Source organism: Terrabacter aeriphilus (assembly GCF_039542985.1).
GTDB lineage: Bacteria > Actinomycetota > Actinomycetes > Actinomycetales > Dermatophilaceae > Terrabacter > Terrabacter aeriphilus.
This window is the reverse complement of the sequence record NZ_BAABIW010000028.1, coordinates 224236-279944: the sequence shown is the minus strand read 5'-3', so window position 1 is coordinate 279944 and position 55709 is coordinate 224236. Positions and strand designations below refer to the sequence as shown.

Below are 55709 nucleotides of genomic sequence, written 5' to 3'. Positions count from 1 at the left end.
GCGCGAGGCGATCGGCTGGTCGGCCTTCTACATCGCCATCCCGGTCGTCTTCGGCGGCTGGCTGTGGTGGCAGTACGGCTCCCAGCAGGGTGTCGAGTACTACACCGGCTACCTCGTCGAGAAGTCGCTCTCGGTCGACAACCTCTTCGTCTTCATCATCCTGCTCTCGGCCTTCGCCGTGCCCCGTGAGCTGCGCCAGCGCGTGCTGCTCATCGGCGTCGGCGGCGCGCTCGTGCTCCGCGGCATCTTCATCGCGCTCGGCGCGCAGATGATCGCGAGCTTCGCGTGGACCTTCCTGCTCTTCGGCGCGATCCTGCTCGCCACCGCGGTCAAGGTCGGCCGCGACGCCCTGTCGCACACCGATCACAGCATCGACGTCGACCAGCTGCGCAGCGTCAAGCTGATCCGCCGCTTCTACCCGGTCACCGACACCTACGAGGGCACCAGCCTCACGGTCCGCAAGGACGGCAAGCGCGCCCTGACGCCGCTCGCCCTCGTCGCGATCGCCATCCTCGGCACCGACATCGTCTTCGCCATCGACTCGGTGCCGGCCGTCTACGGCATCACCGGTGACCCCTACCTCGTCTTCGCGACGAACGCCTTCGCCCTGCTCGGCCTGCGCGCCCTCTACTTCGTGCTCGAGGGCGCCCTGGCCAAGCTCGTGCACCTCGGTCACGGCCTGTCGCTCATCCTGGCCTTCATCGGCGTCAAGCTCGTGCTCCACTGGGCGCACGGCGTGTGGCCGGGCGTCCCCGAGATCCCGACCCTGCTCTCGCTCGGCGTCATCATCGGCATCCTCGTCGTCGTCACCCTGACGAGCCTGCTCGCCAACCGGAAGGCCGAGCCCGCGGAGGCCGCCCACACCCCGGACACCGCGGACACCTCGGACGAGCCGGAGACGGAGCAGTCGGTGCCGCGCGCCTGAGCCCGGCGCCACGCACCCCCGCCGCACCGCACGAGTGCCCGGCTCCCGACCACGGGAGCCGGGCACTCGTGCGCACCCCCGGAGGGAGAACGGAGCGGACTCAGCTCGTCGCGCTCGGCGTGGGGGTGCTGCCGGATGCCGCCGGTGCGTCCGTGAAGACGACGACGCGGGCGGTGGGCTTGCTCGCGCCGACCCCGGTGACGAGCGCCTTGGCGCCGACCCGCACGGCCGACATCGTCGAGGCGGACGCCTTGCCCTGGCCCTTCGCCTGCGGGCGCTCGCGCACCTTCGTGTCCGCGCCGACGGCATACGTCAGCGAGAAGCCGTCCTTGGCGCGCACGGTGATCGCCGTGGCGCTGACCGCCGTGACCTCGCCGCGCACGGCCTGGTGGGTGACCGGGCCGGCCTTGCCGCCGCCGGTCACCCAGGTGGCGTGGAGGGCACGGAACAGCCGGGCCCGCATCCCCTTGCGGTCCGCCTTGGCCGTGGCGCTCCCCGTCGCGCCGTCGGCCGCGGGGGTGTCGGCCGCAGGGGCGTCGACGGCTGCCGCGACGAGGTCGACGGTGTCGCTGTCCACGGCAGCCGGCTGGGCCTGGGCCTGGCGGGCCTGGGCCGAGGCGGTGGCGTCGGTCGAGGAACAGGCGCCGAGGGTGAGGCTGCCGAGGAGCAGGGCCGCCCCGGTGAGGGCGGTGGAGGTGCGCAGGAGGCCGGTGGGCCGGCGGGTGTCGGTGGTCATGACCCAAGGCTCGCGCCCGCACGTGAAGCCGCGGTGCGCATCGTGTTCGGATCGTGTTCGGGGGCGACGCCCGGCCCTGCTGGCAGGGCAGGCAGTCGTCCGGCGTGCGTGCCGTCAGGCGAAGATCGGGCCGACGGCGGGGTAGGCCGCGGTGAGCAGTGACCGCACCGTCGACAGCGACGGCACGTCGCCCCCGCCCTGGAAGCCCGTGTCGAGGCGCATCGGCTTGCCCCACGCCAGGAGGTCCTCGATCGTCGTGCCCGTCGCCTGTCCCGAGAGGCGGTCGAACCAGTCGGCCCGGCCGTAGGTGACGTCGCCGCCGATGCAGACGAGCTCGACCCACGACGGGTCGGCGAGGCAGACGTTCTCGTAGGGGTCGGCGTGGTGGCGCTCGAGCACGAGCAGGTCGGCCGGCCGCCCCGGAGCCAGCGCCCCGAGGTGGTCGGCGAGCCCGGCCACGCGCGCGGCGACCGACGTCACCATGGCGACGAGGTCCGCCGCCGCGACCGCATGGCCCTGGCGCGCGAGCTCCCGTCGGGCCACCTTCAGCTCGGCAAGCAGGCTCGTCGAGCCGGAGGGCAACCAGTCGGCACCGAGCGCGACCGGCATGCCCGCCGCGAGCGCCTCCCCCGCGAGGGTCGTCTCGCCGTAGAGGCGCAGGTTGGACTGCGGCGACCACACGAGGCGGCAGCCGGCCTCTGCGACGGTGTGCAGGTCGTCGACGCCGAGCGCGCTCCCGTGGATGATGTTCGTCGCCGGGGTGGCGGCACCGAGGTCGAGGAAGTGCCGGAACTCCTTGGCGCTCACCTCGTCGCCGCGCCGGCCCTCGGAGAGGTGCAGGTAGAAGGCGTCGACCTCCCCGGCGGTGATCCGGTCCTTGACGCGCTGGTACGTCGGCAGCCCGAACGACCCGGACGGCAGGTCGATCATGGCCCGCGCGCGGTGCGACCCGAACGCCCACTGGTCGAGGTTGCGCACGAGCGGCTCCGACGTGGCGCTGCTCGCCCCCGACGCGCCCTGGATGCCGGTGACGCCGCCGACGAGCGCGCGCACCTCGGCGTAGCGGGTCTGGGTCTTCGGCGGCACCTGCGTCAGCAGGATGTTCTGCGGGTCGCGCACGAGCGCCTGGTAGGGCGCGGACCGGCGCCACGCATAGCGGTTGGCATAGCGCTTCGGCGGCTCCCAGGCGGCGAACACGTTGAACTCGGGGTGGCCGTGCAGGTCGAGCAGTCCCGGCAGGATGACGCCGTCGGTCTCGAGCACGGCGACGTCGCCGGGGCGCCGCTTCGACACCCGGTCGACCACGCCGTTCGCGACCGTGACGTAGCCGCTGGACCAGGCGCCGTCCGGCGTGACGACCGCGCCGTGCAGCGCGAACGGCGCCGGTGGCAGGGCGCGGGTGCGGCGGGCCGGCTCGGGCAGCTCGTCGGTGATGCCGCGGCGGTAGGCCCGGGCGAACGGTCCGCGGGACGGCGACCCGCCACTCAGAGCGGCGGCCACGACCGCGCTCCCCGGGGGACGGTGACGGTGATCGTCGCCCGCTTGGTCTGGGCGTCGGCTCCGCTGCGGGCCGCCCACGCGTCGACGCCCCGCCACCACGCCGGCGCGCCCGGCGGGAGGTCGCCCTCCGGGATGCCGACGAGGTCGGTGGGTCCCCACGTCGCGGCGTACGGCGTGAGGTCGGTCGGCCCCTCGGGCTGTACGTGCGCCGCCAGCGCGTCGAGGTGCGCGTTCCAGTTCGCCAGCTGGGCGGCGGTCGTCTCGGCGAGCGGCTTGCCCGACGCGCGGGCCGAGCCCTCGGCATACGTCGGGTGCCGGACAGCCGCGAGGTGCAGGGCCGACGCCGTCTCGGGGCGCGTGGGGGCCCAGGCGGCATACCCCTTCGCCGCGAGGTCACCGAGCGCGAGGACGGCGGTCACGTCGGTGTCGACGAGCAGCGCGTCGAGCCAGCGGTTGCGGTAGGTGGTGATCGCCTCGTCGGTGACGTGCCGGTTGCCCGCGGCCTGGCCGAACACGCTGTAGAGGTAGACGTTGACCATGACGTATGCCGTGTCGATCCCGATCTTCGCGAGCAGCCCCTGCACGCGCTGGCCGGCCTCACCGACGAGGATGCGCCGCGAGACGGACTCGTGCGTGGCCGGGTCCTGTCCGAGCACGAGGACGCGGGCGCTGCCGTCGAGGCGCCCGCGGTGGAAGATCGGCCCCCACTCCGTGCGGAAGTCGGCCTGCGGGTAGACGTCCTCGCCGGGATGCTCGGCGACGAGCGAGGCGAAGGGCTCGGCGACGTAGCCCGGACAGCTCTGGTGCACCACGGCCATGACGGACCTCCACCCGATCGGAACCGACGTCAGTGCAGGGTGTTTCGACGGTAGTCCTGATACGTGCCGGCCGTCGGCGCTTCGCTCAGCCCGCCCCTTGCGCGCCGGTCGCTCCGGTCGCGCCGTCGGCACGGCGCAGCAGCAGCGCCTTCTCGACGTCGTTCTGCGCCATCGAGGCGGCGCGGGCGAACTCGGCCCGCGCCTGCTCGTCGTGGCCCAGGCGCTCGAGCAGGTCGCCGCGCACGCTCGGCAGGAGGTGGTAGTCCGACAGCTCGCCGGTGGCGGCGAGGGCGTCGACGACCTCGAGCGCGGCCTCGGGGCCCTTCGCGTAGGAGAGCGCGACGGCGCGGTTGAGCTCGACGACCGGCGAGGGACGCAAGCCCCCGAGCTGCGCGTAGAGCGCGGCGATCCGCGCCCAGTCGGTGGCATCGGCCGTGCGCGCCCGCGCGTGGCACGAGGCGATCGCGGCCTGCAGGACGTACGGGCCGGCCGAGCTGCGCGCGGCCTCGAGCAGCGCGACGGCGCGGTCCAGGGCGGCGAGGGCGTGCCGGATGAGCGCGTGGTCCCAGAGGGAGCGGTCCTGCTCGAGCAGCAGCACCGGCTCGCCGTCGCGCCCGATGCGGGCGCGGGTCCGGGAGGCCTGGATCTCCATGAGCGCGAGCAGGCCGTGCACCTCCGGCTCCGCGGGGGCGAGGGCCGCGAGCACGCGCCCGAGCCGGATCGCCTCCTCCATGAGGTCGCCCCGCACCCAGTCCCGCCCGGTGGTGGCGGCATACCCCTCGTTGAAGACGAGGTAGACGACCTCGAGCACCGACGCGAGCCGGGGCGCGAGCTCCGCGCCGGAAGGGACCTCGACGGTGACGCCGTCCTGGCTCAGGGTCTTCTTGGCCCGCGAGATGCGCTGCGCGACCGTCGACTCCGTCGTGAGGAACGCGCGCGCGATCTCGCGAGTCGTCAGTCCCCCGATCATCCTCAGCGTCAAGCAGATCCGCGCCTGGGCGGTCAGCGCCGGGTGGCAGGCGGCGAAGACGAGGCCGAGCACGTCGTCGTCGACGTCCTCGAGCGCCGCGTCGAAGTCGCCCTCGGCGAGCTCGGCCACCCGCAGCTCCTCGAGGTGCCCGACCTGCTGCAGCTTGGCCGAGAGGTTGACGTCGCGCCGGATGCGGTCGACGGCCCGCCGCCGGGCGGTGGCCGTGAGCCAGGCACCCGGCTTCGTCGGGATGCCGTCACGCGGCCACTGCTCGAGCGCCTGCACGAACGCGTCCTGGGCGAGGTCCTCCGCGAGGCCGACGTCGCCGACGACACGGGCGACGACCGCCGTCACCTTGGCGGCCTCCATGCGCCAGACCGCCTCGAGCGTGCGCTGCACGTCGGGCGTGGCGGCCTGCGGTCCGGTGGTCGAGGGCACCCGGACACTCTGGCACGGCGGTGCTGGTGGGAGGGGCTGGCGGACGATGCTGGTGGGAGGGGCTGGTGGGAGGGGCTGGTGGGAGGGGCTGGTGGGAGGGCTGGTCGACGGTGCCGGTCGACGCGGTCAGCCGCCGGCGGCGGTGCGGGCGGCCTCCGCGCGCATCGTCTCCTCGCGGGCCCGCAGCTCCGGCGTGTACTCGTCGCCGAAGTCCTCGGCCGCGAGGACCTGGCGCAGCTCGAGCGCCTGGCCCGGCGCGGGCGCGCAGGAGGCCGGCCACCTGCGCAGCCACTCGATCGCCTCCTCCCGCGAGCTGACGTCGATGACGGTGAAGCCCGCGATGAGCTTCTCCGTCCCCGCGAACGGCCCGTCGGTGACGGTCCACTCGCCGCCGTCGTAGGTCAGGCGCACCCCCTTCGAGGTCGGGTGCAGGCCCTGCCCGTCGACGAAGACCCCGGCCTTGAACATCTCCTCGTTGTAGGCCTGCATGTCGGCGAACTGCTGCTCGGTGCCGGTGACGCCGTCCTCGGTCTCGGGGCTGCCGGGGACGATGATCATGAAGCGCATGGTGCTCTCCTCGTGGGTGGCGGCGCGGGCCGTGCGCCCGCCTCACCCCTTCGTCGAACGGGACCGCCCGTTCTCGACACGGGTCCGAGGAGAGGTGCGCGGCTCAGAGCTCGAGGCGGGTGGTCGCCGCGGACTCGACACCCTCGCGGAAGGGCACGCCGTCGCGCGCGGCCTGCGCGACGCCCTCGAGCACCGGCACGAGGCCGTCCTCGTCGACGTGGCCGGTCACCTCGTCGGCCACCGCCTTGACCGCGTCGGGGGCGTTGCCCATGGCCACGCCCCACGCGGCCCAGTGCAGCATCTCGAGGTCGTTGCGCTGGTCGCCGCAGGCGACGGTGTGGGTGGGCTCGACCCGCAGCTGGCGGCGCACGAGCTCGAGGGCGCTCGCCTTGGACACGCCCTCGGGGTTGATGTCGAGCCACGCGGACCAGCCGACGGCATACGACACCCCGTGCAGGCCGGCGCGCTCGACGAGCTCCATGAACTCCTCGGCCGTGGCCTCGGGCTGACGGAGGGTGACGCGCGTGACGGGGTTGGCCACGAGCTCGTCCCAGTCGACCTCGCGCGACTGGCCCATGAGCTCTCCGTCGGGGAAGTGCTTGCTCACCTTGAAGCCGACACCGGGCTCCTCGACGGCGATGAGCGCGTCGGGCAGGGCGCCCCGCATCTTCTCGAGCACCGCGCGCGGGTCGAAGGTCACCATGTCGATGATCGCGTAGCCCTCGTCACGGTGGCGGTCGAGCTGCAGGGTCAGGGCGCCGTTCGAGCAGATCGCGTAGCCCTCCCGCAGGCCGAGCGCCTCGAGGACCGGCATCGTCGCGATGATCGAGCGGCCCGTCGCGACGACGACCGCGACGTCGTCGGGCAGGGCCAGCACGGCCTCACGGACGCGGTCGGAGAGCTCACCCATGTGGTTGAGGGTCGTGCCGTCGAGGTCGAGGGCGAGCAGTCGCTGGGCCATGCGCTCACCGTATCGTCCGCCCCGGCGCCGTCCCGCAACGCCGGGGCGACATCGCGTCGTCGCCACCGGGCCGCCACCGGGCCGCCACCGGGCCGCCACTGAGACGTCACCCGGACGCGGACGCCGACGGACGACCGTTGGTCGCCGCACCACCCCGGCACGCTGCACGACACGCCGCGCCCGCGGGTCCGGGCCGACCAACGGTCGTCGCCCGGCAGCGGCCCGGCGCCCCCGCGTCAGGCGAGGCGGCCAAGGGCGTCCTCGATGCCGCGGTGGAAGGTGGGGTAGGCGTAGATCATCGACCGGAGCCGCTCGATCGGCACCTCGGCGTGGACGGCCACCGCGAGCGCGCCGAGCACCTCGCCGCCGCCCGGACCCACCGTCGTGGCCCCGACGAGGACGCCGCGGTCGGCGTCCGCGACGACCTTGATGAGCCCGTCGGCGCGGGCGATCCAGCCGCGGGTCGTCTCGCCGAGCGGGGTGAGTCCCACCTGGACGTTCGCGAAGCGATCCCGCGCCTGCGCCTCCGTCAGGCCGACGGCGCCGACCTCGGGGTCGGTGAACGTGACGCGCGGCAGGGCGTCGTAGTCGGCCGGCGGACCGTCCTCGCCGAGCACGTCGCGGATGACGACACCCGCCTGGTACATCGAGACGTGGGTGAAGGCCCCCTTGCCGGTGATGTCGCCGACCGCCCAGACGCCACCGGTGACGCGGCAGCGCTCGTCGACCGGTGCGGTGCGGGCGTCGCGGGCCACCCCGACGGTGTCGAGGCCGACGCCGGCGGGGTCGGCCCGCCGGCCCGCGGCCACGAGCAGCTTCTCCGCCGTCAGCGTCGAGCCGTCGGCGAGGGTGACGGTGAAGACCGAGCCGTCGTGGGCCACCCGCTGCGCGCCGACCCCCGCACGCACCGTGACGCCGTCGGCCTCGAGCGCGGCGGCGAGCGTCTCGGACGCCTCGGGCTCCTCGAGGGCGAGGATGCGCTCGGCCGCCTCGACGACCGTCACCTCGACGCCGAACCGGGCCATCACCTGGCTCAGCTCGCACCCGATGGCGCCGCCGCCGAGCACGATGAGGCTGGCAGGCAGCTCGGCGGTCTCGATGATCTCGTGGTTGGTCCAGTAGGGGGTGTCGGCCAGCCCCTCGACCGGTGGGACCGCCGCCGTGGTGCCCGTGTTGACGACGATGCCGCGGGTCGCCGTGTAGGCCGTGCCGTCGACGTCGACCCGCCCCGGGCCGGCGATGCGACCGGTGCCGCGCACGAACCTCGCCCCCGTGCCGGTGAGCCGGTCGACGGCCACCTGGTCGTCCCAGTCGTCGGTGGCCTCCTCGCGGATCCGCTTCGCGACGAGCGACCAGTCGGGCGTGACCTTCTCGACCGTCCCGGCGAGGCCGTCGACGCGGCGGGCCTCCGCGAGCGCGTCGGCCGCGCGGATCATCATCTTCGAGGGGATGCAGCCCCAGTAGGGGCACTCGCCCCCGACGAGGCGGCGGTCGACGCCGAGCACGCGCAGCCCGCGCTCGGCGAGCCTGCCGGCGACGTGCTCACCGCCCGGGCCGAGGCCGATCACGATGACGTCGAAGGTGTGGTCGCTGTCCGTTGCCATGCGCACAGCCTGTCCTGCGCGGCGCCCGCGCGGAAGAGCCGGGGTCTCACGCTGCGATTCCGGACCGTGACGTCGTCGGCCTCTCAGCCCTTGACGCCACCCTCGTTCGCGCCACGGATGAAGTAGCGCTGGAGGGCGAAGAAGAGCAGGGCGACCGGGATCGTCGTGAGCAGGGCGGTGCCGAGCTTGAGCGGGTACTGCGTGCCCGCGCCGAGCTGGCCGCTCGTGAGGCTCGCGAGGCCCGTGACGAGCGTCTGGTGCTCCGGCGTGCCCCGCGTGACGACGAGGAAGTGCGAGAACTCGTTCCACGACCCCTGGAACGACAGGATCGTCAGCGTGATGAGGGCGGGCTTGGCCATCGGCAGCACCACCGACCAGAAGGTGCGGAAGATGCTCGCGCCGTCGAGCCGGGCGGCCTCCTCGATCGAGACCGGCACCGAGTCGAAGAACTGCTTCATGATGAAGATGCCGGCGGCGTCGACGATGAGCGGCAGGATCATCGCGGTGTAGGTGTCGTAGATGCCGAGGTAGTTGACCATGAGGAACTTCGGGATGAGCAGGGCCACCCCCGGCACGGCCATGACGGCCAGCAGCCCGCCGAAGACCGCCTTGCGGCCACGGAACTGCAGCCGCGAGAGCGCGTAGCCCGCGAGGGAGTCGAAGAAGACCCGCCCTGCCGTCACGACGACGGTGACGAGCACCGAGTTCTGCACCCACGTCGTCACCGGCACGGACGAGTCGCCGGTCTGGCCGAAGATGCGCTGCCACACCTGCAGGGTCGCCGGGTTGGGCACGAGCGAGAGGGGGTTGTTCGCGGCATCCGGGTCGGTCTTGAAGGACGTCGAGATCTGGATGAGGAACGGGTAGATGAAGAGGACCGCGAAGGCGAGCAGTGCCGTGTAGAGCACGATCGTCTTGACCGGGTTGGACCTGCGGGCGTTCACGAGCGACCTCCACGTCGGAAGAGCGGCTTGCGTTCGTCCTTGTCCGTCAGGACGTAGCGCTGGATGCGGGTGAGGACGACGATGATGAGGAAGACGACGAAGGCCATGGCCGCACCGGAGCCGTACTTGAAGTTGCCGAAGCTCTGCTGGTAGGAGAGGAACGCCGGGCTCAGGGTGGTGCCCGCGGGCGCGCCCTTGCCCATGACGTAGATCTGGTCGAACACCTGCCACGTGCCGATGAGGCCGAGGGTGATGACGAGGAAGAGCGCCGGCCTGATCATGGGCAGCGTGACGTGCCGGAGCTTCTGCCAGCGCGACGTGCCGTCGAGGGCGGCGGCCTCGTCGATCTCGACGGGCAGGTCCTGCAGGGCCGCGATGAACATCAGCATGAAGGTGCCGGACGTCGTCCAGATGACGAGGAAGATGATGACGAACATCGCGACGGACGGCCCGGAGAGCCAGTCCCAGAGGCTGCGGCCGAGGATCTCGCCCTGCGCCCAGCCGGGGTTGTCGACACCGACCGCGTTGAAGGCCAGGTGCAGCAGTCCACGACTGTCGCTGAACCACTGCGGGCCGTCGATGCCGAAGAAGCCGAGGAAGGCGTTGACCGCCCCGGTGTTGGAGAAGAGGAAGAGGAAGACCGTCGCGATCGCGATCGAGCTCGTGACCGACGGGAAGTAGAACGCCGTGCGGAAGAAGCTGCGGCCCTTGAGCATCGTGTTGTTGACGAGGAGCGCGAGACCCAGCGCGAGCACCGTCTGCAGCGGCACGACGAGCAGCACGTAGTAGAAGGTGTTGCCGATCGACTGCATGAAGTTGTCGCGGGTCAGACCGTCGCGCGCGAAGAGGTCGGTGTAGTTCTTCAGGCCGACGACGTCGGTGCCCTGGCCGACCGCGAACGGGTTGGTGTTGCCCTGCCAGTTGGTGAAGCTCACCCACAGCGCCATCCCGATGGGGATGACGAGGAAGAGGCCGATGATGACGACCATCGGCGCGATGAAGATCCAGCCCGCGATGCCCTCCCGTCCCCGGATGCCGCCTCCGGCTCGGGCGGGGGCCGGGGTGGCGGTGACGTGCTCGGTCACCGGACGCTCGTCGGTGCGCGCCATTGGTTGCTCCCTCGTGGGGGTCGGTTCGTCGGTCGTCAGGGTCGTGCGGGCAGGCGGGTGCGGTCGATCACGTGTCGGGTCCGCGGGGGTGGCGTCCGCCGGTGCGGCCGGCGGACGCCACGACGGACGCCACCCGCGGGATCAGCCTGCGAGCGCCGCGGTGCCGTTCTTCTGCAGCTCCTCGAGCCAGGCGTTCGGGTCGCCGCCCTTGCCGAGGGTGGCCAGCTGCGAGTTGAACTTGGCCATGACCTCGTCGAAGCCGGGCAGGTTGACCGGGCCCTGGGCGTACTGACCACCGGCGACGAAGGCCGCCGAGTCGGGGAACTTCGCGGCGAACGCCTTGGCGCCCTCCTCCGTCGAGGGCATGACGCCGAAGGCGTCCGCGAAGGCCATCTGCTGGTCGGTCGTGATGAGCGACTTCACGAGGTCGACCGCCTGCGCGTGGTTCGGCGACTTGGCGGCGATGCCCCAGCAGTTGCTGAAGAGCAGCGTGCCCTTGCCGGCCGGGCCCGCGGGCAGCTCGACGACCTTGTACTTGAGGTTCGGGAAGTCCTTCTTCGCGCCGCTGATCCAGTTGCCCTCGATCGTCATCGCGCCGACGCCCTTGCCGAGCGCCTCACCGCCCCAGCCGGTGGCGGGGGACGTGTCGGTGCTGAACTTCAGCACGCCCTCCTTCATCAGCTTCTGCACCTCGGCGAGGCCCTCCTTGGCCGGCGCGCTCGTGGCCGTCATGGTCGACCCGTCCTCGGAGACGATCCAGCCGCCGGCCTGCTTGATGAAGGCGCCGCTGCGGTTGATGTCGTTGCCGATGACGAGGCCGGTCACCTTGCCCGACGTCAGCTTCTTGGCGACGGCCTCGAGGCCGGCCCAGTCCTTGGGCACGTCGGCGTCGGTCAGCCCGGCCTTCGTCCAGAGGTCGGTGTTGATGATGAGCGCGAGGGTCGAGTAGTCCTTGGGCGCGCAGTAGAACTTGTCGTCGTACGTGAACGTCTTGACGAGCGCGGGCAGGAAGCCGGCGTCCTTGACCTGGTCGCCGTACGCGTAGAGGTTGCCCGCCTTGGCGAACGTGCCGACCTTGGACGCGTCGGTGTAGAAGAGGTCGGGCGGCGTGGTGGACGCGAAGGCCTGGCCGAGCTGCTGGCCGAGGTCCGCGGCGGCGATGACCTCGACGGTGTTGCCGGACTTCTTCGCCCAGGCGTCGGCCGCGGCCTTGACGGCGTTCGTCTCGGCGTCGCCGGAGCTGCCGATCATGATCGTCAGCTTGACCGGGCCCTTGGCCGTCGCCTGCGGGGCGCTGTTCGACCCGCTGTCGAAGCCACCCCCACCGCAGGCGCTCAGGACGAGCGCGCCGGTGGCGGCCAGAGCGAGGGCGGCTGCACCACGCGTGGTACGTGCACTCATGTCACTTCTCTTTCCGTTTGGTGCGGTCGCCCGCAGGTTTCGAGCTGGACCTGATGACCAGCTCGGGGTCGAGCAGGAGGCCACCCACCGAGGGGTCGCGGGAGTCGGCCCGGGTGCCGAGCACGTGCAGCACGCGTTCGGCGACCTGGTCGAGGGGTTGGTGGAGGCTGCTGAGGTCGAGGGCCTGGGCGATGTCGGTGTCGTCGAAGCCGACGAGCCCGACGTCGACGCCGGGCTCGAGACCGCGCTCGACGAGGACCCGCCACGCGCCGAGGGCGAGGGCGTCGGAGGCGCAGACGAGCGCGCCGCCCGTGCCGACGGCGTCGATGAGGCCCGCGGCCGCCGACGAGGCAGCATCGATCACCTGGGGTGTCGTCGCCTGCCACTCGGGGTGCGCGATCCCGAGGTCGGCCGTCGCGCGCGCCCAGCCGGACCGGCGGTCGTCACCGACGGGCGAGCCCTCGGGCCACCCGAGGTAGCCGATGCGCTCGTAGCCCTGCTCCGCGAGGTGGCGCACGGCGGCGTCGATGCCGGCGGCGCCGTCGACGTCGACCCACGACGTGACGCCCGGGTCGTCCCACACGCGGCCGAACGCGGCATACGGCACGTGGTGGGCGTCGAGCCAGGCCGGGCGCGGGTCGGAGGTGCGCGTGTCGGTCAGCACGAAGCCGTCGGCCACGCGGCTCGCGACGAAGCGCTCGTAGGCGGGGAGCGGGTCGAGCGGGTCCGGCGCGGTGAACGGCACGACGTGGGAGCCGTGGCCGGCCGCGCCGGTCGTCAGCTCGATGAGGAAGGTGTCGAGGATGGCGCCGAGGCGGCCGAACCCGGCCGAGTTGAGCTCGATGCCCCACGCTCCGGCGCGCTCCTGCTTGAGGGTCTGCGCGGCGCGGCTCGGCTGGTAGCCGAGCAGCTCGATCTGGGCCTGCACGCGGGCGAGGGTGTCGGGCGCGACCCGCTCGGGGGCGTTGACGACGTTGCTCACCGTCTGGCGCGAGACCGAGGCAGCGCGCGCGACGTCGTTGATCGTCGCGCGCCTCCTGGCCGCAGAACTCGATGTCACCCTTGACGCCGTCCTCTCGGAGTGGAACGTTCTAATCACTGATTTGAACGTTCATATCCCTCACCGCATACTCAGTCCTCACGGCAGGGGTGTCAAGAGGGGCGCGGTAGTTTCCTACGACAGCCCGACCGCCGCGCACGCACGAGGAGGAGCCCGATGAGCAGGCACCAGGCCGAGGACGTCGAGGACGTCCGCGACGCGACGCACGCCCCGGACTCCGGCCTCCCGGCGTCCCCCGCTGACGCCGCGGGTCGACAGCCGTGGCTGCACGACCTCGTCATCTGCGTCGACGGGAACGGCACGGCCCTCAGCGACGCCGACGGCGCGATGCGCGGCAGCGGCGCCCACGGCTTCTTCGTCGACGACCAGCGCGTCGTCTCGGAGTTCGTCATCGGGCTCGTCGGCGCCGACCTCGTGCACGTGGCGCACGCGGCCCGTGGGTCGCGCGGCGAGTTCCTCACGTCGGCGCGCGGAGTCGGTGACCCCGGCGCCGACCCCACGGTCGAGGTGCACCGCAGCCGCCACCTGGCGGGAGGCGTGCTCCGCGAGCAGGTCGTCGTCACCTCCCGCGCGTCCACCCCGGTCGAGACCGAGCTCGTCGTCCGCCTCGGTGGTGACGGCGCCGACATCAGCGTCGTCAAGTCCGGGCTCGCGACCGGGCACCTGCTCGAGCCGCGGCGCGAGACCGACGCCACCACGGGCTGGCAGAGCGCCGAGCTGACGACACGCGTCGAGCTCTCCCCCGCTCCCGCGGCCCTGACGACCGGGGCCGACGGGGTGCGCGCCTCCTTCCCGCTCCGCATCGAGCCGGGCTCGCGGGCCGTGGTCGAGGTCGTCGTCGGCACCGAGCGGCGCGGCGCGAGCATGTTCGCCGCGGACACGGGGTCGGATGCCGTCGACTGGCCCGAGCGGCTCGAGGTCGAGGCGGGCGATCCGCGCCTCGGCCGCCTCCTCGAGACCTCCCTGACCGATCTGCGCAGCCTGTTGCTGCGGGATCCCGCGGACCTGCGTGACGTCTTCACCGCGGCCGGAACCCCTTGGTACCTCACGCTGTTCGGGCGGGACTCGCTCTGGGCGGCCCGCATGGCGCTGCCGCTGGGGACCGACCTCGCCGGTGGCACCCTCCGCGCGCTGGCCCGTCGTCAGGGCACGCGGCACGACGCCAGCACGGCCGAGGCACCCGGCAAGATCCCGCACGAGCTGCGCCGCACGTCGCACGCCCACGACGCGGACTCCTTCCACCTGCCGCCGGTCTACTGGGGCACGGTCGACGCGACGGCGCTGTGGATCTGCCTCCTGCACGACGCCTGGCGCTGGGGCCTCGCCGACGACGAGGTCCGCGACCTCCTCCCGGCGCTGCGCTCGGCGGCGAGCTGGCTCACGGAGCTGGCCACACCGGACGACGACGGCCTCATCAAGTACGTCGACGAGAGCGGCCACGGCCTCGTCAACCAGGGCTGGAAGGACTCCGGCGACTCGATGCGCTTCCGCGACGGCTCGCTCGCCGCGTCGCCCATCGCGCTCGTCGAGGCGCAGGCGTATGCCGTCGAGGCCGCAGTCGCCGCCGCCACCCTGCTGCGGGCGTTCGGGACCACCGACGGTCCGGACGGGACCCGCGCGGACGAGCTCGAGCGCTGGGCCGAGGCGCTCCGCGACCGCGTGCGGTCCCGCTTCTGGGTCGGCGGGCCCGACGACCGCTACCTCGCGATGGCCATCGACGGCGACGACCGGCCGGTCGACGGCGTCGGCTCGAACATGGGCCACGCCCTCGGCACCGGCGCCCTGACGCCGGAGGAGGCCCGCCGCGTCACCGACACCCTGACCGCGCCGACGATGCTCGGCAGCTTCGGCATCGCCACGCTCGCGAACGACAACGGCGGCTTCAACCCGATCGGCTACCACACGGGCTCGGTCTGGGTGCACGACACGGCCATCTGCGCCCTCGGCATGGCCCGGGAGGGACACGCGACCGAGGCGGCGGCCGTGGCCCGGCGCCTGCTCGACGTCGGCGAGGCGTTCGACTACCGCCTGCCCGAGCTCTTCGCCGACGACGCCGTCTTCGGCCGCCCGGCGCCCTATCCGGCGTCGTGCCGACCGCAGGCCTGGGCGGCTGCGTCGTCGGTCGCCATGCTGACGGTCGCGCTCGGGATCAGCGCCGACGTGCCGAACCGCACGGTGCGCCTCCGCCCCCCGGCGCGCCCGCCGTTCGGCGCGCTGCGCGTCCGGGGCCTGCGCGTGGGCGAGGCCGTCGTGACGGTCGAGGTCGGCGCCGACGGCACGGTGACCGTCGACGGCCTGCCGTCCGACTTCACCCTCGAGCGCTGAGCGCGGTGCGCCCGCCCCCGCTCCGCACCCGTGCTGGACGCACGGGCCCGATCGGCCACGCGGAGGCGTGCTCGTGAGTCCCCGTGACGTCCTGGGTCGTGACGTGGGGCCGGACGTGCGCGTCCAGTTCACGAGTCTCCGCGGTCCGGTCGTGCGGTCGCTCTCGCTCGGGAGCGACGGACCCGGCACGACACCGCACGTCGTCGTGCTCCCCGGTCTCGGCCTGCCGTTCTACACGATCCCCACCGCGCGGGCCATCGCCTCCCGCGGACTCGCGTGCACGGTGCTCGACCTGCCGGGCTTCGGCTCGAACCTGCCCCGGCCGACGAGCCCGTCGATCCACGCGGCAGGTCTGCTGGCCGCCCGCTGGATCGAGGCTCGTCGCGGCGACCGTCCCGTCGTCGTGCTCGGCCATTCGACGGGAGGCCAGGCGGCGTTGACGGCCGCCCTCGCCGTGGGCGTCCACCACCGCCGCCTCGCGCTCGTGCTGGCCGGCACGACGTTCGCGCCCGAGCAGCGCCGGCTGGACCGGCTGGTGCGCGCGACCCCGTTCGCCTACCGCGACGACCGTCTCGACCAGATCGACCCCATGGAGGTCTGGCGCGGCCGCACCGGCATCCTCGCGATGCTGCGCTCGGGGCTGCACGACGCGCCGGAGGAGCGGATCGCCCGCCTCACCGCGCCCCTGACCGTCACGGCCGGAGTGCACGACGCGTTCGCGCCCCTCGCGTGGCTCGACCAGCTCGCGCTCGCGGCCACGGCGGCACCGAGCGTGCGGACGTCGTTGCTCGGCGGATCGCACAACAACCTCTTCACGCACCCCGACGAGGTGGCCGACCTCGTGCTCCGGGCCGCCGCGGACACGACGAGCGAATGAGCCGACTCGCCCCTCACGACTGCGGGCTCAGGAGGTGTAGGCCTCGGCGGTCAGGCAGCGGGCGCCCATGACGCCGTTCTTGCCGACCGATCCGCTGATCCGCCAGTAGGGACGGATCGTGTGGGTGCCGGACGGCACCACCATGACCACCATGTTGTGCCGGGTCTGCCAGTACTCGGTGTGGTTGGCGAAGTTCTGCGCCCCGAATATCTGCACCGGGCCGCCGTCGATGCTGTAGCCGACCCGGATCTCGGCGAGCGTGTCGACACCTGCGTCCGCGTTGAAGTTGACGAGGATGTAGCGCGAGGTGGGCCCGTCGTTGACGCTGACCACCGAGTTGACCGGACGCCAGCCGTTGACGGCGGTGTTCGTCGAGACGTCGAAGGCGCAGGCCTTCTGCACGCCGGGGATGGCCTGCGCCGGCGCCAGCATCGTGGCCGAGACACCCGCGGCGACCGCGAGGACGGCACCCGCGCCGACGGCGCGCTTCTTCGTGCGGGACATGGTGGAGGAAAGGATGGAAGACATCGTGCTCGCCCTTCGGTGGTGCCGTCGCGGGCCGGATCGGCCCGCGTGAGTGGCGCGGTCGCGCCACTCCCATAGGTGCGCCCGGGGCGACTGCAGATACGAGCGCGCGGTGTCATTTGCCGTCGGGACGGCCTCACGACATACTGAGAACGGTTATCAGTATCGAGAGCGAAGGACGTACCATGACGGCTCCCGCCGGCACTCCCACCTACCTCGTGACCGGCGTCGACGAGGTCGCGACGGCCGCGGCCACGATCGGGCTGCAGTGGGACCTCCCCGACGCCGTCGTCGTCTCGCACCGCATCGAGGTGGGGACGCAGCGCCTGCACCGCGTCATCAGCGACGTGACCGGCGTGCTCGAGCGCGAGTCGCTCGACCTCGCCCACGCCTGCACCAGCTGCGCGATCCGGGAGGACATCGTGCCGACGCTCCGCCGTCTCGCGGAGCTCGACCGCTGGGCGGCGATCATCGCGCACCTGCCGCTGACCACCGAGGCGTTGCAGGTGTGCCGCGCCATCGGGCTCGACCGTGAGGACCCGGGCGGCGCAGCGGTGCGGGTGGCGGCGGTGCTGGCCGCACTCGACGGCCCTTCTCTCGTGGCGACGCTCACGAGCGACGCCCTGCTCGCCGAGCTGGGGCGGCACACCGCGGAGGACGACCGCCGCGGGCTCGCTGAGACCGCCGGCGCCCTGGTGGAGTACGCCGACGTCGTGACGGTGCACGGCGACGCCGACGGCGAGGCGCTCGACCTGGTGCGTGAGCTCGCGCGACCCACCGCGGTGGTCGCGGCCGACGGTGAGGCCGTGCCGTCGGCCCGACTCGTCGACGGCATGCACGACCACCGGGAGACGGAGGCCTGGGTGTCCGAGACCCGGTCGGCCGCGCTGCCACCGACCGCCTCGCCCGCCGTGTGGCGGCTCGACCTCCGGTCCAACCGGCCGTTCCACCCCGACCGGCTGCACGAGCACCTCGCCCTGATCGGCAGCGGTCCGCACCGCTCCCGCGGCTGCTTCTGGCTGCCCACCCGCCCGGGGCAGGCGTGCGGCTGGGACGGAGCCGGTGGTCAGGTCAGCATCGGCGCCCTCGGCTCGTGGGGTCGTGCGCGCGTGCACACCCGCCTCGTCGTCACCGGGCTCTGCTCGCTGACGAGCGAGGCCGAGCGCGAGGCGATCCGGTCGGCCTTCGAGGCGAGCCTGCTCACCGACGCCGAGCTCGGCCCCCACGGACCGTCGTGGAACCGGGCGTCCGACGGGTTCGAGCCGTGGCTCGGCGACGTGCGCTTCGCCGCCTGAGACCGGGCACGCCCGGGCTCAGCGGCGCGTCAGCAGCACGACGGGGATGACCCGCTCGGTCTTCTTCTCGTACTCGGCGAAGCCGGGGTAGCGGCGCTTCTGCTCCTGCCAGACCGGCTCTCGTTCCTCGGGCGAGAGGACGCGGGCGCGCACGTCGATCGTCTCGACGGCGCCGTCGACACCGACCTCGATGGAGACGTCGGGGTGTGCCCTCAGGTTGTGGAACCAGGCCGGGTTCACGTCGAGCCCGGCGTAGGAGGCGAAGACGGCCCACCCACCCTCGACGGCCTGGAACATCATGGGGCTGACGCGGGCCTCACCCGACTTCGCGCCGGTCGTGTGGAGCAGCAGCAGCGGCGCGCCCTCGAAGTTGCCGCCGACCCTGCCCGCGTTCGCTCGGAACTCGGCGACGACCTTGTCGTTCCAGTCACTCATGCTCGCCACGCTACGCCGGACCACGGCGAGCGGCACGGAGACGGTTGGAGCCCACCGGGGGCCGGGTAGGACCACGGGGACCGAAGACCAAGGATCGAAGGAGTGCACATGTCGGACGACGCGAAGGTCGCCAAGGAGCTCGTCGAGACCCTCAAGGACGGCGAGCGTGGTTTCACCTCGGCCGCCGAGAAGCTGCGTGACAGCGACCGGGCCGAATGGGCCACCACCCTGCAGCGCCTGGCCGAGCAGCGGGCCGGGTTCCGCCGCGAGATCGTCGAGATGGGCCACGAGTACGGCGACGACGTCGACGAGAGCGGCTCGGTGGCAGCAACTCTGCACCGCGGGTGGATCTCCCTCAAGGACGCCCTGACCGGCGACGACGCGGGGAGCGTGCTCGGCGCCGCCGCCACGGGCGAGGAGCACGCGGTGTCGGAGTACGAGAAGGGCCTCGAGCAGGACCTCAGCGCCGGCTTCCGCGAGGTCGTCAGCCGCCAGCACGCTGCTGTCGTCGCCGCCCGCGACGAGGTCAAGGCGCTCCAGACCGCCGACTGAGGCGCTGGGCCGCGCCCGCGGCGCTCAGCATGGCGTCCCCGGCTGACGCAGGCTCTCTCGTGGGGGCTGCGTCGCCGGGCGACGCGGTGCACAGGCCCGGCACCCCATCCGTTCCGCGCCGCGGGGCCCGATCATCCCGATGCGGACGGTCCCGGTCGGATCTCCTTGGGGGTGAGCAGCGCCCGCTGGCGCACCTTCTGGTCCGCATACCCGGCGTATGCCGTCCGCGTCGTCTCCAGGTCGCTGACCTCCGCGACCGGCACGTCCCACCACGACGCGCTGTCGGGCGCGTGCACGAGCGGGTCGGTCTCGACGTGGATGACGACGGGACCACCGTCGGAGGGCCACGCCTTGGCCGCCCTGATCGCCCCGTGGAGCTCGTCGACCGAGTGGACCTCGATGACGTGGGCGCCGAGCGAGCGGGCGTTGGCCGCGAGGTCGACGGGCAGGACGTCGCCGTCGAGGCGCCCGGACGCCCCTCCCCGGTAGCGGTACGACGTCCCGAACCGCTGCGACCCCAACGACTCCGACAGCGAGCCGATGGAGTGGAAGCCGTGGTTCTGCACGAGCACGACGATGACCTTGACGCGTTCCTGCACGGCCGTGACGAGCTCCGTCGGCATCATCAGGTAGCTCCCGTCACCGACCATCGCGAAGACGTCGCGTGACTCGTCGGCGAGGCGGATGCCGATGGACGCCGGCACCTCGTAGCCCATGCAGGAGTAGCCGTACTCGACGTGGTAGCCCTTGCGATCGCGAACCCGCCACAGCTTGTGGAGGTCGCCGGGCATCGAGCCGGCCGCACAGAGCACGACGTCGCGCGGGTCGCTCAGCTCGTTGACGGCACCGAGCACCTGGCCCTGCGTCAGCAGGCCCTCGGCCAGCCGGTCGGTGACGTGGGTCGACGGGTGGAAGGCCCCCTCGACCGCGGCGTCCCACTCCGCCCACAGTGCGGCCTGGCGCGACCGGTGGGCGTCGTCGACGGCATACCCCTGCAGGGCCGTCGTGAGGGCCGTGAGGGCCTCACGGGCATCGGCGACGATGGTGAGGCCAGAGTGCTTGCCCGCATCGAACCGCGCGACGTTGATGTTGACGAAGCGGACCCCGCTGTCCTGGAACGCCGTCCGCGACGCCGTGGTGAAATCGCCCCAGCGCGTGCCGACACCGATGACGACGTCGGCCTCGGCGGCGAGCGCATTGGCTGCCGTCGTCCCCGTCGAGCCGACAGCGCCCACGAGCTGCGGGTGGCCGTGCGGGAGCGAGCCCTTGCCGGCCTGCGACTCCCCGACGGGGATGCCGGTCGCCTCGCAGAGCGTGCTCAGCGCCTCCTCGGCCCCCGAGTAGTGCACGCCGCCACCGGCGACGATCATCGGACGCCTCGCCGACCGGACGAGGGCTGCGGCGTCCTCGACGTCGACGGCCTCCGGCAGTGGGCGGGCCACGCGCCACACCCTCGGCATGAAGAGCGGGGTGGGCCAGTCGTACGCCTCGGCCTGCACGTCCTGCGGCAGCGAGATCGTCACGGCGCCCGTCTCCACGGGGTCGGTGAGCACCCGCATCGCGCCGAGCAGGGCGGAGGGCAGCTGCTCCGGACGCGCCACCTCGTCGAAGAAGCGCGACAGCGGGCGGAAGGCGTCGTTCACCGTCACGTCGCCGGCACCCGGCAGCTCGAGCTCCTGGAGCACCGGCGCGCTGACGCGGGTGGCGAAGGTGCCGGACGGCAGCAGCAGCACGGGGATCCGGTTGACCGTTGCGAGCGCGGCGCCCGTCAGCATGTTCGTCGAGCCCGGCCCGACGGAGGCCGTGCACGCCCACGTCTGCAGCCGGTCCTTCTGACGCGCATAGGCCACGGACGCGTGGACCATTGCCTGCTCGTTGCGGGCCAGCACGTAGGGCAGGCGCTCCGGGCCGTCAGCGAGCTCGGCCTGCAGCAGCGCCTGGCCGATCCCGGCGACGTTGCCGTGGCCGAAGATGCCGAAGCAGCCGGCGAAGAGCTTCTGCCGCTCGCCGTCCCGCTCGCTCCACTGCTGGGTGAGGAAGCGCACGACGGCCTGGGCCACGGTGAGGCGCACCGTCGCAGCGGTCCGGGTGTCGCTCGTCATCGAGCACCTCCGAAGGGGAGTCGGGGATCGACCGGCTGGTCCGTCCAGGTGTCGCGCACCCAGGCGTGCGCGGGTTCGTCGCAGATGAGCCACGCGCGCTCCTCGCCGGGACCGGCCATGACGTTGAGGTAGTAGAGGTCGTAGCCGGGCGCGGCCATGGCAGGCCCGTGCCAGCCGTGCGGCACGAGCACGACGTCGCCGGGTCGCACCTCGGCGAGCACCTCGATGGGGCGGTGCTCGGTGCCGTGGACGCGCTGGTAGCCGACGGGGTCGGCGGCTGCGGCCTCCGGGCAGCCCTCCTCGGGTGCCACCTCGAAGTAGTAGATCTCCTCGAGCTGGGTCTCCTCCCCCGGCCGCTCCTCGTCGTGCTTGTGCGGCGGCCACGAGCTCCAGTTGCCTGCGGGCGTGACGACCTCGCAGGCGATGACCGAGTCGGCGTCGAGCACACCGGGGAGGCCGAAGTTGCGCACCTCCCGCGAGGCGGTGCCCGCGCCGCGCAGCTCCACCGGCACCTCGTCGGCGGCCACGTGCCGGAAGGGGAAGCGGGCCTCGGTCGCCTCGGTCACGGCGAAGCAGACCGCGACACGGGCGTCGCCGACGGCGGTGACCGTGAGCGACGTGCCGGCCGGGACGTAGGCCACGTCGGTCGGTCCGGCGAACACCGAGGATCGACCGGCGAGGGTCGCCTCGTGGACGCCGGCAGCCCCGTCGACGCTGACGACGACCGAGCCCGACAGCGGGACGACGACGTGCTCGCGGTGGTCGGCCTCCACACGGCGCGACTCCCCCGCGGCGAGGCGTCCGGCATACAGCCCCGTGTGCTCCCACCCCGCGGCGTCAGGCTCGACGACGACGTCCCAGCCGTCACGTGCGGTGGTGCCGAGGGGGCGGTGCCAGGTCATGCGGCAGCTCCACCGTGCACGAGCCCCGCCGCGATGTCGACCGCGGCGGCGACGTCCCCGCCGGGTGGGAAGAGCAGCGCGCGGCCCACGACGAGGCCGCGGACGGCGGGCAGCTCGAGCGCGTGGCCCCACGACGCATACGTGTCGTGTGGGTCACCGTCGGGGTCACCGCCGAGGAGCAGCGTGGGCAGCGTCGTCGCGTCCATGACCCGGTCGAGCTCGTCGACGACGGGCAGCTTGAGCCAGGTGTAGGCGCTCGAGGCGCCGAGTCCTGCGGCCACGTGGACGGACCGGACGACCGAGTCCGGGTCGAGCCGGTTGACCAGCCGGGCGCCCTCGCGCGTCGACCAGAAGGGCTCGACCATGGCCATGAGCCGGTGCTCGGCGAGTGCGGTGACGGCGCCGGCGCTCGCCTCGAGGGTGGCAACCGTGCCGGGGTCGTCGAGGCAGATCCGGGTCAGCATCTTGCCGCCGTCGAGGCCGCGGGCCGCGATCTCCGCAGCCGTGTAGGCCGTGAAGCGGTCGTCGACCTCGAAGCTCGCGCCCTGGAGTCCGCCACGGTTCATCGACCCGACGGCGACCTTGTCGTCGAGCGCCCCGAGGAGCAGCAGGTCGTCGAGCACGTCGGGGGTGCCGAGCACGCCGTCGACCCCGGGCCGCCGCAGGGCGGTGACGAGGCGATCGAGCAGGTCGCTGCGGCTCGCCATCGCGGCGCCGGCCTCGCGGACCCCGAGGACGCCGCGCGCCGCGTGGTCGGCGGCGACGAGCAGCATCCGGCCGTCCTCGCGCACCAGGGGGCGCCGTCGTCGGGCGGCCCAGGCGGCGGCGATCCGGCCGGGCTCGCGCACGCGGACGTCGGTGAGGTCGGCGACGGCGGCCACGCGCCCGGCACCGGTCACGTCGCCCGCTCCTCGACCTCGGCGGTGGTCGGCATCGCGGTCGAGCACTCGAGCCTCCCGGCGACGATCGCCCCGGCGACGTTGGCGAACTCGACGACGCGGCGCAGGCCCCAGCCCTCGAGGAGGCCGTGGCACAGCGCTCCCCCGAAGGCGTCACCCGCGCCGAGGCCGTTGACGACCTCGACCGGGAAGGGCCGCACCTCGACGCGCTCGTCGCGCGTGGCCGCGAGCACGCCCTTCGGGCCCTGTTTGACGACGGCGAGCTCGACGCCGCGGTCGAGCAGGGCGTCGGCAGCACGCTGGGGGTCGCTCTCCCCCACCGCGATCTCGCACTCCTCACGGTTGCCGACGGCGACGGTGACGAGCTCGAGCGCCCGCGAGACCTGCTCGCTCGCCTCGGCGGGGTCCGGCCAGAACATCGGTCGGTAGTCGAGGTCGAGGACCGTGTGGCGGCGACGACCGCGCGCCTCCCAGCCGCGCAGGTGCGCGGTGCGGCTCGGCTCCTGCGAGAGGCCGGTGACGGTGGACCAGTAGACGCCCGCGTCGCGCACGGCGTCGAGCGGCATCTCGTCCGCCTCGATCAAGAGGTCGGGCGCCGTCGGGTAGCGGTAGAACCACAGCGGGAAGTCGTCGGGCGGGAAGACCTCGCAGAACGTGACGGGCGTCGGCGGCCCCGTGACGGCGGTGACGAACGCGTCGTCGACACCGAAGTCGCGCAGCGCCTCGTGGACGTAGCGGCCGAACGCGTCCTGGCCCGTGCGCGTGACGAGGGCGACGCGGTGCCCGTGCCGGGCCACCGCCACGGCGACGTTCGTCGCGCTGCCACCGAGGAACTTCTCGAAGGTGCGCACCTTCTCCAGGCCCACGCCGTGCTGGAGCGGGTAGATGTCGACGCCGGTGCGCCCGATGGCGACGACGTCGTATGCCGCCACGCCCCCCGGGGTCGCGGGCGCGGTCATCAGATCCCGACCCCCGAGCGCTGGGCGGCGATGCCGAGCAGGTGGTTGAGGCTCTCGACGACGTCTCCCCGCGGGCCCTCGCCCGTCGGGGCCGCGCCGAGGACGGTGTCCTGCTCGAGGACGTACCACCCGGCGTACCCGGCGTCCTCGAGGGCGGTGACGATGGCCGTCACGTCGACGTCGCCACGGCCGAGCGGCACGTAGAGGCCCGCGCGGACGGCGTCGGTGTAGGTCAGCGCGCCCGAGCGCACCTGCTCCGCGAGGTCGAGGCGCACGTCCTTGAGGTGGACGTGCGCGATGCGGTCGGGGTGGCGCCGGGCCAGCGCGACCGGGTCACCGCCACCGATGAGCAGGTGACCGGTGTCGAGGCAGAGCCCGACGTGGGAGCCCGCGAGCACCCGCTCCACGTCTGCGCCTGACTCGACCATGGTGCCGACGTGAGGGTGCAGGGTCGGGGTGAGGCCGTGCGCGCGGATCACGTCGGCCAGCCGGTCGAGGCTGCCGAGCAGCCGCGCCCAGCCGGCGTCGTCGAGGACGGGCCGCTCGTCGTAGCCCTCGGACCCGGTCGCGGCAGCGAGCACGACGGTCGACGCGCCGGCTGCGACGAGCCCGTCGAGCGCCCGCTCGACCTCGGGCAGCGGGTCGTGCGCGGTGTCGTGCAGCACGACGGGCACGAACTGGCCGACAGCGCGCAGACCGTACGACGCCAGCACCTCGGCCTTGGCCGAGGGATCGTCGGGGAGGAAGCCTTGGGGACCGAACTCCGTTGCCACGAGGCCCGACTCGTCCATCTCGCGCAGCACGGTCCCGGCGTCGTACTGCCACCCCCAGCCGGGCACCTCGCAGACGCCCCACGAGATCGGCGCTCCGGCGACGCGCTCGTCGAGGGGTGGCACGACGTCGTCGGACGCGTGGCCGGGCGTCAGGCCCACCGGTCGGTCGCGCGGTGTCGGGGCAGTGGTCATCGGGTCTCGACCTCCTCCAGGCGCACGGGGCGCCCCTCGGTGCGGGAACGCTCGCACGCCTCGGCGATGCGGAAGGCCTCCAGGGCGTCGTCGACGGTGCACGGTGACGCCCGCCGACCCGCGACGACGTCGATGAAGGCCCGCAGCTCGTCACGGTAGGCGCCGGCGAAGCGCTGCATGAACGAGTCGTGGGTCGGCCCGGACGGGAACGTCGCGCCGGGCTCGGCGGAGCGGAAGGCGAGCGAGTCGTCGAGTCCCGCGCTCACGGCACCCTCGCTGCCGTGCACCTCGAGCCTCACGTCGTGGCCGCCGCCGTTGTAGCGCGTCGCCGACACGAGCGCGAGGGTGCCGTCGTCGAGCGTCAGGACGGCTGCCGCGGTGGCGACGTCGCCCGCCTCGGCGAAGAAGGCCTCACCCTTGGTGCCCCCGACCGCGCAGGCCGAGGCGACCTCGCGCCCGGTGACGAACCGGAGCGCGTCGAAGTCGTGGACGTTGCAGTCCCGGAAGATGCCGCCGGAGGCCGGGACGTAGGCGGCGGGCGGGGGCGTGCGGTCGTGCGTCGCGGCGCGCACGAGGTGGACGACTCCGAGCTCGCCGCGCGCCACGGCCTCGGCGGCTCGCGCGTAGCCGGCGTCGAAGCGTCGCTGGAAGCCGACCTGAACGGGGACCCCCGACGTCCTCACCAGGCGCGCCACCTCGACGGTCTCGGCGAGGGTCGTCGCCACCGGCTTCTCGCAGAACGTCGGCAGGCCACGTGCGACGCTCGCGCGCACGAGGTCAGCGTGCGCCGTCGTCGCCGTCGCGACGACGAGCCCGTCGAGGCCGCTGGCGAGCAGCCGGTCGACGTCGGGCTCGTGGTCGATGCCGAGGTCGCCCGCCACGCGCGCCGCCGCAGCAGGGTCGAGGTCGGCCACGACGAGCGAGTCGACGGCCGCGTCGAGCAGGTCGCGCAGCGTGGCGGCGTGGAAGGCGCCGATGCGCCCGACACCTGCCAGGCCGATCCTCATCGATGCCGTCCGTCCGTCGTCGCGTCCCGGGTCACGGCCCAGCCTCGCCCGACCGGCACACCCTGTCAAGCAATTGTCCTGACATTAGGATGATCTGACGACGGCGCCGTCGCGGGGCTAGGATCCGGCCATGGCCAAGCAGGTGCGCGTCGTCGTCGACCGCACCTCGCCCGTGCCGCTCTACCACCAGCTGGCCGAGCAGCTCGGCGCCGCCATCGCCTCCGGCGAGCTGCAGCCCGGCGACCCCTTCGAGAACGAGCTGACCCTCGCCGATCGCCTCGGGGTGTCCCGGCCGACGGTCCGCCAGGCCATCCGGGAACTCGTCGCCCAGGGTCTGCTGCTGCGTCGTCGCGGCCTCGGCACGACGGTCGCGAACCGGCGCGTCCACCGCCGGGCGGAGCTGACGAGCCTGTGGGACGACCTCGAGCGCAGCGGGGGCAGACCCCGCACGCTGCTCCTCTCGCACGGTCTCGTCGTCGACGCCGTGGCGGCGGCCGCGCTCGACCTGCCCCCCGACACCGAGCTGCTCGCCGTCGAGCGCATCCGCCTCTCCGGCGACCAGCCGCTCGCGGTGCTCCGCAACTGGCTGCCGCCACCGCTGACGACGGTGGGCCGCGAGGAGCTCGAGACCCGCGGCCTCTACGCCGTGCTGCGAGCGCGCGGGGTGCGCCCGAGCGTGGCGCACCAGACGATCGGCGCCCGGATGCCCACGGCGGCCGAGCGTCGCCACCTCGCCATGAAGGCCGGTGAGCCGGTGCTGACGATGACCCGCAGCGCCTTCGACCCCACGGGGGAGCCCGTCGAGCACGGCGCCCACTGCTACCGCGCCTCGGCCTACTCCATCGAGGTCATGCTCGACGAGCGTCGCTCCTGACCCGGTCGGAGACTCCGCCGGCGCCGCTCAGGCGATGGGCGTGAGGACGTCCATGCCGAGGAAGGGGCGCAGGGCCTCGGGCACGCGCACCGAGCCGTCGGGCTGCTGGTGGTTCTCGAGGATCGCGACGAGCCAGCGGGTCGTGCCGAGCGTGCCGTTGAGCGTCGCGACCGCGCGGGTTCCCGACCCGTTCGGGTCGCGCTCGCGGGTGTTGAGCCGGCGCGCCTGGAACGTCGTGCAGTTCGACGTCGAGGTCAGCTCGCGGAACTTCCCCTGCGTCGGCACCCACGCCTCGCAGTCGAACTTGCGCGCGGCCGGGCCACCGAGGTCGCCGGCGGCCGTGTCGATGACGCGGTAGGGCACCTCGATCTTGGCGAGCATCTCGCGCTCCCAGGCGAGCAGCCGCTGGTGCTCGGCCTCGGCGTCCTCGGGACGGCAGTAGCTGAACATCTCGACCTTGTGGAACTGGTGCACGCGGATGATCCCGCGGGTGTCCTTGCCGTGCGACCCGGCCTCGCGGCGGTAGCAGGCCGACCAGCCGGCATACCGCTTCGGCCCGGCCGACAGGTCGATGATCTCGTCCGCGTGGTAGCCGGCGAGGGCGACCTCCGACGTGCCGGTGAGGTAGAGGTCGTCGGCCTCGAGGCGGTAGACCTCCTCGGCGTGCGCGTCCATGAAGCCGGCGCCCACCATGACGTCGGCGCGCGCGAGGGTCGGGGTGATCATCGGCGTGAAGCCGGCGGCCGTCGCCTGCGCCATGGCCATGTTGAGCAGGGCGAGCTCGAGCAGCGCCCCGACGCCGGTCAGGTAGTAGAAGCGCGCGCCGCCGACCTTGGCGCCGCGCTCCATGTCGATGGCGCCGAGCTTCTCGCCGAGCGCGAGGTGGTCGAGCGGCTCGAAGCCCTCGGCCGCGAAGTCGCGCGGGGTGCCGACGGTCTCGAGCACGACGTAGTCGTCCTCGCCGCCGACCGGCACGCCGTCGATGATGACGTTGCCGACCCTGCGCAGCAGCACGTCGAGCTCGGCGTCGGCCTCGCCGGCCGTCGCCTCGAGCGCCTTGACCTGCTCGCTCAGCCGGGCGGCGTGCGTGCGGGCCTCGTGGGCCGCCTTCTCGAGGTGCTCGGCCTCGGGGTCGCCGGCCTTCTTCGCCTTCTGGAACGCGCCCATCGCGGCGCCGACCGACTTGCTCACGGTCTTCTGCTCGGCACGCAGCGCCTCGAACTCGCCGAGGGACGACCGACGCCGCTCGTCGGCAGCGAGGATCGCGTCCACGATCCCCGGGTCCTCACCACGGGCCTGTTGCGAGGCGCGCACCCGGTCGGGTTCGTCGCGCACGAGCTTGATGTCGATCACGCGGGCCAGCCTATCGGCGCGGGCGCGGCGGCCACGACCGAGATCCGACCCGGCCGGCCGGCATACGTGCTCGGTCGGGCGCCCACGTCACTCGGGTCGCACGAGGGCGTATGCCGTCACGGCGTCGGGCGGCAGCCCGCGGACGTCGACCTGCACCCTCCCCGCCGGCAGGCCGAGGTGCTGCGTGCGCTGGACCGTGCCGTCGCACGGAAGGGCCGGGAGCAGAGTGGCTCGCCGTGCCCCCACGTGCCCGGGGCGGCGTCGTGGATCGCGTAGCTCGTCGTGCTCGACGCGCGGGCGGCGGTGCAGGCGACCTCGACCGTGCAGGGGCGCCACGGCCCGACTCTGGGCGAGTTCCCAGCAGACGGCGCTCGACTGGGTATGGCACCGGCACAGACGTCGAAGGAGCCAGACATGAGTGAGAGCACGAAGTCCCGCGAGTCCATCGAGACCGCACCGAGCGACGAGGCGCGACTGGGGTCGCACACCGAGACCGGAGCGCCGGCACCCAGTGACCGCAACTCGCTGACGGTCGGCCCCGACGGGCCGATCCTGCTGCACGACCACCACTTCCTCAACCAGATGGCGCACTTCAACCGCGAGCGCATCCCGGAGCGCAACGTGCACGCCAAGGGCTCGGGTGCCTTCGGCACCTTCGAGACCACGAAGGACGTGACGGCATACACGAAGGCGGCGCTCTTCCAGCCGGGCGTCACGACCGAGATGCTCGCGCGCTTCTCGACCGTGGCCGGCGAGCAGGGCAGCCCCGACACGTGGCGCGACCCGCGCGGCTTCGCGCTGAAGTTCTACACGACCGAGGGCAACTACGACCTCGTCGGCAACAACACCCCGGTGTTCTTCATCCGCGACACGATGAAGTTCCCGCACTTCATCCGCAGCCAGAAGCGACGTGGCGGCTCCGGCCTGCGCGACAACCACATGCAGTGGGACTTCTGGAGCCTCAACCCCGAGTCGGCCCACCAGGTCACCTACCTCATGGGCGACCGCGGCATCCCGAAGACGTTCCGGCACATGAACGGCTACGGCAGCCACACCTTCCTCTGGATCAACGAGGCCGGCGAGAAGCACTGGGTCAAGTACCACTTCCACTCCAACCAGGGCGTCGAGGGCCTGACCGGCGCGGAGGCCGAGCGCATCGCCGGCCAGGACGCCGACCACCACCGCCGCGACCTCTACGAGGCCATCGACGCGGGCGACTTCCCGAGCTGGACCCTCTCGATCCAGGCCATGCCCTACGAGGACGCGAAGACCTACCACCTCAACCCGTTCGACCTGACGAAGGTGTGGCCGCACAGCGACTACCCGCTCATCGAGGTCGGCACCATGACGCTGAACCGCAACCCCGACAACTTCTTCGCCCAGATCGAGCAGGCGGCGTTCGAGCCGTCGGCGACGGTGCCGGGCATCGGCTTCTCGCCGGACAAGATGCTGCTCGGGCGGGTCTTCGCCTACAGCGACACGCACCGCTACCGCATCGGCCCGAACTACCTCCAGCTGCCGGTCAACCGCCCGCGCGTCGAGGGCCTCAACACGTACACGCAGGACGGGCCGATGGCCTACGACCACCGCGGCGACGCCCCGGTCTACGCGCCGAACAGCGAGGGCCGCGGCTACGCCGACGAGGTCGGCGAGGTCGAGGAGGGCTGGGAGACCGACGGCGCCATGGTGCGCCAGGCCTACACGCTGCGTGCGGACGACGACGACTTCGGCCAGGCCGGGCAGCTCGTGCGCGACGTCTGGGACGACGCGCAGCGCGAGGCGTTCGTCGAGACCGTCGCCGGCCACCTCCTCGGCGGTGTCAAGTCGCCCGTGCTCGAGCGGGCCTTCGACTACTGGAAGAACGTCGACCCCGACACCGGCAAGCAGATCGAGGAGCTCGTGCGGGCCGGCCTCGGGGCTCCGAACCCCGGTGGCGATGCCGACGACGCCAAGGTCGTCGAGGAGCCGGTCGTCGAGAGCAACACCCACGCGTCCAGCTGAACCCTGAGGGCGAGCTGACGCCCGCGCGTCAGCCGACCCCTGCGCGTCGGGTGGCCATTCCCCCCGGAAGTGGCCACCCGACCCGCGTCGGCGACGCCTGACCCGAGGCCGTGGCCTCAGAGGTCGATCTTGACGACCTGCCCCGCACCGGGCTCGGTGCTGTGGGTCGTCACGTACGCGTGGTGGCCGCGCAGCGCGAGCCCGTAGGGCGCGAAGAGCCCGCCGGCGACGACGTCCGGCGCCGTGGAGCCGGGCCGCACCCGCACGAGCGCGCCGATCGGGCCGGACAGCAGCCCGTCCGCGGCGATCTCGACCGCGTAGAGCCGCCCGCGGTGGTCGAAGGCGAGCGACGTGACGTTCGTCAGGCCGGTGGCGTATGCCGTCGGCGCGTGCCCCGGGACGACGCGCCAGATCGTCGACGCGCCCTTCTCGAACGGGAAGCCGACGAGCTGCGAGACGTACCAGGCGCCGTCGGGCCCCTTGACGACGTCGGTGGGCACCGCGTCGGCGGGGAAGCCGGGAGGGCCGACGGGCGACGGCTGCGTCGTCGGCACCGGCGCCAGCACCGCGACGGTCGACCCGCCGTGCCGGGTCGAGTTGACGGCGTTCGCGCCGGCGTCCGCGTAGACGAACCCGCCGCGTGCGCGGGCCAGCCCGACCGGGTTGCTGTCGATGTCGGTGCCGTCGGGGTTGACCCGCGCCTCGTAGCCGGTGAGGTCGGCGAGCTTCGTCACCCGCGGCCCGCGGTGGTGGCGGGGCATCAGGTCGACGCGGACGAGCGTGCCCAGCCGGGCGCCCTTCGGGCCGAAGGCGGTCCGGTACGCCGGGTCTCCCCCGAGCCCGATCGTCAGGGCGAAGCTGTGCGTGCCGGTGAAGACGAGGTCGGCGGGCCCGAGCGGCTCGGTGGGGGTGCCGGCGGACGGCAGGCCGGTGACGACCCGGGTGACCCGGCCCGCGTGCCCGACGCGGGCGACGGAGCCGGTCAGCCCGACGCAGGCCTGCACGGTCGGGTCGAGCGGACTCGGTTGGCACCCGGAGGTGCCCGTGGTGCCGGCCTCGGCGACGTAGAGCGCCCCACCGGGACTGAAGGCCAGCTGGCGAGGCGCATTGAGGCCGGAGGCGACGACCTCCGGGGCGTGGGGCGGCGTCGGGCGCTCGTGGGCAGCAACCGAGGAGACTCCCGCGGAGCCTGCGGCCACTGCCACGACACCGACTCCGGCAAGGCGACGGAGCACTGTTCTCGTGATCATGGACTTCCCTGTTCGGTCATCCCCCGACCCAGCCACGGTAGGACCGGGGTCGCCGCCGGGTCACCGGTTCCCGACAACTGGCCGGAGTGTCCCGATTCGCGGAGGGGCCGACGGGGAGTGGCCACTCGACGTGGAGGGACCCACGAGGAGTGGCCACCCGACGTGGAGGGACCCACGAGGAGTGGCCACCCGACGTGGGGGGACCCACGAGGAGTGGCCACTCGACGGTTGCCGGGGCGTCGTCGGCTACTTGACCTCGGCGCGCGTGAGGCGCCAGATGCCGACGGCGAGCGGGGCGAGCACCCACGCGGCGACCGACGTGCCCAGGTGCGCCCACTGCTCGCCCGTGAGCGAGCCCTCGAAGAGGGGGTTCATCGTCTGGTTGAGGTCGAGCCAGACGGCGGCGTCCTGCAGCCACGAGACCATCGCGCCGAGGATCGACCACGCGGTCGGCAGCACGAAGAAGAGCACGATGGCGGCCGGGGTGTTCTTCAGCAGCATGCCGAAGGCGAGGCCCTGGGCCATCCCGAGCAGCACGTAGGCGCCCGCACCGAGGAGGACGAGTCCCTCGACCGACCAGTCGGCCGGGATGCCCCGGAAGGTGATGGCCGACTGGTGCGCGATGCCGGCGAGCACGAGCGACAGGGCGAACGCCGCCACGCCGACGAGCAGGGCGGCCACGGTCTTGGCCCACGCCACGCGCGGGCGACGGGGCTCGAGGCCGAAGGTCACGAGGGCGGTGCGCTGGCTCCACTCCGAGGTGACGGCGAGGATGCCGACGACCGGGAGGATGAGCGCCATCGGCATCGTCGTCGCCTGGAGGTAGAGGCCGTACGGGTGGTCGCCGCCGTTGTCGAAGAACATGATCGTCAGCGCGACCGCGATGATCGCGGCGATGCCGATGAGCAGCCAGCGGCCGGCTCGGGTGTCGAGCATCTTGCGCAGCTCGACGTGCACGAGGCGCCCGAAGGGCACCCTGCCCGTGGGGCGCTCGCCCCGGATGCGGCTCGGCACCCTCGCGGTGGCGGGCATCGCCGACTCGGCGGACTTCGAGACGGGGGCCGGGCGCGCGGCGCCGGCCGTCGTGGTCGTGGGTGCGGTGCTCATGCCGCCACCTCCTCTCGGGCGGCGTCGGCCGTGAGGTCGAGGAACATCTCCTCCAGGCCCCGGCTGTCGGCGCCGCGCAGCTCGGTCAGGACGACCTGGGCCGCGAGGGCGACGCGACCGACGACGATCGGCTCGGCGTCGACCTGCAGGCCGCCGGTCGGGGTGCGCTCGGCGACGATCGACTGCTCGGCGAGGGCTCCCATGAGCGCCTCGTCGTCGGTCGAGCGGGTGAAGGTGCCTGCGTTGGCGAGGAGCTCGTCCTTCGTGCCCTGCGCCACGATCTTGCCGTGGCCGATGACGATGATCTCGTCGGCGACGCGCTCGATCTCGTTGAGCAGGTGCGAGCTGAGCAGCACCGTGCCGCCCTCGTTGGCGTAGCCGCGGAGCAGGTCGCGCATCCAGCGGATGCCCGCAGGGTCGAGGCCGTTGGCCGGCTCGTCGAGGATGAGCACCTCGGGGTCGCCGAGGAGCGCGTGGGCGATGCCGAGCCGCTGGCGCATGCCGAGCGAGTAGTTGCGCACCCGCCGGTTCGCCTCCTTCTCGGTGAGGCCCACGAGCTCGAGCATCTCGTCGACGCGGGGCTTGCCGACGCCCATGAGGATGGCGCCCAGCGTCAGCACCTCGCGGCCGGTGCGGCCGGCGTGCTGCGCGGAGGCGTCGAGGAGGAGGCCGACGTGGCGGCCCGGGTTCGGCAGGGCGGCATACGGCTTGCCGAGCACCGTCGCGCGGCCCGAGGTGGCGGGGGTGAGCCCCGCCATGATGCGCATCGCCGTCGTCTTGCCGGCCCCGTTCGGTCCGAGGAAGCCGGTGACGAGCCCGGGCTTCACCTCGAACGAGACGTCGTCGAGGGCCGTGAACGGGCCGTAACGCCTGGTGAGTCGTTCCACTGTGATCATGGGCCCCAGCCTGTCGGCCCGACCGACCCCCGCACATCCGTCACAAGCCTGATTCGGACCCCTACCTTGGTCGTAGACGACCCTGACCGGAGTCAGGGTGCACGCTCAGGGTCACCCCTGCCCCGGCGCCCGGTCCGCGACCTTGGTCGGATGCCCTCGCCCCACCGGCGCACCTACGCTGTGCCGGTGCCCCTGCCCCGCATCGCCCGCACCCGGTCGGGCCACGTCTGGGGCGAGACGTGGCGACTCGGCGTCGCGCTCCTCTTCGGCCTCGCGATCTGGGCCTCCGTGCAGGTGCAGCTCGACGACGTGGGCGTCGACCCGAGGTTCGGCGAGGACTGGCTGCTCGTCGACGTCGCGGTCGGTCTCGCCCTGACGGTGCTGCTGCTGTGGCGTCGCCGGTGGCCGCTGCTCGTCGCGCTCGTGACGACGGTCGTCTCCGGCTGCTCGTCCGTCGGCATCGGGGCCTCTGTCGTGGCCCTCGTCTCGCTCGCCACCCGGCGCCGGTGGCGAGAGCTCGTCCTCGTCGCGCCGTTCTGGATGGTGGCCGGCTGGGCGCACGCCGTCGTCTACCCGACCGAGCCCGAGACGGTGACCCTGCCCAACGTCGTCATCGGCGCGCTGAGCTATGCCGTCAGCGTCGCCATCGGCTGGGCCGTCGGCGAGCGCCGGGCCTTCGTCGCGTCGCTGCACGAGCGGGCGCTGACCGCCGAGCGCGAGCAGGCGATGCGCGTCGTGCAGGCACAGCTCGCCGAGCGGGCCCGGATCGCGCGCGAGATGCACGACGTGCTCGCCCACCGGATCTCGTTGGTGGCCATGCACTCCGGGGCGCTCACCTACCGCACCGACCTCACCCCGAACGAGGTCGCTGCCACCGCGGAGATCGTCCGCGACAGCGCGAACCGCGCGCTCACCGAGCTGCGGGCCGTGCTCGGCGTGCTCCGCGACGTGCCGGGCGACCCGACCGGCGCGGACGGCTCGCCGTCGCTCCCACAACCGCCGCAGCCGACGCTGTGCGACCTCGACGGCCTCGTCGGCGACGCGACGGCGGCGGGCGAGCGGGTGCTGCTCGAGCGCTCCGGGGCACTCGACGCGGTGCCCCAGCAGGTCTCGCGCAACGCATACCGGATCGTGCAGGAGTGCCTGACGAACGCCCGCAAGCACGCGCCGGGCGCCCTCGTGCGGGTGGTCGTGACGACCGCTCCGGAGGAGGGCTCCACCGACCACGCCGTGCGCGTCGTCGTGCGCAACCCCGTGCCGGTCGGCCGGACGTCGGGCGCGGTCGACGACGTCGTGGCGGCCCCCGGCGCGGCGGACGGACGGGCCGGGCTCGTCGCCACGGGTGCGGGACTCGGGCTGCTCGGCCTCACCGAGCGGGCGGTGCTCGCGGGCGGGGAGCTGACCTACGGCCCCGACCGGGCGGGCGACTTCGTCGTCAGGGCCCGGCTACCGTGGTCCGGATGAGCGGGGAGCAGGAGCGCACGCGGGTCGTGCTCGTCGACGACGACGCGCTGGTGCGGGCCGGGCTGCGGATGATCCTCGGCGGCGCCCCCGACCTGGAGGTCGTCGCCGAGGCGGCCGACGGCCTCGAGGGCGAGCGGGTCGTCGACGCGCACGAGCCCGACGTCGTGCTCATGGACATCCGCATGCCGCGGCGGGACGGGCTCGAGACGACCCGCGCGCTCATGACCCCGGCTGCCCGGGCGGTGCGCGGCGCGCGGGGACGAGACCTGCGGGTCATCGTGCTGACGACGTTCGACGCCGACGACATGGTCGTGCAGGCCCTCCGCGCCGGCGCGCACGGCTTCCTGCTCAAGGACACCGAGCCCCGCCGGCTCGTCGAGGCGGTGCGGCTCGTCGCCGCCGGCGAGCCGATCCTCTCCCCCAGCGTGACGGCCACGCTCATCGCACACGTGGCCGGGCCGGCGGGTGGGTCGGGGCCGGGCGACGGCGCCGACGTGCGGCGCGGTCACGCCTCGACCCGGCTCGCGGCGCTCACCGAGCGCGAGCACGAGGTCGCCCTGGCGATCGGCCGCGGCCTGTCCAACGCCGACATCTCGCGCGAGCTGCACCTCTCGGTGCCGACGGTCAAGGCGCACGTCTCCCGCGTGCTCGACAAGCTGGGGGCCGACAACCGCGTCCAGATCGCCATCACCGTCCACGACGCCGGCCTCACCTGACCCACCGACCCCGACCGCGCCGTGGCGCAGTTGCAGCCGCGTGAGCGACCCGCAGACCGGCCTGAACCGCGCCCTGGCGCACTTCCAGCCGCGTGGCGACCCGTATGCCGGCCCGAACCGCGCCCTGGCGCAGTTGCAGCCGCGTGGCGACCCGTATGCCGGCCACAACCGCGCCCTGGCGCAGTTCCAGCCGCGTGGCGACCCGCAGACCGGCCCGAACCGCGCCCTGGCGCACTTCCAGCCGCTCACCCACCCGTATGCCGGCCACAACCGCGCCCTGGCGCAGTTCCAGCCGCGTGGCGACCCGCAGACCGGCCCGAACCGCGCCCTGGCGCACTTCCAGCCGCGTGGCGACCCGCAGACCGGCCCGAACCGCGCCGTGGCGCAGTTGCAGCCGCCCACCCCACCCGTATGCCGGCCGCAACCGCGCCGCGGCGCAGTTGCAGCCGCCCACCCCACCCGTATGCCGGCCGCAACCGCGCCGCGGCGCAGTTGCGGCCGCGGGGGGCGGGCCGGGGCGGCGGCGGAAAGTCGGTGGACGGCCGCGGGTGCGCCCGCATACCGTCGCTCCCGTGTGGATCTCCTGACGCCCCGAGCCCGACCCGCGCGCTGACCCGTCGACGACCGTCCGGTGCCAGTGCCGGGGCCCTGCCGAGCACCCAGGATCTCCCATGTCCACGACCCTCACCCTCTCCGGTGTCGACGTCGCCTTCGGCGCGCGCACCCTCTTCTCCGGCCTCGACCTCGCCCTCACCGACGGTGACGTCGTGGCCGTCGTCGGCCCGAACGGCTCGGGCAAGTCGACGCTCATGCGCACCGTCGTCGGCGAGCTGCCCGTCGAGGCCGGGACGATCCGCCTCGCGCCGCGCGACGCCACGATCGGCTGGCTGCCGCAGGTCGTGCCCGACCCTGCCGAGACGCTGCTGACGTATGCCCGTCGCCGCACCGGCGTCGCTGCGGCCGACACCGAGCTCGAGGCCGCGTCGGCCGCCATCGCGGCCGCTGACGACAGCAGCGAGGACCGCTACTCGGCCGCCCTCGAGCGGTGGCTGGCCCTCGGCGCGGCCGACCTCGACGAACGTCTCCCCGAGGTGGCGGCGCACGTCGGGCTCACCGTCTCGCCGGACCGGCCGCTCGGCACGCTCTCGGGCGGGCAGGCCGCCCGCGCCTGCCTCGTCGCGGTGCTGCTCAGCCAGCACGACGTGCTCCTGCTCGACGAGCCGACCAACGACCTCGACGCCCGCGGCCTCACCCTCGTCGCCGACTTCGTCACGGCGCACGAGGGACCGATCCTCATCGCGAGCCACGACCGCGCCTTCCTCGACGCGGTCGCCACGAGCGTCGTCGAGCTCGACGTGAGGCAGCAGCGTGTCGGCCACTACACCGGCGGCTGGAGCGCCTTCGTCGAGCAGCGCCGCCTCGCCCGCGCGCACACCTGGGAGGCGTACGAGGGGTATGCCGCCGAGCGCGACTCGCTGCTCGCGCAGTCTCGCCAGCGCCACGACTGGGCCGACCGTGGCCGGCGCAACGTCGCCGGGGGCAAGGAGCCCGACAAGCACATCCGCGAGAAGCACAAGGCGCGCGCCGACCGCCAGGCGGCCAAGGGCGGCCGGCTCGAACGTGCGGCCGAGCGGCTCGACGTCGTGGAGCAGCCCCGCAAGGAGTGGCAGCTGCGCTACGCCATCACCGAGGGGCGCCCGTCGGCCGACCTCGTCGCGACGCTCTCGGACGCGGTCGTCGAGCGGCAGGGCTTCCGGCTCGGCCCCGTCAGCCTCGCCGTCGGCCGGGGCGACCGGGTCGCCCTCGTCGGCGACAACGGCTCGGGCAAGACCACCCTCCTGGCGGCGCTGCTCGGCGACCTGCCGCTCCAGGCCGGGAGGCAGGCCCTCGGCACCCGGGTCGCCGTCGGCGTCATCGACCAGCGCCGGCACCTGCTCGACGACGACGCGACGGTGCTCGACGTCGTGCGCCGCGAGCTCGGCCCCCACCCGGAGACCGCGATGGAGTGGCCGGTCGCCGACGTGCGCACGCTGCTCGCGAAGTTCGGGCTCGGCTCCGACCACGTGGCCCGCCCCGCGAGGAGCCTGTCGATGGGCGAGCGCACGCGTGCCCTCATGGCGCTCTTCCAGGGTCGCGAGGTCAACCTCCTCGTGCTCGACGAGCCGACGAACCACCTCGACGTCGACGCCATCGAGCAGCTCGAGGCCGCGGTCGCGGCCTTCGGCGGCACCGTGCTCGTCGTCAGCCACGACGAGAGCCTGCTCGACGGCATCCGCCTCACCCACCGGTGGACGGTCGCCCGTGGACGGGTCACGGCGGAGGCGCTGTGACCCGCGCGCGGCGACGGTGCGAGGCGACGGTTCGAGGCGAGCGCGCGGCGACGGGAGTCAGCGGGTGACGCTGCGGGTGCGGCTCCAGCGCCACACCCCGGTCACGATGACGGCACCGACGATGGAGCCGATGATGCCGCTGGGGCGCAGCGCGATGCCGTCGCCCGCGAGGAGGCTCGAGAGCAGCCCACCGACGAACGAGCCGACGAGGCCCGCGACGATCGCCATCGTCCAGTCGATGCTCTTGCCCTCCCGGCCCAGGACGAGCTGGGCGGCCGCGCCGACGAGCATGCCGAAGAGGATCATGCCGATGATGAGCATGGACCGAGCGTAGGGCTCGAGGCCTCCCGGCGCCGCCCAATCGCGAGAGCGGGGTGGCGCCCCTCCCGCGGGCGCCCGATCTGCGCCACGCTGGACCCATGCCCGCCACCACCGTCGTCCTCTTCGGCGCCACCGGAGACCTCGCCAAGCGCAAGCTGCTCCCCGGCATGCTGCACCTGCACGAGTCGCAGCTGCTCGAGGGGCTGCGGGTCGTCGCGACCTCCCTCGACGAGCTGAGCCGCGACGAGTTCATCGAGCTCGCCTTCGCCTCGATCCGTGAGCACTCGAGCCACGAGGTCACCGACGACGACCTGCGCGAGTTCGCCGACCGCATCCACTGGGTGCCGGGCAGCCTTGGGCCACAAGGAATTCGGGCCGCCGTTGACGAGTCGGAGGCGATCCTCGGCCCGGATGCGTGGCGCCTGCACTACCTGTCGGTGCCGCCCAAGGCCGCCCTCGCCGTCGTGCACCAGCTCGCCGAGGCCGGGCTCGTCGAGCGCAGCCGCATCATCATGGAGAAGCCCTTCGGCACCGACCTCGCGAGCGCCCGCGCCCTCAACGCCGAGCTGCACGAGGTCTTCGACGAGGAGCAGATCTTCCGCATCGACCACTTCCTCGGCAAGGAGGCGGCGCAGAACATCCTCGCGTTCCGCTTCGCGAACGGCCTCTTCGAGCCGATCTGGCACCGCAACCACATCGACCACGTCCAGATCGACGTGCCGGAGACGCTCGGGCTCGCCCAGCGCGCCGACTTCTACGAGAGCACCGGCGCCTACCGCGACATGGTCGTGACACACCTCTTCCAGGTGCTCGCCTTCACCGCGATGGAGCCGCCGACGGCCCTCGAGCCGCACGCCATCAGCGAGGAGAAGAACAAGGTCTTCCGCTCGATGTCGCCGATCGAGCCGCACGACGTCGTGCGCGGCCAGTACGTCGGCTACCGCGACGTGCCCGGCGTCACGCCCGAGAGCCAGACCGAGACGTTCGTCGCGCTCAAGTGCTTCGTCGACAACTGGCGCTGGGCCGGGGTCCCCTTCTACCTGCGCACGGGCAAGCGCCTCGCCGAGGGCGCCCGCATCATCTCGATCGCCTTCAAGGAGCCGCCGCGCTCGATGTTCCCCGCCGGCTCGGGCGTCGGCGACAACGGGCCCGACCACCTCACCTTCGACCTCGCCGACAAGGCCCGGATGTCGTTGTCGTTCTACGGCAAGCGCCCCGGGCCCGGCATGAAGCTCGACAAGCTCTCGATGCAGTTCTCGATGCAGGAGACGCACTGGGCCGGCGCGGTGCTCGAGGCCTACGAACGGCTCATCTACGACGCCGCGCGCGGCGACCGCACCCTCTTCACGTCGGCCGAGGGCATCGAGCGCCTCTGGGAGATCAGCCAGCCGCTGCTCGACAACCCGCCGATCGTGCGCCCCTACGACCCCGGCACGTGGGGGCCGAACCAGATCCACCAGCTCGTCGCGCCCTTCACGTGGCGGTTGCCCTTCGAGCGCCGGTGGCGCGACCCCAACGCGACCGGCGCCTGAGCCCGACGGGCCGAGGGCGTATGCCGTCCGGCGCGGGAGTGCGCGTCACCGGGGCGTCGCCGGGGCCGAACCGAGGTGGGCAGACAGCGGTTCCGTCGCTCGAGCGACGAATTCGCCTATGGCTTCGAGGGATCCGGGCATCCGCGCCTTCGGGGCGCTGATGTTGACGGCGGCCACGACCCGACCGGTGAAGTCGGTGACCGGGGCCGACGCCGCGACGACCCCGACCTCGAGCTCCTCGTCCGAGATCGCGTAGCCCCGCTGGCGGATGCGATCGATCTCGGCGCGCAGGTCGAGGAGGTCGTGCACGACGACCTGCTCGGGGGCCGGCGCATCGAGCACCGCGAACGCCGAGGGTGACACGTCGCTCCGGCCGGGGCCCACCATGGGCTGGTCGTGCCCGTGAAGGGCGTACCAGCTCGCCAGCTCCTCGTCCTCCCAGTCGCTGAGCAGGACGCGGCCCGACGGCGTGCGCCACGCCGCTGTCGTGACGCCCTCCCAGCCGGCCGTGCGGAACTCGTACGGGCTGAGCTCGCTGACGAGCGTCAGGACGTTGCCGCCCCGCAGCACCGACAGATGGGTCGTCTCACCGGTGTGCCGGGCGATCCGGCGCAGGTACGGCCGCGCCTCGCGGACGAGGACCGCCTCGGACGTCCGGGCGGCCAGGGCGAAGAGCCGCGGGCCCAGGCGGTAGGTGAGCGTCTCGGCGTCGCGGGAGACGAGCCCGGCGTCGGCGAGCGTGGCGAGGGTCCGCGAGACCACCGTCTTCTCGCGCCCCGCGAGCTCGGCGATGCGCACGACACCGAGGCCGCCGGGAAAGGCCTCCGGGAGGCCGAGCACCTCGAGCACCTCGATGTCACGGGCGAGGCCGGAGGAGTTGCGCCGGGGCGGCCGGGGCGGTTTCGACGTCGTCACGCGCAGCACGCTAGCAGGTGCAGTTGTCATATGCGCAACACCCATTGCTCATATGACTTCGGCAGTTCTACGGTTCCGACACCTACCTCAACGAAGAGAAGGGAGCGAGCATCGTGGACGGACTCAGCGGACTGCCGAAGTTCCTCGAACGACGGTGGGACGAGATCCTGCAGCTCACCCTCCAGCACCTGGCCGTGGTGGCGCTCTCGCTCCTGCTCGCCATGGTGCTCGGGGTGCTCATCGGCACCGCCGTCTGGAACCGGCCGGTGGCCCGGTCGGTGTCGATCACCTCCGCCGGCATCGCGCTGACGATCCCGTCGCTGGCGCTGCTCGCGATCCTCAGCCCGGTCCTCGGGCTCGGGTGGGGGCCGACCGTCGTCGCCCTCGTCTTCTACTCGCTCCTGCCGATCATCCGCAACACGGTCGTCGGCCTGCGCGAGGTGCCGAGCGAGGTGCTCGAGTCGGCACGCGGGATCGGCATGGTGCCGCTCGCCATCCTCTGGCGCATCCAGATGCCGATCGCCTGGCCCGTCATCCTCACCGGCGTCCGGGTCGCCGCCCAGCTGACCATCGGCATCGCGGCCATCGCCGCCTACGTCGCAGGCCCCGGCCTCGGCCAGTACATCTTCAAGGGCCTGTCGTCGCTCGGCTCGCGCAACGCGCTCAACTACGCGCTGACCGGGACCGTGGCGGTCGTGGTCCTCGCCCTCCTCGTCGACGCGGCGTTCATCCTCATCACCCGCCTCACCACCTCAAGGGGTCTCCGTGCCTGACACCACCGCCTCCGGAACCACCTCCGTGCTCGCCGACCAGCACGCCGGCGTCAGCATCGAGCTCGACGGCATCACGAAGACCTATCCCGGCCAGGGCCGCTCCGCCGTCGAGGACTTCTCGATGCGCGTCGAGCCGGGCGAGCTGGTGATGTTCGTCGGGCCCAGCGGGTGCGGCAAGACGACGACGATGAAGATGGTCAACCGGATCATCGAGCCCACGTCCGGCTCGATCCGCATCGACGACAAGGACGTGCTGTCGATCGACCCGAACCAGCTGCGCCGGCACATCGGCTACGTCATCCAGCAGATCGGGCTCTTCCCGCACCTCACCATCGCCGAGAACGTCGGCGCCGTGCCACGGCTGCTCGGGTGGCCGAAGGCCCGGATCGCCGACCGCGTCGAGGAGCTGCTGACCACGGTCCAGCTCGACCCCGGCACCTTCGCGCACCGCTACCCCAAGCAGCTCTCCGGCGGCCAGCAGCAGCGGGTCGGCGTCGCGCGGGCGCTCGCCGCCGACCCTCCCGTCATGCTCATGGACGAGCCCTTCGGCGCGACCGACCCGATCACCCGCGAGAAGCTGCAGGCCGAGTTCCTCCGGCTCCAGTCCGACATCGGCAAGACGATCATCTTCGTCACCCACGACTTCGACGAGGCGATCCGGCTCGGCGACCGCATCGCGGTGCTCAGCGACCGGAGCCACATCGAGCAGTTCGACACCCCGGCCGCCATCCTCGCGGCCCCGGCCAACGACTACGTGCGCTCCTTCATCGGGCAGGGGTCGGCCCTCAAGCGCCTCGCCCTCATCCCCGTCACGGCGGGTCCGCTCGGCCCCACCACCTCGGGCGGGCCCACGGTCGACGAGGCCGCCACCCTGAGAGACGCCCTCGACCTGCTCGTCCTCACCGGCGCGGAGCGGGTCGGCGTGACGGGTGCCGGCGGCCGACCGCTCGGCTCCCTGTCGCACGCCGACATCTCGGCCCGCCTCGACGGCGCCGCCCACCGGCCGGTGGGCTGACCGATGGCCATCACCTCGACCGCGGAGATCCGCGACGTCACCACGTCGACGAGCCGGCTCGGCACCCTCCTGCGCCACACCGCCGCCCCGATCGCCGTGGCCGTCATCTTCGGCGCGACCATGGTCTACGTCGCGACGACGACCCTCGACTCGATCGAGCGGCGCACCCTCAACGCGGAGTACATCGGCGCACGGGTCGGCGAGCACCTGTTGCTCACCGTCACCGCGTCGGCCCTCGTCGCCCTCATCGCCATCCCCGTGGGCATCCTCGTCCACCGCCTGACGTGGGCACCGTTCCGCGCCGTCGTGCTCGGCCTCGCCAACATCGGCCAGGCCACCCCGGCCGTCGGCGTCGTCATCCTCCTCGCCATCGTGTGGAAGACCGGCTTCACGACCGCCCTCGTGGCGCTCGTCGCGTACTCCTTCCTCCCGGTCCTGAGGAACACCCTGACCGGCCTCGAACAGGTCGACGCGAGCATCCGCGAGTCGGCCCGGGGCATGGGGATGACCCCCAACCAGGTGCTGCGCCGCATCGAGCTGCCCCTCGCCTCACCGGTCATCCTGGCCGGGCTGCGCACCTCGCTCGTCTTCTGCGTCGGCGTCGCGACCATCGCGACGTTCATCAACGCCGGCGGCCTCGGCGACATGATCATCAACGGCCTGAAGCTGCAACGGTTCCCGGTGCTCGTCGTCGGCGCCGTCCTCGTCGCCTGCATCGCGATGCTCATCGACTGGGCCGCCGGCCTCGTCGAGGAGAAGGTGCGCCCCAAGGGTCTCTGAGGCCGACCCGACCCCGACCCGGCCCGCACCGCCCCCACCCACACCCCGCTCACGCTCGACCCGCTCCGCCCCGCGCCGCGCCGGCGCGGCATGCGCTCGACCCCTCCGCCGTTCGGCGGATCCGTCACCCCGAGAAGGAGACCCACATGAAGAAGCAGATCGTCGCGACCACAGCGGTCGCGCTCACCCTGGCCCTCGCCGGCTGCGGCGGCAGCGATCCCGCACCGGGCGGAGCCTCGACCGCCGGAGGCTCGGCGGCCGGTGGCTCCGAGCTCGAGGGGCTCCAGGGCACCATCGGGTCGAAGGACTTCTCCGAGCAGTACATCCTCGCCTACCTCACGACCGACCTGCTCAACGCGCACGGCGCCGAGCTCGAGGCCAACACCAAGCTCGTGGGGTCGGCCAACGTCCGCCAGGCCCTGGAGAACAAGCAGTTCCTCGGGTACTGGGAGTACACGGGCACGTCGTGGATCACCTACAACAAGAACACGACCCCGGTGAAGGGTGCCGAGGCGCAGTTCGAGGCCGTCAAGAAGGCCGACGCCGCCAAGGGCATCGCATGGCTCGACCCCGCGCCCCTCAACAACACGTATGCGTTCGCCGTGCGCAACGACGCGGCCACCAAGCTCGGCGTCAGCAAGCTCAGCGACCTCGCGGCCCTCCCGGAGTCGGAGAAGACCTTCTGCATCGAGAGCGAGTTCTCGACCCGCGACGACGGCTGGCCCGGGCTCAAGAAGGCCTACGGCATCAACGTCCCCGACGGCAACGTCAAGATGCTCGACACGGGCGTCATCTACACGGCGACGCAGAAGGGCGCCGACTGCAACTTCGGCGAGGTGTTCCAGACCGACGGACGCATCCCGGCCCTCGGCCTGACCGTGCTCGCCGACGACAAGGAGTTCTTCCCCGTCTACCAGGGTGGCTTCACCCTGCAGGCCGACGTGCTCAAAAAGTACCCGAAGATCGCCGACGTCATGGCGCTCATGACGCCGAAGCTGACGACCGAGGAGATGCAGAAGCTCAACGCCAAGGTCGACGTCGACGGCGAGGACCCGCAGGACGTCGCCACCGAGTGGCTCGAGGCGCAGGGGCTCGTCAAGTGACCTCGTCCGCGCCCTACCAGGTGGGCGAGAGCTTCGTCGGCGACGGCGTCAACGCCGCGCACATCAACACGGTGCTCGGCGACCGCACCGGGCCCGCCGGCACCGCCTGGGCCACCGCCCTCGGCTCGCCGAGCGCCGGCCACGTGCCCTTCGTCGCCGTGCTGCGCCCCTCGCTCCCGGTCAAGCCGCTCACCCTCTTCGTGTCCAAGGCCGCCCCGGCCACCGACGAGCACGGCACGCACATCTGGGGTCCCGCCCAGGCGGGCGTGGCCGGTGGCGTCGCGGACGCCGTCGCCGAGGGCGTCATCCCCGCCGAGCACACGGACTCGCACGTCCTGCTCGCCGCCGTCTGGGTCAACCCCGGCGCCGACGACGCCGAGGCGGTCTACCGCAACAACCGGGAGGCGACCCGAAACGCCCTGCGCAACGGCGCGGCCGGCCTGCCCGGGCTCGACGCGGTGCTCGACGCGCGCGACGACGTCTGGAACCCGTTCTACGACCCGTCGGGTCGTCCACGCCCGTGACCACCCCACCCGCCACCTCGCACCCGGCACCCGCCGGGCCGCCCGTCCCCGACGAGGAGACCCCCACGATGTCCACCCCCTCACCCGCGCCGACCGTCGGCTTCATCGGCCTCGGCAGCATGGGCTCCGGGATGACCCGCAACCTCCAGGAGGCCGGCTTCCCGCTCGTCGTCACCGACGTGCGGACGGAGGCCGCCGACGCCCTCGTCGCCGCCGGCGCCGCCTGGGCCGACACCGCGGCGGAGGTCGCCGCCCGGAGCGACCTCGTCATCACGATGCTGCCCACCCCCCGCCACGTCGCCGACGTCGTCAACGGGCCGGACGGCATCCTCGTCGGCATCCACGACGGCGGCACGTGGATCGACATGTCGACGTCCGTGCCGGAGGTGGCCGACCAGGTGCGCCTCGCCCACGCCCACCGCGGGCTGCACGTGCTCGACGCACCCGTGAGCGGGATGTCGGTGGGCGCCGCCACCGGCATGCTGCAGATCTTCGTCGGCGGGGACGCCGACGACGTCGCCCGCGTGCGGCCCGTCCTCGAGGCGATGGGCGACCCCGAGCGGATCCTCCACGTCGGCGGGCACGGCGCCGGCTACGCGGTCAAGCTGATGATCAACCAGCTCTGGTTCTCGCACCTCGTGGCCACCGCCGAGGTGCTCTCCGTCGGTGTCCGCGCCGGCGTCGACCTCGGCGTGCTGCGAGACGCGCTCGTCGCCAGCCCGGCCAACAGCAACTTCCTCGAGAAGGACGTCACCGGCATCCTGCGCGACGGCGACTACGACGAGGGCTTCGCGATCGCCCTGGCCTGCAAGGACCTCGGCCTGTCCATCGACCTCGCCCGCGCGGTCGGCGTGCCCACGGAGCTGTCGGCCGTCGTCGAGCAGATCTACCGCCGGGCGCGCGCGAGCTACGGCGACCGCGCCGGCGAGATGACGCCCGTCAAGCTCTACGAGGACCTCATCGGGCACGAGCTGCGCCTCTGACGACCCCGTCGCCGTCTCCTCCCCGACTCCCAAGGACCACCATGACCACTCTCGTCACCCCCGACGCCGAGGACGCGCTCCTCGCCCGCACCCCGACCGGTCTGCTCGTCGGCGGACGCTGGCGCGAGGCCGAGGACGGCACCCGCTTCGACGTCGTCGACCCCTCGCGCGGCACGGTGCTGGCCACCGTCGCCGACGCCCGGCCCGCGGACGGCCACCGGGCGCTCACCGCCGCCCACGCCGCGCAGGCGTCGTGGGGCCGCACCCCGGCGCGCGAGCGCGCCGAGATCCTGCGGCGCGCCTTCGAGCTCGTCACCGCACGCGCCGACGACTTCGCCCTGCTCATGACGCTCGAGATGGGCAAGCCGCTCGCGGAGTCCCACGGCGAGGTCGCCTACGGCGCCGAGTTCCTCCGGTGGTTCTCGGAGGAGGCCCCCCGGGTGTCGGGCAGCTACGCGACGGCCCCCGACGGTCGCAACCGGCTGCTCGTCACGAAGCGGCCCGTCGGTCCGTGCCTCTTCATCACACCGTGGAACTTCCCCCTCGCGATGGCGACGCGCAAGATCGCCCCGGCCGTGGCCGCCGGCTGCACCATGGTGCTCAAGCCGGCGGAGCTGACGCCGCTGACGGCGCTGCTCCTCGCCGAGGTGATGGCCGAGGCCGGGCTGCCGGACGGCGTGCTCAACGTCGTCCCCACGACCGATCCCGGCGGCGTGACCGGCCCGCTGCTGCGCGACGACCGGCTGCGCAAGCTCTCCTTCACCGGGTCCACCCCGGTCGGTCGGCGTCTCATCGCCGACTCCGCCGACCAGGTGCTCCGCGTCTCGATGGAGCTCGGCGGCAACGCGCCCTTCGTCGTCTTCGAGGACGCCGACCTCGAGGCGGCCGTGGAGGGTGCCGTCACGGCCAAGCTGCGCAACGGCGGCGAGGCCTGCGTGGCGGCGAACCGGTTCCTCGTCCACCGCAGCCTCGCGGTCGAGTTCGGCGAGCGCCTCGCCGAGCGGATGGGCGGCTACACCGTCGGCCGCGGGACCGAGCCCGGGACCCGCCTCGGCCCGCTCATCAACGAGGCCGCGGTGGCGAAGGTGCGCCGTCTCGTGGACGGCGCCGTCGCCGACGGGGCGCGGATCGCCCTGGGCGGCCGGCCGGTCGAGGGCCCGGGCTACTTCTACGCCCCGACGGTGGTCACGGACGTGCCGCCGGGCGCCGCGATCCTCGACGAGGAGGTCTTCGGCCCGGTCGCCCCGGTCATCACCTTCGACACCGAGGACGAGGCGGTCCGCCTCGCGAACGACACCCCCTTCGGGCTCGTCTGCTTCGTCTACACCCGCGATTTCGATCGCGGCCTGCGGATGGCCGAGCGGCTCGAGACCGGGATGCTCGGCCTCAACACCGGTGTCGTGTCCAACCCGGCAGCCCCGTTCGGCGGGGTCAAGCAGTCCGGTCTGGGGCGCGAGGGTGGCCGCGAGGGCATCGAGGAGTACCTCGAGACCTGCTACGTGGGCATCGCCGACCCGTTCGCCCACACCACCGCCGCCGGGCAGGAGGCGCGATGAGCATCTCGGAGTTCGGCATGCACCTCTTCTCGCTCGAGGGCCGCAACGCCATCGTCACCGGCGGCAACACCGGCCTCGGGCAGGCCTTCTCGGTCGCCCTCGCCAAGGCCGGGGCCGACGTGTTCGTCGCGGGGCTCGACGAGGACGACGGCTCCACGGCGCGGCTCATCGAGGCGGAGGGGCGGCGAATGGCCTACGCCCGCACCGACCTCACCGAGCCGGGCGCCCCCGCCGAGGTCGTGCGGCGCTGCGCCGAGACGTTGGGGTCGGTCGACATCCTCGTCAACTCCGCCGGCATCTGCCTGCTCGACGACGTCGAGGACTTCGACCGCAGCAAGTGGGACCCGATGGTCTCGGTCAACCTCACGGCCGCGTTCGAGCTGGCCCACGAGGCCAGCCGGCTGATGATCGCCCAGGGCTCCGGCAAGATCATCAACATCGCGTCCCTCTTCTCCTTCCTCGGCGGGCGGCAGTCCCCGGCCTACGCCGCCACGAAGGCCGGGATCGTCGGGTTCACGAAGGCCTACTGCGACGAGCTCGCCGAGCACAACATCCAGGTCAACGCGATCGCCCCCGGCTACTTCTCGACGGCCATCACGGCCGCCACCCGCTCCGACGAGGAGGCCGACCGCCGCATCGTCGAGCACATCCCGGCCGCCCGGTGGGGCGACGTCAGCGACCTCATGGGCGCCACCGTCTTCCTCGCCAGCCGGGCCGCCGACTACGTCAACGGCCACGTCCTCACCGTCGACGGCGGCTACCTCGTGCGCTGACGCGCCGGCCGCCCCACCCCGTACGCCCGCACGCCCCACAGAAAGCACCGGTCCCCATGGTTGCCTCACGCTCCACCCTGAGCCGCGACGCCCTCGTCGAGCGGCTGACCCAGATCCTCGCCGCCGGCGACGTCATCACCGACGAGCAGGCCCTCCGCGAGGCCAGCGTCGACCGCTTCAGGAAGTACAGCGCCGTCCACGGCATCTACGACGGGCCGATCCCGGCGGCCATCGTGCGCCCGCGCTCGACCGCCCAGGTCGCCGCCGTGCTCGAGCTCGCGCAGGAGCACCTCGTCAACGTCGTGCCGCGCACCGGCGGCACGGCCACCGAGGGCGGGCTCGAGACGGTCGTCGACGACACGATCGTGCTCGACGGCTCGGCCATGGACGCCGTCCTCGAGATCAACGACGTCGACATGATGGTCACCGCGCAGTGCGGCGTGCCCCTGCAGGTGCTCGAGGACCGGTTGCGCGAGCAGGGCCTGACGACCGGGCACTCCCCCCAGAGCAAGCCGATCGCCCAGCTCGGCGGGCTCGTGGCGACGCGTTCCATCGGCCAGTTCTCCACCCTCTACGGGGGGATCGAGGACATGGTCGTGGGACTCGAGGCGGTCTTCCCCGGCGGGGTCGTCACCCGCATCAAGAACGTGCCGCGCCGCGCAGCCGGGCCCGACATCCGACACGTCGTCATCGGCAACGAGGGCGCCCTCTGCTTCATCACCGAGGTGACCCTCAAGGTCTTCCGTCACCAGCCCGAGAACAACCGCTTCTTCGGCTTCCTCGTCGACGACTTCGCCGACGGCGTCGACGCCCTGCGCGAGCTCGTCACCGCGGGCTACCGGCCGTCCGTGTGCCGGGCCTACTCCGTCGAGGACGCCCGCCAGCACTTCGCGCACTTCGCCCACGACAAGAACGTCGTCGTCCTCGTGGCCGAGGGGCCGCGCCCGCTGGCCGACGCCACGGCAGAGGCCATCGAGGCGACCTTCGCGCACCGGCCCCACGAGCGCGTCGAGGCGCGGCTCGTCGAGGAGTGGTTCGACGGCCTCAACTGGGGCCAGGACAAGATCGACGCCGAGAAGCGCACGATGCTGGAGGAGGCGCACCTCGGCTACACGACGGAGGTGTCGGTCGACTGGTCGCGCGTGCGAGAGCTCTTCGACCGCGTCATGCACCGCGTCCGCACCGAGTTCCCGCACGCCGAGGACCTGACGATGCTCGGGGCGCACTCCTCGCACAGCTACCAGACCGGCACCAACCTCTACTTCGTCTACGACTACCGGATCAACTGCGCGCCCCGGGACGAGATCGACGAGTACCACGTGCCCCTCAACGCGATCATCGTCGAGGAGGCGCTGCGCGTCGGCGGCTCGATGGTGCACCACCACGGCGTCGGCAAGTACCGGACCCCCTGGGTCCGGGAGGAGCACGGCAGCGCGTGGTACCTCCTCGAGGGCCTCAAGCGTGCCTTCGACCCCGCCGGGGTCATGAACGCGGGCACGCTCTACCCGCTGACCGACGAGGTGCGGGTGTGACGGCATACGTCCTCGCGATCGACAACGGGTCGCAGAGCACGAAGGTCAGCGTCGTCGACGCCCATGGTCGCGTGCACGCCACGGGCCGCTGCCGACTGAGGCCCTACGCGACGACCGCCGACGGCCACGTCGTGCACCCCGACGACGACATCTGGGACTCCGTCGTGGCGGCCTGCAGCCAGGCGCTCGGGCGCTTCGCGGGTGACCCGGGCGACATCGTGGCCGTGGGCCTGTGCACGATCCGCTTCTGCCGGGCCCTGCTCGACACCGACGGTCACCTCGTCGAGCCGGTGCTCAGCTGGATGGACGTGCGGGTCTCACGGCCGCACGACCCCGCCGACCGGCGGGTGGCCCACGTCACGACCTCGTCGGGCTACGTGACGCACCGCCTCACCGGCCGCTTCGTCGACACGCGCGCGAACTACCAGGGGCTGTGGCCCATCGACCAGGCCACGGCGGAGTGGTCCACCGACCCCGCCGCCTACGCGGCGACCGGGATGCCCCGCTCGCTCCTGCTCGACCTCGTCTCGCCGGGCGACCTGCTGGGGCACGTCACCCCGGAGGCGGCCACGGCCACGGCGATCCCCGCCGGGCTGCCCGTCTTCGCGACGGCCAACGACAAGGCGGTCGAGGCCCTCGGCTGCGGTCTGCGCGACGACGACACGGTGCTGCTCAGCCTCGGCACCTACATCGCCGCCATGGCGACCGGGGCCACGGCGGAGGGGGCCGACGACTACTGGGTCAACTTCGGCTCGACGCCCGGCACGTACCTCTACGAGAGCCACGGCATCCGACGCGGCATGTGGACGGTCAGCTGGTTCCGCGACCTCGTGCACGGCGGGGCCCCGGTCCCGGGCGACGCCTCGCTCGAGGCGGAGCTCGACGCCGAGGCCGCCGCCGTCCCGCCCGGTGCCGGTGGCCTGATGGCCCTGCTCGACTGGCTCCCGCCGACCGACGCCCCCTGGCGGCGCGGCGCCCTGCTCGGCTTCGACGGCTCCCAGGGCCGCGCGCACGTGCACCGCGCCATCCTCGAGGGCATCGCCCTGACGATGCGCGGCCACGTCGCCCGGATGGAGGCCGCCCTGGGCCGGCGCTTCACGTCCGTCGTCGTGGCCGGCGGTGGCTCACGGTCGGACCTCATGATGCAGCTCGTCGCCGACACCTTCGACCGCCCCGCCCACCGCACCGCCATGCCGGACGCCGCCGGGCTCGGCGCGGCGATCTGCGCGGCGGTCGGGGTCGGCCTGCACCCCGACTGGGACACCGCCGTCGCCGCCATGGTCACGCCGGGGGCGGCCTTCGCCCCGCGGCCCGACGCGGTCGGGCGGTACGCGTCGATCGATCGCGTCTACTCCCGGCTGCGGGAGTTCACCGACCCGCTCTTCGAGTGGGCCGCCGCTGCTCAGCGACCGTCGCTGACCGCGCCCTGACGGGTGAAGCCCTTGTAGCGGGTGCCCTGGTGCATGAGGTGGCCGCGGTCGCCCTCGGCGAACAGGCCGTAGTCGGGGCCCGAGACCCGCAGCTCGCGCCGCTCGCCGGACGGCTCCTCGAAGGTGACGAAGTACGACGTGCTCGACGAGCTCGACGCGCCCTCGTGGCTGCGTCGGGTCACGTCGGTGCGGCGCGACACGACGAGCGCCTCGGTACTGCGCAGCGGGGCCGCCTGGTTCGAGCGCCACTGCGCGACGCCCTTGACGATCGTGAAGGCGAAGACGGCCACGACGGTCGTCGCGATGAGGGCGAAGAAGACGATGAAGATCGTCGGCGGACCCGACGACAGCTGGTCGAACGGCACGAACTCGTCGCTGATCATGCGGGCCCCTGGGGTCGAGCGGTGGTGGTGGCAGCAGTATGACCGCCCGACCCGCCCGATCGGTTGCACCGACGCCCGAGAGGGGCAGCCCGTCGGGCGCCTGCGACCGTCACTCGCCGGGGTAGACGACCCCCACCTGGCGGCGGACGGCATCCATGGTCTCCATGACGCGCACCGTCGTGGCGTGCGGCACGAGCGGCGACTCCGTCTCGCCGGCGACGAGGCAGCGGGCGAACTCGGCGGCCTCGTAGGAGAAGCCCCGCACGTTCTCCGGCAGCCCGCCGACCCGCTCGTCGACGACGGCGTTCGAGCGGTCGACGAGCCGGATCGTCGAGCCGGCGCCGTAGAAGGAGCCGGAGAGCTCGAGCCGCGCCTCGGTGCCGGCGACGACGGCCGTGCAGGGCGTGGCGGCCGACATCGTGCACGACAGCACGCCGTGCGCACCCTGGGCGCCGGTGACCGTGACCGTCGACGTCGCGTCGACGCCGAGGTCGGTGAGGGTGCCGGTGGCCGAGACCGAGGCCGGCGCGCCGAGCACGAGGTCGGCGAACGACACGGGGTAGACGCCGAGGTCGAGCAGCGCGCCCCCGGCGAGCTCGGGCTGAGAGAGGCGCGCCGGGCCGTCCGGGAAGAGGTGCTGCCCGTGGTCGGCGAACACCGCGACGAGCTCGCCGATGAGGCCGGTCTCGACGACGTGGCGCACGACGTCGTAGTGCGGCAGGAAGCGGCTCCACATCGCCTCGACGGCGAGCAGGCCCTGCGCCGAGGCCGCGGTGAGCACCTCGCGCGCCTCGGCGGCGTTGCGGGTGAAGGCCTTCTCGACGAGCACCGGCTTGCCGGCGCCGATCGCGAGCAGCGCGTGGTCACGGTGCTCGGAGTGCGGCGAGGCGACGTAGACGGCGTCGACCTCGTCGTCGGCGACGAGGTCCTCGTAGGAGCCGTGCGCGCGCGGGATGGCGAACTCGTCGGCGAAGTCCTGGGCCCGCTCGCGGCTGCGCGACCCGACCGCGACGACCGACGACGCGGTGCCGACCGCGACCGCGTCGGCGAAGGTGCGCGCGATCCCGCCGGGCGCGAGCACGCCCCACCGGATCGGGGGTGCGTCGTGCGGGTCGGGGGTGCGGGCGTCGGGCAGCCGGAGCAGCACGTCGATGGGCAGGGTCATGCGGTCACGTCCCGGAGGTGGTGGCGGATGTCGTGGGCGAAGTAGAGGGCGAGCGTGCGGGCCGTGAACGCCGAGCCGTTGCTGCGCCGGGCGGGCCACGCCCACTGCGTACCCTCCGGCAGGGCGTATGCCGTCGCCGCCGCGTCGCACGCCGTCGTGACCTCGCGCGCCACGACGTCGGGGTCGGCCCGCCAGTACTGCCGCTCGCGGGCCGTCGCGTCCTGGTCCCAGTCGGCGAAGTGCACGGTGTCGCCGCCCCCGGCGAGCACCTGCCCGAGCCGGCCCCGCATGACGTCGCAGACGTCGCGCACGTGGCAGGCGTACTCGAGCGGTGACCACACGCCGGGCGCCGGGCGGGTGCGCGCGTCGTCGCGGCCGAGCCGGACGGCATACCTCTGCCCGGCATCGCGCAGGAACGCCGGCACCTCCTCCACCGGGAGCAAGTCGGCGTCGAAGCCGCAGTCGGGGCAGGGCCGCCGCAGCACCCACGTCCAGTCGGCGGTGTCGGGGGTCGAGGGCCCGGGGTCGGTGGGCTCGGTCATGCGCCCAGCGTAGGGCGGGTGGGCCGGCCGGACGGCGCGGGTTCGGGCAGGCCGCGCGCGGGGGATACCGTATGTCTTCGTGCTCAAGGACTACCTGCCGTGGATCATCGCCGGCCTCGTCGTGCTGGCGCTGGTCGTCGGAGGGGTGGTCCTGACCCGCGTCGCGCCGGAGTCGGCGGCGACGCTGCGCCGCCGCCCGCGCCCGCCACGGGCCCACTTCCGCAACGGCGACGACGAGATGCCGGCGCCGGTCAAGCGCGCCGGCGTCGTCATCAACCCGACGAAGTTCGCCGACCTGCCCACCGTGCGGGCCCGGATCACGGGGACGTGCGTCGCGAACGGGTGGGGCGAGCCGCTGTTCTACGAGACGACGGTCGAGGACCCGGGCCAGGGCCAGGCCGCGCAGGCGGTGCGGGACGGCGTCGACGTCGTCTGCACGCTCGGCGGCGACGGCACGGTGCGCAACGTCGCGAGTGCCCTCGTCGGCACCGAGACCCCGCTCGGCATCCTGCCGGCCGGCACCGGCAACCTGCTCGCCCGCAACCTCGACCTGCCGGTCGCCCTCGAGTCGGCCGTCGCGGTCGCGCTGACGGGTCGCAACCGGCGCATCGACGTCGGCGAGCTGGTCGTCGGCGCGGTGCCGGCCGTAGACGCGCCGGACGACGGCGACGACGTGCCGGAGACGCACCACTTCCTCGTCATGAGCGGCATCGGCATGGACGCGCAGATCATGGCGGGCACGAACGAGAACCTCAAGGCCAAGGTCGGCTGGCCCGCCTACATGGTCTCGGGGCTCAAGCACCTCGTGTCGCCCGAGTTCCGCATCGGCGTCAAGGTCGACGACGACCTCGAGTTCCGCCGCCGCGCCCGCATGGTCGTCATCGGCAACTGCGGACGCCTCCTCGGCGGGCTCGTGCTCATGCCGAACGCGCGCGTCGACGACGGGCAGCTCGACGCCGTCATCGCCTCGCCGCGCGGCGTCGTCGGCTGGGTCCCGGTGGCGACCCGGGTCGCCACGCGGCAGCGCAAGGGCCACCCGACGCTCGACCACAAGGTGTGCAAGGAGATCCGCGTGCGCACCGACCGCCCGGTGCCGGTGCAGATCGACGGCGACGTCATCGGCGAGGCCTCCGAGGTGAGCGCCCGCGTGCGCCCGGGCAGCCTCACGGTGCGCGTCAGCATCACCTGACCGGGGCCCGCCGAGTCACCCTGTGCGGATGACGCGCCGCCCCGGGGGCTGCGCGAGGCTGGGCGACATGAACCCGGTTCTGGCGTTCGTCATCGTCATGCTCGTCTGGACGATCAGCGACTTCGTCGCGAAGAGGACGAAGTCGCTGCTGTCGTCGCTCTTCGTCGCCTCGATCATCTTCCTCGTCGGCTTCCTCACCGACGTCTTCCCCGAGGACCTCCTCGCGAGCTCGTCGCTGCTCGGCCTCGCGGGGGTCGTGGTGGGCTTCATCATCGTGCACCTCGGCACGATGATCAGCCTCGACGAGTTCAAGGCGCAGTGGAAGACCTTCGTCATCGGCGTCGCCACCGTCGTGGGCATCGGGGTCATGCTCCTCGTCGCCGGACTGCTCTTCGGCGACCGGATCAGCGGCGCGGCCGAGGACGGCTACGCCCAGGCGCTCGACTTCGTCGTCGCGGGCACCGGCGCCCTGAGCGGCGGCACCATCTCGGTCCTCATCGTCCAAGAGGCGGCCCTCGGCGTGGGCCTGACGAGCATCGCCGTCTTCCCCGTGCTCATCGCGGCGCTCCAGGGCCTCGTCGGCTTCCCGCTCACCTCGATCCTGCTGCGGCGTGAGGCGACCCGCCTCAGGGGCGAGTTCCGGGCGGGCAACCTCGCGCCCGTGGAGGTCGAGGAGTCCGCGACGGCGACCGAGACCTCGAGGCTGCCCGCCGCCCTGCGCACGACGCCGGGCACCCTCTTCGTCGTCGGCCTCGTCGTGCTCGCCAGCCTCGGCATCAACAACCTCACCGACGGCATCCTCAACACGTTCGTCGTGGCCCTGCTCTTCGGCATCGGGCTGCGCACGGCCGGCATCTTCAAGCCCGCGATGCTCTCGGGCATCGACGCGTTCGGCCTCATGATGCTCGCGATCATGATCCTCGTCTTCGGCCCCCTCGCCACCGTGCAGCCGGCGGACGTCGGCGCCCTCGCCCTGCCGCTCCTGCTCGCCTTCGTGTTCGGGGTGGCCGGCATCGCCGGGGCCTCGGCGCTCGTGGGCAGGCTGCTCGGCTACAGCGTGCCGATGTCGGTCTCCATCGGGCTCACGTCGCTCTTCGGCTTCCCCGGCACGATGATCCTGTCGCAGGAGGCCGCCAAGGCCGCCGGCGAGACGCCCGAGGAGGTCGCGGCCATCGAGCACGCGATCCTGCCGAAGATGATCATCGCCGGCTTCGCGACCGTGACCATCACGTCGGTCGTCGTCACGAGCATCATCGCCGGGCGCATCGGCACCGGCTGAGGGTCAGGCGAACAGCGCCTGCCCCCAGTGCTCCCCGTCCGCCAGGC

Annotated in this window: 54 protein-coding genes (2 of these 54 only partly in view); 24 read left to right on the top strand and 30 right to left on the bottom strand. The window is 73.0% G+C overall.

The genetic code is table 11. The features are described 5' to 3' along the window. Positions 1-925, top strand: the 3' portion of a protein-coding gene (locus tag ABD979_RS19880) for a TerC family protein (RefSeq protein WP_345509288.1). 146 nt of this gene lie to the left of the window's left edge; 925 of the gene's 1071 nt are visible here — the last part of the coding sequence; its start codon lies off the left edge, out of view; it ends in the stop codon at positions 923-925. A gap of 100 nt (positions 926-1025) precedes the next feature. Here ABD979_RS19880 and ABD979_RS19875 read toward each other — a convergent pair whose 3' ends face one another. The 11 genes from ABD979_RS19875 to ABD979_RS19825 form a co-directional block, all read right to left on the bottom strand. Next, positions 1026-1661 (bottom strand): hypothetical protein, encoded by a 636-nt coding sequence (locus tag ABD979_RS19875; RefSeq protein WP_345509287.1) that lies wholly within the window; start codon positions 1659-1661, stop codon positions 1026-1028. Positions 1662-1775: 114 nt separating this feature from the next. After that, positions 1776-3161: an amidohydrolase family protein gene (locus tag ABD979_RS19870; protein ID WP_345509285.1), complete on the bottom strand. Its 1386-nt coding sequence runs from the start codon at positions 3159-3161 to the stop codon at positions 1776-1778. After that, entirely contained in the window at positions 3146-3979 is an 834-nt protein-coding gene (locus ABD979_RS19865) for a uracil-DNA glycosylase family protein (RefSeq protein ID WP_345509284.1), read from the bottom strand. Before ABD979_RS19865 ends, ABD979_RS19870 begins: the two co-directional genes overlap by 16 nt. A gap of 85 nt (positions 3980-4064) precedes the next feature. Then, entirely contained in the window at positions 4065-5318 is a 1254-nt protein-coding gene (locus tag ABD979_RS19860) for an RNA polymerase sigma factor (RefSeq protein ID WP_345509297.1), read from the bottom strand. A gap of 195 nt (positions 5319-5513) precedes the next feature. Further along, positions 5514-5954 carry a YciI family protein gene (locus tag ABD979_RS19855; RefSeq protein WP_345509282.1) on the bottom strand — a complete coding sequence of 147 codons (441 nt, stop codon included), beginning with the start codon at positions 5952-5954 and terminating at the stop codon, positions 5514-5516. A 103-nt stretch (positions 5955-6057) separates the two neighbouring features. After that, positions 6058-6915 carry an HAD family hydrolase gene (locus ABD979_RS19850; RefSeq protein WP_345509280.1) on the bottom strand — a complete coding sequence of 286 codons (858 nt, stop codon included), beginning with the start codon at positions 6913-6915 and terminating at the stop codon, positions 6058-6060. 236 nt (positions 6916-7151) lie between these two features. Beyond that, positions 7152-8519 (bottom strand): dihydrolipoyl dehydrogenase family protein, encoded by a 1368-nt coding sequence (locus ABD979_RS19845; protein WP_345509279.1) that lies wholly within the window; start codon positions 8517-8519, stop codon positions 7152-7154. A gap of 83 nt (positions 8520-8602) precedes the next feature. After that, on the bottom strand, positions 8603-9463 hold the full coding sequence (locus tag ABD979_RS19840) for a carbohydrate ABC transporter permease (protein ID WP_345509278.1): 861 nt from the start codon (positions 9461-9463) through the stop codon (positions 8603-8605). Further along, entirely contained in the window at positions 9460-10548 is a 1089-nt protein-coding gene (locus ABD979_RS19835) for a carbohydrate ABC transporter permease (RefSeq protein ID WP_345509277.1), read from the bottom strand. The genes ABD979_RS19840 and ABD979_RS19835 overlap by 4 nt, the downstream gene beginning before the upstream one ends. A gap of 165 nt (positions 10549-10713) precedes the next feature. After that, positions 10714-11973: a sugar ABC transporter substrate-binding protein gene (locus ABD979_RS19830; protein ID WP_345509276.1), complete on the bottom strand. Its 1260-nt coding sequence runs from the start codon at positions 11971-11973 to the stop codon at positions 10714-10716. Position 11974: 1 nt separating this feature from the next. Next, complete coding sequence (locus ABD979_RS19825; protein WP_345509275.1) at positions 11975-13033, bottom strand: LacI family DNA-binding transcriptional regulator; 1059 nt, start codon at positions 13031-13033, stop codon at positions 11975-11977. 156 nt (positions 13034-13189) lie between these two features. Here ABD979_RS19825 and ABD979_RS19820 point away from each other — a divergent pair, with 156 nt between their 5' ends. Further along, on the top strand, positions 13190-15358 hold the full coding sequence (locus ABD979_RS19820; RefSeq protein ID WP_345509274.1) for a glycogen debranching N-terminal domain-containing protein: 2169 nt from the start codon (positions 13190-13192) through the stop codon (positions 15356-15358). 73 nt (positions 15359-15431) lie between these two features. Next, positions 15432-16235, top strand: a complete 804-nt coding sequence (locus ABD979_RS19815) for an alpha/beta fold hydrolase (RefSeq protein WP_345509273.1) — start codon at positions 15432-15434, stop codon at positions 16233-16235. A gap of 27 nt (positions 16236-16262) precedes the next feature. Here ABD979_RS19815 and ABD979_RS19810 read toward each other — a convergent pair whose 3' ends face one another. Further along, complete coding sequence (locus ABD979_RS19810; RefSeq protein ID WP_345509272.1) at positions 16263-16763, bottom strand: hypothetical protein; 501 nt, start codon at positions 16761-16763, stop codon at positions 16263-16265. 182 nt (positions 16764-16945) lie between these two features. On the opposite strand from ABD979_RS19810, the gene ABD979_RS19805 reads away from it, so the two are divergent. Next, a complete protein-coding gene (locus ABD979_RS19805; RefSeq protein ID WP_345509271.1) occupies positions 16946-18055 on the top strand; it encodes a GTP-binding protein in 1110 nt (369 codons plus the stop codon). A gap of 18 nt (positions 18056-18073) precedes the next feature. Here ABD979_RS19805 and ABD979_RS19800 read toward each other — a convergent pair whose 3' ends face one another. After that, positions 18074-18490 carry a nitroreductase family deazaflavin-dependent oxidoreductase gene (locus ABD979_RS19800; protein WP_345509270.1) on the bottom strand — a complete coding sequence of 139 codons (417 nt, stop codon included), beginning with the start codon at positions 18488-18490 and terminating at the stop codon, positions 18074-18076. A gap of 108 nt (positions 18491-18598) precedes the next feature. Between ABD979_RS19800 and ABD979_RS19795 the strand changes: the two genes are divergently transcribed. Further along, positions 18599-19042: a ferritin-like domain-containing protein gene (locus ABD979_RS19795; protein WP_345509268.1), complete on the top strand. Its 444-nt coding sequence runs from the start codon at positions 18599-18601 to the stop codon at positions 19040-19042. A gap of 131 nt (positions 19043-19173) precedes the next feature. Here ABD979_RS19795 and iolD read toward each other — a convergent pair whose 3' ends face one another. Genes iolD through ABD979_RS19765 form a run of 6 tightly spaced genes read right to left on the bottom strand, consistent with a single transcriptional unit; the run spans position 19174 to position 25876 of the window. Beyond that, positions 19174-21144, bottom strand: a complete 1971-nt coding sequence (gene iolD, locus ABD979_RS19790) for a 3D-(3,5/4)-trihydroxycyclohexane-1,2-dione acylhydrolase (decyclizing) (protein ID WP_345509267.1) — start codon at positions 21142-21144, stop codon at positions 19174-19176. Next, positions 21141-22046: a 5-deoxy-glucuronate isomerase gene (iolB, locus tag ABD979_RS19785; RefSeq protein WP_345509266.1), complete on the bottom strand. Its 906-nt coding sequence runs from the start codon at positions 22044-22046 to the stop codon at positions 21141-21143. Before iolB ends, iolD begins: the two co-directional genes overlap by 4 nt. Further along, positions 22043-22945: a Cgl0159 family (beta/alpha)8-fold protein gene (locus ABD979_RS19780; RefSeq protein WP_345509265.1), complete on the bottom strand. Its 903-nt coding sequence runs from the start codon at positions 22943-22945 to the stop codon at positions 22043-22045. The genes iolB and ABD979_RS19780 overlap by 4 nt, the downstream gene beginning before the upstream one ends. Next, positions 22942-23904: a 5-dehydro-2-deoxygluconokinase gene (gene iolC, locus ABD979_RS19775; RefSeq protein ID WP_345509263.1), complete on the bottom strand. Its 963-nt coding sequence runs from the start codon at positions 23902-23904 to the stop codon at positions 22942-22944. The genes ABD979_RS19780 and iolC overlap by 4 nt, the downstream gene beginning before the upstream one ends. Then, the gene (locus ABD979_RS19770) at positions 23904-24869 is read right to left on the bottom strand and encodes a TIM barrel protein (protein ID WP_345509262.1); all 966 of its coding nucleotides are present in this window, start codon (positions 24867-24869) and stop codon (positions 23904-23906) included. The genes iolC and ABD979_RS19770 overlap by 1 nt, the downstream gene beginning before the upstream one ends. Then, positions 24866-25876 (bottom strand): Gfo/Idh/MocA family protein, encoded by a 1011-nt coding sequence (locus ABD979_RS19765; protein ID WP_345509261.1) that lies wholly within the window; start codon positions 25874-25876, stop codon positions 24866-24868. Before ABD979_RS19765 ends, ABD979_RS19770 begins: the two co-directional genes overlap by 4 nt. Before the next feature lie 130 nt (positions 25877-26006). Here ABD979_RS19765 and ABD979_RS19760 point away from each other — a divergent pair, with 130 nt between their 5' ends. Then, positions 26007-26750 carry a GntR family transcriptional regulator gene (locus ABD979_RS19760; RefSeq protein ID WP_345509260.1) on the top strand — a complete coding sequence of 248 codons (744 nt, stop codon included), beginning with the start codon at positions 26007-26009 and terminating at the stop codon, positions 26748-26750. A gap of 27 nt (positions 26751-26777) precedes the next feature. On the opposite strand, the gene serS is transcribed toward ABD979_RS19760, so the two are convergent. Continuing rightward, positions 26778-28103, bottom strand: a complete 1326-nt coding sequence (gene serS / locus ABD979_RS19755) for a serine--tRNA ligase (protein WP_345509259.1) — start codon at positions 28101-28103, stop codon at positions 26778-26780. An 87-nt stretch (positions 28104-28190) separates the two neighbouring features. Further along, complete coding sequence (locus ABD979_RS19750; RefSeq protein ID WP_345509258.1) at positions 28191-28439, bottom strand: hypothetical protein; 249 nt, start codon at positions 28437-28439, stop codon at positions 28191-28193. A 78-nt stretch (positions 28440-28517) separates the two neighbouring features. On the opposite strand from ABD979_RS19750, the gene ABD979_RS19745 reads away from it, so the two are divergent. Continuing rightward, the gene (locus ABD979_RS19745; RefSeq protein ID WP_345509256.1) at positions 28518-30104 is read left to right on the top strand and encodes a catalase; all 1587 of its coding nucleotides are present in this window, start codon (positions 28518-28520) and stop codon (positions 30102-30104) included. Between the two features lie 116 nt (positions 30105-30220). Here ABD979_RS19745 and ABD979_RS19740 read toward each other — a convergent pair whose 3' ends face one another. From ABD979_RS19740 to ABD979_RS19730, 3 genes are all read right to left on the bottom strand, one after another. Further along, the gene (locus ABD979_RS19740) at positions 30221-31309 is read right to left on the bottom strand and encodes a ScyD/ScyE family protein (RefSeq protein WP_345509254.1); all 1089 of its coding nucleotides are present in this window, start codon (positions 31307-31309) and stop codon (positions 30221-30223) included. Positions 31310-31600: 291 nt separating this feature from the next. After that, complete coding sequence (locus tag ABD979_RS19735; RefSeq protein ID WP_345509253.1) at positions 31601-32461, bottom strand: ABC-2 transporter permease; 861 nt, start codon at positions 32459-32461, stop codon at positions 31601-31603. Next, a complete protein-coding gene (locus ABD979_RS19730; protein WP_345509252.1) occupies positions 32458-33357 on the bottom strand; it encodes an ABC transporter ATP-binding protein in 900 nt (299 codons plus the stop codon). The genes ABD979_RS19735 and ABD979_RS19730 overlap by 4 nt, the downstream gene beginning before the upstream one ends. Before the next feature lie 186 nt (positions 33358-33543). Here ABD979_RS19730 and ABD979_RS19725 point away from each other — a divergent pair, with 186 nt between their 5' ends. The 4 genes from ABD979_RS19725 to ABD979_RS19710 are packed head-to-tail and all read left to right on the top strand — an operon-like array spanning position 33544 to position 37867. After that, positions 33544-34821: a sensor histidine kinase gene (locus ABD979_RS19725; protein WP_345509250.1), complete on the top strand. Its 1278-nt coding sequence runs from the start codon at positions 33544-33546 to the stop codon at positions 34819-34821. After that, positions 34818-35537 carry a response regulator gene (locus ABD979_RS19720; protein WP_345509249.1) on the top strand — a complete coding sequence of 240 codons (720 nt, stop codon included), beginning with the start codon at positions 34818-34820 and terminating at the stop codon, positions 35535-35537. The genes ABD979_RS19725 and ABD979_RS19720 overlap by 4 nt, the downstream gene beginning before the upstream one ends. 40 nt (positions 35538-35577) lie before the next feature. Further along, complete coding sequence (locus tag ABD979_RS19715; RefSeq protein WP_345509248.1) at positions 35578-36150, top strand: hypothetical protein; 573 nt, start codon at positions 35578-35580, stop codon at positions 36148-36150. Between the two features lie 58 nt (positions 36151-36208). Continuing rightward, positions 36209-37867 carry an ABC-F family ATP-binding cassette domain-containing protein gene (locus tag ABD979_RS19710; RefSeq protein ID WP_345509247.1) on the top strand — a complete coding sequence of 553 codons (1659 nt, stop codon included), beginning with the start codon at positions 36209-36211 and terminating at the stop codon, positions 37865-37867. A 57-nt stretch (positions 37868-37924) separates the two neighbouring features. Here ABD979_RS19710 and ABD979_RS19705 read toward each other — a convergent pair whose 3' ends face one another. Further along, positions 37925-38188, bottom strand: coding sequence for a GlsB/YeaQ/YmgE family stress response membrane protein (locus ABD979_RS19705; RefSeq protein WP_345509246.1), 264 nt, complete (start codon positions 38186-38188; stop codon positions 37925-37927). A 98-nt stretch (positions 38189-38286) separates the two neighbouring features. Here ABD979_RS19705 and zwf point away from each other — a divergent pair, with 98 nt between their 5' ends. Further along, the gene (gene zwf / locus ABD979_RS19700; RefSeq protein ID WP_345509245.1) at positions 38287-39720 is read left to right on the top strand and encodes a glucose-6-phosphate dehydrogenase; all 1434 of its coding nucleotides are present in this window, start codon (positions 38287-38289) and stop codon (positions 39718-39720) included. A 45-nt stretch (positions 39721-39765) separates the two neighbouring features. On the opposite strand, the gene ABD979_RS19695 is transcribed toward zwf, so the two are convergent. Further along, positions 39766-40635 (bottom strand): IclR family transcriptional regulator, encoded by an 870-nt coding sequence (locus tag ABD979_RS19695; RefSeq protein ID WP_345509244.1) that lies wholly within the window; start codon positions 40633-40635, stop codon positions 39766-39768. Positions 40636-40748: 113 nt separating this feature from the next. Between ABD979_RS19695 and ABD979_RS19690 the strand changes: the two genes are divergently transcribed. The 10 genes from ABD979_RS19690 to ABD979_RS19645 all read left to right on the top strand — a co-directional run bounded on the left by ABD979_RS19690 (position 40749) and on the right by ABD979_RS19645 (position 51104). Next, the gene (locus ABD979_RS19690) at positions 40749-41408 is read left to right on the top strand and encodes an ABC transporter permease (RefSeq protein WP_345509243.1); all 660 of its coding nucleotides are present in this window, start codon (positions 40749-40751) and stop codon (positions 41406-41408) included. After that, positions 41401-42423 (top strand): ABC transporter ATP-binding protein, encoded by a 1023-nt coding sequence (locus tag ABD979_RS19685; protein ID WP_345509242.1) that lies wholly within the window; start codon positions 41401-41403, stop codon positions 42421-42423. Before ABD979_RS19690 ends, ABD979_RS19685 begins: the two co-directional genes overlap by 8 nt. A 3-nt stretch (positions 42424-42426) precedes the next feature. Next, positions 42427-43203, top strand: a complete 777-nt coding sequence (locus tag ABD979_RS19680) for an ABC transporter permease (RefSeq protein ID WP_345509241.1) — start codon at positions 42427-42429, stop codon at positions 43201-43203. Between the two features lie 146 nt (positions 43204-43349). Continuing rightward, positions 43350-44306 carry a glycine betaine ABC transporter substrate-binding protein gene (locus tag ABD979_RS19675; RefSeq protein WP_345509240.1) on the top strand — a complete coding sequence of 319 codons (957 nt, stop codon included), beginning with the start codon at positions 43350-43352 and terminating at the stop codon, positions 44304-44306. Continuing rightward, positions 44303-44830 (top strand): formaldehyde-activating enzyme, encoded by a 528-nt coding sequence (gene fae / locus ABD979_RS19670; protein ID WP_345509239.1) that lies wholly within the window; start codon positions 44303-44305, stop codon positions 44828-44830. Before ABD979_RS19675 ends, fae begins: the two co-directional genes overlap by 4 nt. Before the next feature lie 68 nt (positions 44831-44898). Continuing rightward, complete coding sequence (locus ABD979_RS19665; RefSeq protein ID WP_345509237.1) at positions 44899-45813, top strand: NAD(P)-dependent oxidoreductase; 915 nt, start codon at positions 44899-44901, stop codon at positions 45811-45813. A 41-nt stretch (positions 45814-45854) separates the two neighbouring features. Continuing rightward, entirely contained in the window at positions 45855-47369 is a 1515-nt protein-coding gene (locus tag ABD979_RS19660; protein WP_345509236.1) for an NAD-dependent succinate-semialdehyde dehydrogenase, read from the top strand. Beyond that, complete coding sequence (locus ABD979_RS19655; RefSeq protein WP_345509235.1) at positions 47366-48142, top strand: SDR family oxidoreductase; 777 nt, start codon at positions 47366-47368, stop codon at positions 48140-48142. The genes ABD979_RS19660 and ABD979_RS19655 overlap by 4 nt, the downstream gene beginning before the upstream one ends. A gap of 56 nt (positions 48143-48198) precedes the next feature. After that, a complete protein-coding gene (locus tag ABD979_RS19650) occupies positions 48199-49674 on the top strand; it encodes an FAD-binding oxidoreductase (RefSeq protein WP_345509234.1) in 1476 nt (491 codons plus the stop codon). Continuing rightward, positions 49671-51104, top strand: coding sequence for an FGGY-family carbohydrate kinase (locus tag ABD979_RS19645; RefSeq protein WP_345509233.1), 1434 nt, complete (start codon positions 49671-49673; stop codon positions 51102-51104). Before ABD979_RS19650 ends, ABD979_RS19645 begins: the two co-directional genes overlap by 4 nt. Here ABD979_RS19645 and ABD979_RS19640 read toward each other — a convergent pair. From ABD979_RS19640 to ABD979_RS19630, 3 genes are all read right to left on the bottom strand, one after another. Then, entirely contained in the window at positions 51077-51487 is a 411-nt protein-coding gene (locus tag ABD979_RS19640; RefSeq protein WP_345509231.1) for a DUF2500 domain-containing protein, read from the bottom strand. The two genes, ABD979_RS19645 and ABD979_RS19640, sit on opposite strands and share 28 nt — an antisense overlap. 109 nt (positions 51488-51596) lie before the next feature. Beyond that, on the bottom strand, positions 51597-52652 hold the full coding sequence (locus ABD979_RS19635) for a Gfo/Idh/MocA family protein (protein WP_345509229.1): 1056 nt from the start codon (positions 52650-52652) through the stop codon (positions 51597-51599). Further along, entirely contained in the window at positions 52649-53194 is a 546-nt protein-coding gene (locus ABD979_RS19630; protein WP_345509228.1) for a DinB family protein, read from the bottom strand. Before ABD979_RS19630 ends, ABD979_RS19635 begins: the two co-directional genes overlap by 4 nt. Before the next feature lie 79 nt (positions 53195-53273). On the opposite strand from ABD979_RS19630, the gene ABD979_RS19625 reads away from it, so the two are divergent. Both ABD979_RS19625 and ABD979_RS19620 read left to right on the top strand, forming a co-directional pair. After that, complete coding sequence (locus ABD979_RS19625) at positions 53274-54383, top strand: diacylglycerol/lipid kinase family protein (RefSeq protein WP_345509227.1); 1110 nt, start codon at positions 53274-53276, stop codon at positions 54381-54383. Positions 54384-54450: 67 nt separating this feature from the next. After that, positions 54451-55662, top strand: a complete 1212-nt coding sequence (locus ABD979_RS19620; RefSeq protein ID WP_345509226.1) for a hypothetical protein — start codon at positions 54451-54453, stop codon at positions 55660-55662. 3 nt (positions 55663-55665) lie between these two features. Here ABD979_RS19620 and efeB read toward each other — a convergent pair whose 3' ends face one another. After that, on the bottom strand, positions 55666-55709 hold the end of the coding sequence (gene efeB / locus ABD979_RS19615; protein ID WP_345509224.1) for an iron uptake transporter deferrochelatase/peroxidase subunit. Its footprint extends 1246 nt past the window's final position; 44 of the gene's 1290 nt are visible here — the last part of the coding sequence; the start codon falls outside the window, past its right edge; its stop codon occupies positions 55666-55668.

Excerpts from the sequence above, each read along its gene's own strand:
- ABD979_RS19875 (WP_345509287.1), bottom strand. The coding sequence starts at position 1,661 with ATGACCACCGACACCCGCCGGCCCACCGGCCTCCTGCGCACCTCCACC.
- ABD979_RS19865 (WP_345509284.1), bottom strand. The coding sequence starts at position 3,979 with ATGGCCGTGGTGCACCAGAGCTGTCCGGGCTACGTCGCCGAGCCCTTC.
- ABD979_RS19860 (WP_345509297.1), bottom strand. The coding sequence starts at position 5,318 with ATGGAGGCCGCCAAGGTGACGGCGGTCGTCGCCCGTGTCGTCGGCGAC.
- ABD979_RS19855 (WP_345509282.1), bottom strand. The coding sequence starts at position 5,954 with ATGCGCTTCATGATCATCGTCCCCGGCAGCCCCGAGACCGAGGACGGC.
- ABD979_RS19850 (WP_345509280.1), bottom strand. The coding sequence starts at position 6,915 with ATGGCCCAGCGACTGCTCGCCCTCGACCTCGACGGCACGACCCTCAAC.
- ABD979_RS19845 (WP_345509279.1), bottom strand. The coding sequence starts at position 8,519 with ATGGCAACGGACAGCGACCACACCTTCGACGTCATCGTGATCGGCCTC.
- ABD979_RS19830 (WP_345509276.1), bottom strand. The coding sequence starts at position 11,973 with ATGAGTGCACGTACCACGCGTGGTGCAGCCGCCCTCGCTCTGGCCGCC.
- ABD979_RS19820 (WP_345509274.1), top strand. The coding sequence starts at position 13,190 with ATGAGCAGGCACCAGGCCGAGGACGTCGAGGACGTCCGCGACGCGACG.
- ABD979_RS19810 (WP_345509272.1), bottom strand. The coding sequence starts at position 16,763 with ATGTCTTCCATCCTTTCCTCCACCATGTCCCGCACGAAGAAGCGCGCC.
- ABD979_RS19805 (WP_345509271.1), top strand. The coding sequence starts at position 16,946 with ATGACGGCTCCCGCCGGCACTCCCACCTACCTCGTGACCGGCGTCGAC.
- ABD979_RS19800 (WP_345509270.1), bottom strand. The coding sequence starts at position 18,490 with ATGAGTGACTGGAACGACAAGGTCGTCGCCGAGTTCCGAGCGAACGCG.
- ABD979_RS19795 (WP_345509268.1), top strand. The coding sequence starts at position 18,599 with ATGTCGGACGACGCGAAGGTCGCCAAGGAGCTCGTCGAGACCCTCAAG.
- iolD (WP_345509267.1), bottom strand. The coding sequence starts at position 21,144 with ATGACGAGCGACACCCGGACCGCTGCGACGGTGCGCCTCACCGTGGCC.
- iolB (WP_345509266.1), bottom strand. The coding sequence starts at position 22,046 with ATGACCTGGCACCGCCCCCTCGGCACCACCGCACGTGACGGCTGGGAC.
- iolC (WP_345509263.1), bottom strand. The coding sequence starts at position 23,904 with ATGACCGCGCCCGCGACCCCGGGGGGCGTGGCGGCATACGACGTCGTC.
- ABD979_RS19770 (WP_345509262.1), bottom strand. The coding sequence starts at position 24,869 with ATGACCACTGCCCCGACACCGCGCGACCGACCGGTGGGCCTGACGCCC.
- ABD979_RS19765 (WP_345509261.1), bottom strand. The coding sequence starts at position 25,876 with ATGAGGATCGGCCTGGCAGGTGTCGGGCGCATCGGCGCCTTCCACGCC.
- ABD979_RS19760 (WP_345509260.1), top strand. The coding sequence starts at position 26,007 with ATGGCCAAGCAGGTGCGCGTCGTCGTCGACCGCACCTCGCCCGTGCCG.
- ABD979_RS19745 (WP_345509256.1), top strand. The coding sequence starts at position 28,518 with ATGAGTGAGAGCACGAAGTCCCGCGAGTCCATCGAGACCGCACCGAGC.
- ABD979_RS19735 (WP_345509253.1), bottom strand. The coding sequence starts at position 32,461 with ATGAGCACCGCACCCACGACCACGACGGCCGGCGCCGCGCGCCCGGCC.
- ABD979_RS19730 (WP_345509252.1), bottom strand. The coding sequence starts at position 33,357 with ATGATCACAGTGGAACGACTCACCAGGCGTTACGGCCCGTTCACGGCC.
- ABD979_RS19720 (WP_345509249.1), top strand. The coding sequence starts at position 34,818 with ATGAGCGGGGAGCAGGAGCGCACGCGGGTCGTGCTCGTCGACGACGAC.
- ABD979_RS19710 (WP_345509247.1), top strand. The coding sequence starts at position 36,209 with ATGTCCACGACCCTCACCCTCTCCGGTGTCGACGTCGCCTTCGGCGCG.
- ABD979_RS19705 (WP_345509246.1), bottom strand. The coding sequence starts at position 38,188 with ATGCTCATCATCGGCATGATCCTCTTCGGCATGCTCGTCGGCGCGGCC.
- zwf (WP_345509245.1), top strand. The coding sequence starts at position 38,287 with ATGCCCGCCACCACCGTCGTCCTCTTCGGCGCCACCGGAGACCTCGCC.
- ABD979_RS19680 (WP_345509241.1), top strand. The coding sequence starts at position 42,427 with ATGGCCATCACCTCGACCGCGGAGATCCGCGACGTCACCACGTCGACG.
- ABD979_RS19675 (WP_345509240.1), top strand. The coding sequence starts at position 43,350 with ATGAAGAAGCAGATCGTCGCGACCACAGCGGTCGCGCTCACCCTGGCC.
- ABD979_RS19665 (WP_345509237.1), top strand. The coding sequence starts at position 44,899 with ATGTCCACCCCCTCACCCGCGCCGACCGTCGGCTTCATCGGCCTCGGC.
- ABD979_RS19660 (WP_345509236.1), top strand. The coding sequence starts at position 45,855 with ATGACCACTCTCGTCACCCCCGACGCCGAGGACGCGCTCCTCGCCCGC.
- ABD979_RS19655 (WP_345509235.1), top strand. The coding sequence starts at position 47,366 with ATGAGCATCTCGGAGTTCGGCATGCACCTCTTCTCGCTCGAGGGCCGC.
- ABD979_RS19650 (WP_345509234.1), top strand. The coding sequence starts at position 48,199 with ATGGTTGCCTCACGCTCCACCCTGAGCCGCGACGCCCTCGTCGAGCGG.
- ABD979_RS19640 (WP_345509231.1), bottom strand. The coding sequence starts at position 51,487 with ATGATCAGCGACGAGTTCGTGCCGTTCGACCAGCTGTCGTCGGGTCCG.
- ABD979_RS19635 (WP_345509229.1), bottom strand. The coding sequence starts at position 52,652 with ATGACCCTGCCCATCGACGTGCTGCTCCGGCTGCCCGACGCCCGCACC.
- ABD979_RS19630 (WP_345509228.1), bottom strand. The coding sequence starts at position 53,194 with ATGACCGAGCCCACCGACCCCGGGCCCTCGACCCCCGACACCGCCGAC.
- ABD979_RS19620 (WP_345509226.1), top strand. The coding sequence starts at position 54,451 with ATGAACCCGGTTCTGGCGTTCGTCATCGTCATGCTCGTCTGGACGATC.